This window comes from Micromonospora sp. NPDC047756 (genome assembly GCF_055587245.1).
In genome coordinates this window covers 509,724-567,394 of sequence record NZ_JBVJGQ010000001.1, presented here as the reverse complement: position 1 = coordinate 567,394, position 57,671 = coordinate 509,724, and the positions used below count along the sequence as shown (strand labels likewise).

The window sequence follows — 57,671 nt, the reverse complement described above, 5'->3', positions numbered from 1 at the left end:
GAGCACGCCGAGTGCCTGGCGGCGTGCGACTACGGCCCGGTGATGACCGTCAACTACGACTTCTTCGACGGTGTGGACGCCTCCACCGCCGTCGGCGTGGTGGACGAGTTGCGGGCCGGCGGTCGGCCGATGCCGACGCGGGGCGCCCGGCTCTGCACCCTCAAGGAGATGGCGGTGCAGCTCGCCGGTTTCGCCGACGAGCGCGACGGTGCGGTCGCCGACGGCGGGCCGGGCGAGCCCACCCTGCGCGGCCTGCGGCTGGCCCAGCAGCACGGCGTCTCGGTGCCGGGCTTCGACCCGAACACCCCGATCCGCAGCAAGGCCGAGGCCGACAAGGCCGCCGCTGAGGCGAAGGCGAAGGCGGAGGCCGCCAAGCCGGCACCCGTCGAGGCCAGCGCGGCGCCGGTCAAGGGCGGCGACGGGGCGTCCGCCCCGACCGGGGCGGTAGTGGCCACCGAGCCGGCGAAGTCGGCAGACGCCACCGAGCCGGCTGCGGCTACGGAGCCGGCGAAGTCCGCAGACGCGACCGAGCCGGCGGCGACGTCGGCAGCGGCCAGCGGCAGCACCACGCGTGACGTCAAGGCACCGGACGACACGTCGCCGCAGGTGCGTACCGCCGAGACCCGGCAGCCGGACGCGAACACGGCGGTGCCGGACGCCCCCGGCACGAAGGTCCCGACGGACGGCACCGGCACCGCGCCCGAGGCTGGCGACGCGCGGTCGGCCGAGGCCGCCGGCGTGGCGGCCAACGCGCCGGCCAGCGACGGCAAGCCCGCCGGCGACGAGGCCGGGGCGCAGGAGCGCAACCTCACCGAAGCGAAGGCTGGGACGGACGCCGACGGCGCGACCTCCTCCGACGCGAACGAAACGGGGGCCCAGAAGTGACCACTCCCCGCCCGGAGACGCTGGCCAAGCTGACGCCGGTGCTGACCAAGCGCTGGCTGTCGCCGGACGCCTGGCGCATCGGCACGTACGAGCAGTTGGACGGCTACGCCGCGCTGCGCAAGGCGCTCAAGGCCCACCCGGACGACCTGATCCAGCTGATCAAGGACTCCGGGCTGCGGGGCCGGGGCGGCGCCGGCTTCCCGACCGGCCTGAAGTGGGGCTTCATCCCGCAGGGCGACGGCAAGCCGCACTACCTGGTGGTCAACGCCGACGAGGGCGAGCCGGGCACCTGCAAGGACCTGCCGCTGATGACCCACGACCCGCACGCGCTGGTCGAGGGCGTCATCATCGCCTCGTACGCGATCCGGGCCGCCCGCGCCTACATCTACATCCGGGGCGAGGCGGTGCATGCCGCGCGCCGGCTGCGCAACGCGGTCCAGGAGGCGTACGACAAGGGTTACCTGGGCCGGAACATCCTGCGCAGTGGCTACGACCTGGAGCTGGTGGTGCACTCCGGCGCCGGGGCGTACATCTGCGGCGAGGAGACGGCGCTGCTGGACTCGCTGGAGGGTTTCCGGGGTCAGCCCCGGCTGCGCCCGCCGTTCCCGGCCACCCACGGCCTGTACGCGAGCCCGACGGTGGTGAACAACGTCGGCACCATCGCCAGCGTGCCGCCGATCGTGCTCGGTGGGGCCGACTGGTGGAAGAGCATGGGCACCGAGAAGTCGTCCGGGCCGATGATCTACTCGCTCTCCGGCCGGGTCGCCAACCCGGGCCAGTACGAGTGCTCGATGGGTGTCACGCTGCGCGAGCTGCTCGAGTTGGCCGGTGGCATGCAGCCCGGCCACAACCTGCGGTTCTGGACCCCGGGCGGCTCGTCGACCCCGCTGCTGGCCGCCGAGCACCTGGACGTGCCACTGGACTTCGAGGGGGTGGCGGCGGCCGGCTCGATCCTCGGCACCACGGCCACCCAGATCTTCTCCGACCAGGACTGCCCGGTCTACGCGACGTACCGGTGGCTGGAGTTCTACCACCACGAGTCGTGCGGCAAGTGCACCCCGTGCCGGGAGGGCAACTACTGGATGGTCCGGGTCTACCGGCGGATCCTCGCCGGTCAGGGCACCCACGAAGACCTGGACACCCTGCTGGACACCTGCGACAACATCCTCGGCCGCTCGTTCTGCGGTCTGGGTGACGGCGCGACCAGCTCGGTGACCTCCTCGCTGCAGTACTTCAAGCAGGACTACCTCGACTACATCGAGGGTCGGACCGCACCCAAGCTGTCGGAGAAGACCCTGGTAGGGGCGCACTGATGACCGACGTAGCCAAGCAGACCGAAACCGTCACCCTCACCATCGACGGCGTCGAGGTCACCGCCCCCAAGGGGACGCTGCTGATCCGGGTCGCCGAGCAGATGGGCACCGAGATCCCCCGGTTCTGCGACCACCCGCTGCTGGCCCCGGCCGGTGCGTGCCGGCAGTGTCTGGTCGAGGTGGAGGGCCAGCGCAAGCCGGTCGCCTCCTGCACCCAGACCGTCGCCGACGGCATGGTCGTGCGGACCCAGATCACCTCCCCGGTCGCCAAGAAGGCGCAGGAGGGGGTGATGGAGCTGCTGCTGCTCAACCACCCGCTGGACTGCCCGATGTGTGACAAGGGCGGCGAGTGCCCGCTCCAGAACCAGGCGATGTCCACCGGCCGCACCGACTCGCGCTTCCACGAGCACAAGCGGGAGTACGAGAAGCCGATGGCGATCAGCAGCCAGGTGCTGCTGGACCGCGAGCGGTGCGTGCTCTGCCAGCGGTGCACCCGGTTCTCCGAGGAGATCGCCGGCGACAAGTTCATCGACCTGATGGGCCGGTCGTCCGCCGAAGAGATCAACATCTACCGGGACGACGCGTACGGCGAAGAGGGCGACGCCGGGGACGTCCCGTTCAACTCCTACTTCTCCGGCAACACGGTGCAGATCTGCCCGGTCGGTGCGCTGACCGGTGCCCAGTACCGTTTCCGCGCCCGCCCGTTCGACCTGGTCTCCAGCCCGAGTGTCTGCGAGCACTGCTCGGCCGGCTGCGGGCAGCGCACCGACTGGCGGCGGGGCAAGGTGCTGCGCCGGCTAGCCGGTGACGAGCCGGCGGTGAACGAGGAGTGGAACTGCGACAAGGGCCGCTGGGGCTTCCAGTACACCCGGGCCGCCGACCGGCTGACCACTCCGCTGGTCCGCGACGAGCGCACCGGTGAGCTGCGGGAGGCGTCCTGGAGTGAGGCGCTCACCGTCGCCGCCGAAGGGCTGCACATCGCCCGGGAGAGCGGGCAGGGCACCGCGGTGCTCACCGGCGGCCGGCTGACCGTCGAGGACGCGTACGCGTACGCCAAGTTCGCCCGGGTCGCGCTGAACACCAACGACATCGACTTCCGGGCCCGCCCGGTCTCCCGCGAGGAGGCCGACTTCCTGGCCAGCTCGGTCGCCGGGGTCACCGACGTCACCTACACCGACGTGGAGAACGCGCCGGCGGTGGTGCTGGTGGGCCTGGAGCCCGAGGAGGAGTGCCCGATCCTCTTCCTGCGCCTGCGCAAGGCGTACCTGAAGAAGACCCTGACCGTGTACGCGCTGGCGCCCTTCGCCACCCGCGGCCTGGAGAAGCTCGGTGCCAAGCTGGCCCGGGTGGTGCCGGGCGAGGAGGCCAGCGTGCTCGCCGAGCACGCCACGGTCAGCGAGGCGCTGAGCGCGCCGGGCGCGATCCTGATCGTCGGCGAGCGGCTGGCCAGCGTGCCGGGTGGGCTGTCCGCCGCGGCCGACGTGGCCCGTCGTACCGGCGCGAAGCTGGCCTGGGTGCCGCGGCGCGCTGGTGACCGCGGCGCTGTCGACGCGGGTTGCCTGCCCAACCTGCTGCCCGGTGGCCGCCTGGTCACCGAGCCGGCCGCCCGGGCCGAGCTGGGTGAGGCGTGGGACATCCCGGCCGGGGTGATTCCGAGCCAGGCCGGTCGGGACACCGACGGCATCCTGGCCGCGGCCGCCAACGGGCAGCTCGGCGCGCTTGTCGTCGGCGGTGTCGACCCGGCCGACCTGGCCGACCCGCGACTGGCCGAGTCCGCCCTGGACGCGGTGCCGTTCCTGGTCAGCCTCGAGCTGCGGGCCAGCGCGGTGACCCGGCGGGCGAACGTGGTGCTGCCGGTCGCCCCGGTGGCCGAGAAGGCCGGAAGCTTCCTGGACTGGGAGGGCCGGCTGCGCCCGTTCGAGGCGGTGCTGAACACCGCCGCGATGACCGACGGCCGGGTGCTCGACGCGCTGGCCGCGCTGCTCGACGTACGCCTCGGCACGGCCGACGTGCTGAGCGTGCGTCGTGAGCTGGGCACGCTGCCGGCGACGCGGATGTCCCGGCCGGCCGCGCCGTCGGTCGCACCGGGCCGGGTGCCGCAGCCGAACGCCGGGGAGGCCGTGCTGGCCACCTGGCACCAGCTGGTGGACCTCGGCACCCTGACCGAGGGCGACGAGAACCTCGCCGGGACCGCCCGCCCGCCGGTGGTCCGGCTGGGTAAGGGCACCGCCGAGGCGCTCGGTGTGGTCGACGGTGACGCGGTCACGGTCGGCACCGACCGGGGGGCGCTGACCCTGCCGGCGGAACTCACCGAGATGCCGGACGGCGTGGTCTGGCTGCCGACCAACTCACCCGGCTCGACCGTGCGGCGCAGCCTCGGGGCGACGTCCGGCGCGGTCGTCCGGATCTCCGTCCCCGCACCGAGTACGGCCATCCCGGCCGGACGGGTGGCGGCCGACGAGACCGGTCTCCCGGGTCCGCTCCTCAACTCCGGGGGTAACCAGTGAGCCCGATCTACCTGGCCCAGGATCCGACGCTGGCCGACTTCGGCAAGGATCCGTGGTGGCTGGTCCTCGGCAAGATTGTCTTCGCGTTCGCCTTCGGTCTGCTGGCCACCCTGCTCGGCGTCTGGTTCGAGCGGCGCGTGGTCGGTTACATGCAGGTGCGGCCCGGCCCCAACCAGGTCGGCCCGTTCGGCCTGCTGCAGACCCTCGCCGACGGCCTGAAGATGGCCTTCAAGGAGGACATCCTGCCGAAGGCGGCCGACAAGGTCGTCTACTTCTTCGCCCCGACCATCTCGGTGATCTGCGCGGTCACCGCCCTGTCGGTGGTGCCGTTCGGCCCGATGGTGAGCATCTTCGGTCACCACACGCCGTTGCAGGTCACCGATGTGCCGGTGGCGGTGCTGCTGCTGCTCGCCTGCTCCTCGATGGGCGTCTACGGCATCGTGCTGGGCGGCTGGGCCTCGGGCTCGACGTACCCGCTGCTGGGTGGTCTCCGGTCGAGCGCCCAGATGATCTCGTACGAGGTCGCCATGGGGCTCAGCATCGTGGCGGTCTTCATGACCGCCGGCACGATGAGCACCAGCGGGATCGTCGCCGCTCAGGGCGACGGCACCCAGCTGACCGTCTTCGGCCAGACCATCCCGGCCCCGGGCTGGTACGCGATCCTGCTGCTGCCGAGCTTCATCATCTTCTTCATCGCCACCGTGGGTGAGACCAACCGGGCGCCGTTCGACCTGCCCGAGGCCGAGTCCGAGCTGGTCGCCGGCTTCATGACGGAATACAGCTCGTTGAAGTTCGCGCTCTTCATGCTCAGCGAGTACGTCGCGATGGTGACCATGTCCGCTGTCACCACCACGCTGTTCCTGGGCGGTTGGCGGGCACCCTGGCCGATCACCATCTGGGAGGGCGCCAACTCCGGTTGGTGGCCGATGCTCTGGTTCTTCGGCAAGGTGATCGCCCTGGTCTTCGTCTTCGTGTGGCTGCGTGGCACGCTGCCCCGGCTGCGGTACGACCAGTTCATGCGGCTCGGCTGGAAGGTGCTGCTGCCGATCAACCTGGCCTGGATCCTGGTCCTGTCGGGCCTGCGCTCCATCGAGGACTGGGACACCCGCGGCAAGGTGATCGCCGTCGGCATCCCCGCCGGCATTCTGCTGATCGCCACGATCTTCTGGCCCAGCCGGCGCCCGACGCCGAAGCCGACGACGCAGGAACAGGTCGACAACCGGCCGCACGGGAGCTTCCCGCTGCCACCGATGGATCTTCAGGTACCACCGAGCCCGCGCATCACGCGCGTGGTCGCCGAGCGGGAGCCGGCCAACATCGTTGCCGGCTCGGACTCCAGGGAGGTGTGACGTGGGCGCGATCACCGGAACGTTCAAGGGATTCGGTGTCACCTTCTCGCACATGTTCAGGAAGGTCGTCACGACCGACTACCCGTTCAAGCCGCCGGTGTCGGCGCCGCGCTACCACGGGCGGCACATCCTCAACCGGCACCCGGACGGCCTGGAGAAGTGCATCGGCTGCGAGCTGTGCGCCTGGGCCTGCCCGGCGGACGCGATCTACGTCGAGGGTGGCGACAACACCGACGAGGAGCGCTTCTCGCCGGGTGAGCGGTACGCCAGCATCTACCAGATCAACTACGCCCGCTGCATCTTCTGCGGGTTGTGCATCGAGGCCTGCCCGACCCGGTCGCTCACCATGAGCAACGAGTACGAGTTGGCCCGGGACAACCGGCAGGACCTGATCTTCACCAAGGAGCAGTTGCTCGCGCCGTTGCTGGAGGGCATGGAGCAGCCTCCGCACCCGATGCGGCTGGGTGACAGCGAGAAGGACTACTACGTCGGCGCGCTGGACAACCCGGGCACCTCCGCCGGTGCGGAGACGTCCCCGATGGGCCCCGGCCGCTACCAGGTCGAGGAGCACCCCGGCGTGACGTTCCCGGGCGCCGAGCAGGCCGCCCAGCGCGTGGCGGCCGGCAAGGGAGAGGGAGCATGACCACGTCTACGGTGCTCGCCGCGGCGGGTTCGGTCTCCACCGGTGAGGCGGTCACCTTCTGGATCCTCGCCCCGCTCGCGCTGGTCGGCGGGATCGGGATGGTGGCCGCGCGCAACGCCGTGCACTCGGCGCTGTGGCTGGTGCTGACAATGCTCTGCCTGGGCGTGTTCTACGTGCTCCAGGCCGGCCCGTTCATCGGCATGGTGCAGATCATCGTCTACACCGGCGCGATCATGATGCTGTTCCTCTTCGTGCTGATGCTGGTCGGCAGGGACTCCACGGACTCGCTGATCGAGACGCTGCGCGGTCAGCGCGTTGCCGCGATCGTGCTCGGCCTGGGCTTCGCCGGTCTGGTCGGCACCGGCCTCTACCAGGCGCTGGACCGGACCAACACGGCTGGTCTGGACCAGGTCAACGCCGAGGGCAACGTGCAGGGCATTGCCCGGCTGCTGTTCACCAAGTACGTCTTCGCGTTCGAGCTGACCTCGGCGCTGCTGATCACCGCGGCGGTCGGTGCCATGGTGCTGGCCCACGTCGAGCGGCGGAAGCAGGACAAGGTCGACCAGGTGTCCACCATGAAGGCACGCTTCGCCCCGGGCAACTACCCCGGCCCGAAGCCGGGCCCCGGCGTCTTCGCGACCTCCTCTTCGGTGGCCACCCCGGCCCGGCTGCCCGACGGCCGCCTGACCGACCGCAGCACCCCGGCGATCCTTCCGCAGCGCGAGCTGACCGCCGAGGAGACCTCGCTGAAGGGGACGGACAAGTAATGGGAACGTTCTTCTCGGTCGAGCCGACCTACTACCTCGTGCTCGCCGCGGTGCTGTTCACCATCGGCGCGGCCGGGGTGCTGATCCGGCGCAACGCGATCGTGCTGTTCATGTGCGTGGAGCTGATGCTCAACGCGGCCAACCTGACGCTGGTCACCTTCAGCCGGATCAACGGTGACCTCAACGGCCAGATCATGGCGTTCTTCGTGATGGTGGTGGCGGCGGCCGAGGTCGTGGTCGGGCTCGCGATCATCATGTCCATCTTCCGGACGCGACGCTCGGCGAGTGTCGACGACGCCAACCTGCTCAAGTACTAGAGGGGTCCACCGGTGGAAGAGACTGTGGAATACGCCCAGGCCACGGGGCTGCTTGGGGGCGTCTGGCTGCTGGTGGCGATCCCGCTGCTCAGCGCGGCCATCCTGCTGCTGCTCGGCCGCCGGGCCGACCGCTGGGGGCACTGGTTGGGCGTCGCCGCCATCGGCGCCGCGTTCGTGCTCGGCCTGAGCTTCTTCTTCCAGCTGCGTGGCCTGGAGAACAAGTCCGTCGAGCTGAGCCTCTGGGACTTCATCGCCGTCGGTGATCTGCGCGTCGACTTCGGCCTGCTGTTCGACCCGCTGGCCGCGGTCTTCGTACTGCTGATCACCGGGGTGGGTTTCCTGATCCACCTGTACGCGGTGGAGTACATGTCGCACGACGCGGGCCGTCGTCGGTTCTTCGCGTACTTCAACCTGTTCGTCGCGGCGATGCTGCTGCTGGTGCTCGGCAACAACTACGTGATGCTGTACTTCGGCTGGGAGGGCGTCGGTCTGGCGTCGTACCTGCTGATCTCCTTCTGGACCGAGCGGCCGAGCGCGGCCACCGCCGGCAAGAAGGCGTTCCTGATGAACCGGGTCGGCGACGCCGGCCTGGCCATCGGCATCTTCATCATGTTCGCGACCCTGGGCACCACCCAGTACGACGAGGTGTTCAACGGCGTCGGCTCGCTGACCGGCGCCACGGTGCTGGTCCTCGGCCTGTTGCTGCTGCTCGGCGCGGCCGGCAAGTCCGGTCAGTTCCCGCTCCAGGCGTGGTTGCCGGACGCGATGGAGGGTCCGACCCCCGTGTCGGCGCTCATCCACGCCGCCACCATGGTCACCGCGGGCGTCTACCTGATCGCCCGGTCCAACCCGATCTTCTCGGCCAACTCGACGCTGCAACTCGTGGTGGTCAGCGTCGGCGCGCTCACCCTGCTGATCGGCTGCATCATCGGTGCGGCCAAGGACGACATCAAGCGGGTGCTCGCCTGGTCGACGGTGAGCCAGATCGGCTACATGTTCCTCGGTGTCGGCCTCGGTGGCGCGGCGTACGCGCTGGCCATCGTGCACCTGCTGGCGCACGGCTTCTTCAAGGCCAACATGTTCCTGGGCGCGGGCTCGGTCATGCACGGGATGAAGGACCAGGTCGACATCCGCCGCTTCGGTGGGCTCTCCAAGTACATGAAGATCACCTGGTTGACCTTCATGATGGGTTGGCTGGCCATCATCGGCATGTTCCCCTTCTCCGGCTTCTTCTCCAAGGAGCCGATCATCGTGGCCGCCTTCGAGCGGGAGGACTGGACCGCCTGGCTCTTCGGCGGCGCGGCACTGCTCGGCGCCGGGCTCACCGCGTTCTACATGACGCGGCTGTTCGTCCTCACGTTCCACGGACCGCAGCGGTGGACCGAGGACATCGAGCACCCGCACGAGTCGCCGAAGCTGATGACCATCCCGCTGATCCTGCTCGCGGTGGGGTCGGTCGGCGCGGGCTTCCTGCTCGCCACGTCCGTTCCGGACTGGCTGACGGAGACCGCGGGACTGGGCGGCGAGCACTCCGAGCACGCGGCGGTCCTCTCGCACACCGTGATCACCATCCTGTCGCTGCTGGTGACCGTGCTCGGTGCCGGGCTCGCCTGGTTCCTGTTCCGCGCCGGCACCGCCACCGCGCCGCAACCGGCCGGGGTGCTGGTCACCGCCGCCCGGCGCAACCTCTACACCGACACGGTCAACGAGGCGGTCTTCGAGAAGCCGGGCATCTTCCTCACCCGGGCGCTGGTGTACCTCGACAACCGGGGCATCGACGGTCTCGTCAACGGGCTCGCCGCCGCGGTCGGCGGGGGCTCGGGTCGCCTCCGTCGGATGCAGACCGGCTTTGTCCGCTCGTACGCCACCTCGATCCTGGCCGGTGCGCTGCTGGTGATGGCGGCGTTCCTGGCGGTGCAGGCGGGGTGGTTGGCGTGATCGACCTCTTTCCGGCCGCCCCCGCCGGCGGACCACGCAGTGACGACGGAGGTAAGGCCGCATAATGTCCAACTTCCCGTTCCTCTCGGTGCTCACCGTGGCGCCGCTGGTGGGCGCCCTGGTGGTGGCCTTCCTGCCGCGCCACCGCCCGGAGCTGGCCAAGCAGGTGGCGTTCGCCTGGTCGCTGCTCGTGCTGGTGCTCTCGGTGGTGATGTGGGTCAGCTTCAACGCCGGCGGTGACCGGTTCCAGTTCCGCGAGTCGTACTCCTGGATCCCGAACTGGGGGGTCAGCTTCACCTTCGCCGCCGACGGCATCGCGCTGGTGATGCTGATGCTGATCGCGGTGCTGGTGCCGCTGGTGATCCTGGCGTCCTGGCACGACGCGGAGTCGTCGAAGCGGTCGGTGCCCGTCTACTTCGCGCTGCTGCTGGTCCTCGAGTGCACGATGATCGGCGTCTTCGCAGCCGCCGACGTCTTCCTGTTCTACGTGTTCTTCGAGGTCATGCTGGTGCCGATGTACTTCCTCATCGGCAGTTACGGCGGTCACCAGCGGCAGTACGCGGCGGTGAAGTTCTTCCTCTACTCGCTCGTCGGCGGTCTGTTCATGCTGGCCGCCGTGATCGGCCTGTGGGTGGTCGGCGGGAAGACCTTCGACTGGCAGGCGCTCTCGCAGGTCGACATCAGCACCGGCACCGAGCGGTGGCTGTTCCTCGGCTTCTTCCTCGCGTTCGCCATCAAGGCGCCGTTCTTCCCGTTCCACACCTGGTTGCCCGACGCCGGTGGCGCCGCCCCGGCGGGGGCGGCGGCGCTGCTCGTCGGCGTACTGGACAAGGTCGGCACCTTCGGCATCCTGCGCTACTGCCTGCCGCTGTTCCCGGAGGCGTCGAAGTGGTTCGCGCCGTGGGCGCTGGCCCTGGGCGTGATCGGCATCGTCTACGCCGCGCTGCTGGCGGTCGGCCAGAACGACCTCAAGCGGCTGGTGTCGTACACCTCGATCGCGCACTTCGGCTTCATCGGTGTGGGCATCTTCGCCTTCACCACCCAGGCCGGCACCGGCGCGGTGCTCTACATGCTCAACCACGGGTTGGCCACCGGCCTGCTCTTCCTGGTGGTGGGCATGCTGATCTCCCGGCGCGGTTCGGCGCTGATCAGCGACTTCGGTGGTGCCGGCAAGCTCGTCCCGGTGCTCGCCGGGGTGCTCTTCTTCGCCGGTCTCGCCTCGTTGGCGCTGCCCGGCACGGCCCCGTTCATCTCCGAGTTCCTGGTGCTGATCGGCACGTTCACGGTGAACAAGCCGGTCGCGGTCATCGCCACACTCGGCATCATCCTGGCCGCCGCGTACGTGCTGTGGATGGTGCAGCGCACCACCCAGGGCACCCTCAACCCGGCGCTGACCGAGGTCGACGGCATGCGCCGGGACCTCAACCTGCGCGAGAAGGTCGTGGTCGCCCCGCTGATCGCGCTGATCGTGCTGCTCGGCTTCTTCCCCAAGCCGGTCACTGACGTGATCAACCCCGCCGTTCAGGCGACAATGGACGACATCGGCAGAACCGACCCGGCGCCGTCCGTGGGCGGCACCGTCCAGGAGGCGGCAAAGTGACCGAGTTGAAGCTGCCGTCGATCGACTACGCGGCGATCTCTCCGATCCTGATCATGCTGGGCACCGCGTTGCTCGGCGTGCTGGTCGAGGCCCTGGTGCCTCGACGCTGGCGGCACGTGGTGCAGTTGACGCTGGCGCTGCTCGCCGTGCTCGCGGCGCTGACCATGGTGGTCCTCAGCGCCGACGAGCGGATCATCACAGCGGGTCAGGCGCTCGCGATCGACGGGCCGACGCTCTTCCTCCAGGGCGCGATCCTGGTGCTGGCCGCCATGGCGCTGCTGCTGATCGGCGACCGCTCGGTCGAGCGGGGCGGGGCGTTCGTCGCCCAGGCCGCGGTGACCGCGGAGTCGGCCGACGACCGGCGGCAGGCCGAGGGTCGCAACGGTCTCACCGAGGTCTACCCGCTGACCACGTTCGCCATCGGCGGCATGCTGATCTTCGTGGCGGCGAACGACCTGCTGACCATGTTCATCGCCCTCGAGGTCTTCTCCCTGCCGCTCTACCTGCTCTGCGCGCTGGCCCGTCGCCGGCGTCTGCTGAGCCAGGAGGCGGCCATGAAGTACTTCCTGCTCGGCGCGTACGCCTCGGCGTTCTTCCTGTTCGGCGTGGCCCTGATCTACGGCTTCACCGCCGGCATCCCGGGCCGGACGGCCGGCGTCGACTTCGCCACCATCCACGCGGCGGTGGGTGAGTCGCCGGCCAGCCCGGTGCTGCTCTTCGCCGGCATGGCGCTGCTCGCCATCGGTCTGCTCTTCAAGGCCGCGGCGGCCCCGTTCCACGTCTGGACCCCGGACGTCTACCAGGGCGCTCCGACCCCGGTCACCGGGTTCATGGCGGCCTGCACCAAGGTCGCCGCGTTCGGTGCCCTGCTGCGCGTCTTCCAGGTCGCGTTCGCCGACGCCAACTGGGACTTCACCCCGGTCCTCGGCGCGGTGGCGGTGCTGACCATGCTGGTGGGCGCGGTGCTCGCGGTCACCCAGACCGACATCAAGCGGCTGCTCGCGTACTCCTCGATCGCCAACGCCGGCTACCTGCTGGTCGGCGTGTTGGCGCCGAGCCGCGACGGGCTGGCCGGCACGATGTTCTACCTGGTCGCGTACGGCTTCTCGGTGCTGGCCGCGTTCGCCGTGGTGACGCTGGTACGCGACGACGACGGCGAGGCCACCCACCTGTCCCGCTGGGCCGGGCTGGGCCGCCGGTCGCCGTTCTTCGCCGCGTTGTTCACGTTCATCCTGCTGGCCTTCGCCGGTATCCCGCTGACCAGCGGCTTCACCAGCAAGTTCGCCATCTTCGGGCCGGCGCTGGAAGGTGGCCAGGCCTGGCTGGTGATCGCCGGTGTGCTGACCAGCATGATCCTCGCGTTCCCGTACCTGCGGGTCGTGGTGATGATGTGGCTCTCCGAGCCGGGCGATTCGACCCCGACCGTCACGGTGCCCGGTGGGCTCACCGCCGCCGCGCTGATGATCGGTGTGTTGGCGACCCTGGTGTTGGGTGTCGCCCCGGCGCCGCTGCTCGATCTGGCCGCCGGAGCCGCCGAATTCGTTAGATGACCGAAGGATCGATCACCGGGGGTCGGCGCGTGTTCACGTGCCGGCCCCCGGTGCGTATCCCCGGGCCGGAGCAGGTCGTACGGGTGTGGCATGGTTGATAGCGTGGTGAATCCGGCGGGCGAGCGTTCAGGTGCCTCCGGCTCCGGCGGTCGGCGGGGTCGGGCGAGCATGAGTCAGTTCGGCGCGCTCGGCCTGAGCCTCGCCGATCCCCGTGTCGAGGCGTCCGTGCTGGGTCTGCTGGACACGGTCGAGGTCGAGTTGCGGGCCAGCGTGGCCAGTGCCGACCCGTTCGTCACCGAAGCCGCCCGGCACCTCGTGGAGGCCGGCGGGAAGCGGTTCCGGCCGTTGCTGGTGGCGCTCGGCGCCCAGTTCGGTGATCCGACCGGCGCGCAGGTGGTCCCGGCCGCCGTGGTGATGGAGCTCACTCACCTCGCCACCCTCTACCACGACGACGTGATGGACGAGGCGGCCGTTCGTCGGGGCGCGCCGAGCGCGAACTCCCGGTGGACCAACTCGGTCGCCATCCTGGTCGGCGACTACCTCTTCGCCCGCGCGGCGGACATCGCCGCCGACCTGGGCCCCGAGGCGGTCCGGTTGCAGGCGCGCACCTTCGCCCGGCTGGTGCACGGTCAGATCGCGGAGACGGTCGGGCCGCGCGCCGACGACGACCCGGTGGCCCACTACCTGCACGTCATCGCCGAGAAGACCGGCTCGTTGATCGCCACGTCCGCCCGGTTCGGCGGCATGTTCGGTGGGGCCGCCCCGGAGCACGTCGAGGCCCTCGCCGGGTACGGCGAGACGATCGGCGTCGCCTTCCAGCTCTCCGACGACCTGCTGGACATCGCCTCCGAGTCGGTGCAGTCGGGCAAGACCCCCGGCACGGACCTGCGCGAGGGTGTTCCGACGCTGCCGGTGCTCTACGCCCGCGAGGCGGACGACTCCGACGCGTCGTCGGTGCGGCTGCGGGAGATCCTGGCGACCGGCCCGTTGACCGACGACGCGCTGCACGCCGAGGCGTTGGGGCTGCTCCGGGAGAGCCCGGCGCTCAAGCGGGCCCGCGAGACCGTCCGCAGCTACGCCGAGGACGCCCGCGCGCAGCTCGCCCCGCTGCCGCACGGCCCGTCCCGCAGCGCGCTGGAGTCGCTCTGCGACTACATCGCCGACCGCACCAGCTGATCCACACCTCGGCCCGCGGCGGCGGCGGCGCGGGTCAACAGTCGGCTGCCGACGAGCATGAGGGCGGCGGCGAGCAGCATCGCGACGGCCGCGACGGTCCACATCGCCGGGTAACCGAGGTGGGCGGCGAGGGGGCCGAGGCTCAGCGGGCCGAGGCAGCCGCCCGCGTACACCCCGGTCTGTGTGATCGAGGTGGCGGCGGCCGGTGACTGCGGGTGGAGTCGGACCACCGCGAAGTTCATCAGGCCGGGCCAGGCCCAGCCCAGGCCGAAGCCGAGCACCACACCGACCACCAACGGCACCGAGCCGGTCAACGCGAGCAGGCCCAGCCCGACCGCGCCGACGAGCAGCATCGCGGCGATGAGGGCGACGTGGCCGGTCTCGCGGCGGTCGGCCAACCAGCCCGCGCCCACCCGGGCCGCCACGCAGACCGCGCTACCCAGGGTCAGGGTGAGACCGGCGAGGCCCGGCGACAGACCTCGGGCCGCCGAGGAGTCCACCAGGAACGTGCCGAGCGCGTTGGCCGCGCCCGACGCCAACGTCGCCGCCGCGCCGATCACCACCAGCGCCGCCGTCGCCCTCCCGGCGCGCGTGGCGCCGGCCCGCTTGGCCAGGCCGGGCAACTGTCGGGGTACGGCGGCCAGCGTCGTCAGCGCGGCCACGGCGGCGGCCACGAACGCCCAGCGCCAGCCGGCGGTGAGCGCGATGGTGGGCACCGCCGCGCCGGCCAGGAGGGTGGAGACCGGGATGGCGGCCTGCTTGACACCGAACGACAGCCCCTGCCGTCGGGCGGGCACGTGCTGGGCCAGCGCCGCGTTGCTGGCCAGTTGGCCGAGCGCGTTCGCGGCGGCGCTGAGCGCCAGCAGACCGACCAGCACCGGGTACGACCTGGCGAAGGCGGCCACGGCCAGCATCGATCCGGCGGCCAGCACGATGCCGCAGCGGGCGACCACCGCCGGTCCGTACCGTTCGACCAGTCGCCCGGAGGGCACCGAGGCCAGCGCGCTGACCCCGAAGTAGACGGAGACGGCCAGGCCCAGGCCGGCCGGTGAGAAGCCGAGGTCCGTGCCCATCTGCACGGCGAGACCGCCGAGCAGGAAGACGGGGAGTACGCAGGCCACCGTGGTGACGACTGCGCCGGCGCTGGCCCGGACCGGACGGGGTTGGGCAACGGCCGGATCAGGGGTTTCGGAGGTGTCGGTCATCGTTCGGCAAACCTACGCGAGCCCCGCTCACCGCACTCCTGGTGACCGGCGGGCAACAACCCGTGGATGGTGATCTGGCATCCTCGACCCGAACAGGCATTTCGCACCGGGCCTGTTTTTCATATGGTGTAAGTCCACGGCGGCGGAGGTGGTTGTGCGCGACCCCTTGGCAGAACCTTCGGACCTGATTCGCAGCGTGTCCCGAGCGCTACGGGTGCTGGAGTCGGTCGGTCGTGCCCCGAAGGGCCTGACCGTCAAGCAGATCGCCAGACGCTGCGAGTTGACCGTGGCCACCACCTACCACCTGGTTCGCACCCTCGCCTACGAGGGCTACGTGATCCGCCGCGAGGACGGCACGTACATCGTCGGGTTGGAGGTGGCCGACCGGTACCGGGAGCTGGTGACGGCGTTCCGGGGCCCGCCGGCGGTCGGTGAGACACTGCGCCGGGCCGCCCTGGACACCGGCTACAGCCACTACCTCGGTCGGTTCGTCGGCGGTCAGGTGGCCCTCACCGCTGTCGCCGAGGGGCACCGCTCGCCCTACCTGGAGGATCTGGTGCCCGGCTTCGACGAGGGCGCGCACGCGACAGCGCTCGGCAAGTCGCTGCTCGCCACCCTCACGACCGACCAGCGCTACCGCTATCTGCGCGAGTACGGCATGCGCCCGTTCACCACCGCCACGCTCACCACCACCGAGAGTTTCGAGGCGGACCTGGCCGCCGGCGACCGGCGCGGCATGCAACTGGAGATGGGGCAGTTCCGCCAGGGGGTGGCCTGCGCCGCGGTGCTCGTCGCACCGGACAAGGACATGGAACGTCGGGTCGTGCTGGCCTGCGCGTTGCCCGCCAGCGAGATGATGACCTCCGCCCGGGTGGTACGCGCCAAGCTGCTCACCGTGGCCCGCAGCGTGGCCGACGGCATCGCCGGCGACAACTGACCGACGAGAGGCCCTCTCCCGGGCTGGGAGAGGGCCTCTCGGGGCGGTCCAACGCGGGACCGCAGGAGCAACGTCAGCGGCGGTTACGCCGTCAGCTGCCCACCGGACCGCCGTCGAGGCGCCAGGTGACCACCACGCCCGGCTTGGCGTAGTCACCGTCCGGCCAGTTCGAGGCCGGGTTCTCCACCGACGCTCCGGTGATCTCGCCCGGGTGCTGCACGGCGACGAAGACCGAACGGTTGTCGCCGGTGATGAACGGGCCGCAGGTCTCCGCGCCGAGCGGCACCGTCAGAAACTGCTTGAGGTGACCCCGCTCCGGGCCCTCCACGGCGGTGGCGAACAGGCCGTCGTTGCTGCCCAGCGCGTTGCCGTCGGTGGAGATCCAGAGGTTGCCGGTGGCGTCGAAGGCGACATTGTCCGGGCAGGAGATCGGGGAGACCTTGGCCTTGTCGTACCCGGCGAAGAAGGTCGACGGGTCGGTCGGGTCGCCGCACACGATCGGCAACGACCAGGCGAAGGTCTCCGAGGTGTTGTCGTTGCGGTCCTCGACCAGCTCCAGGATCTGCCCGTGCTTGTTGGCGTTGCGCGGGTTGGCCTCGTCCGGCTTCGGGTTGCTGCCGACGCCCCGGTTGGTGTTGTTGGTCAGCGCCACGTACACCTTGCCGGTGAGCAGGCTCGGCTCGACGTCCTCGGGGCGGTCCATCTTGGTCGCGCCGACCCTGTCACCGGCGAGCCGGGTGAAGGTGAGCACGTCCGCCGCGGTCATCCCGTCGACGAACGACCGGTTGCCGCTGACCAGCCTGATCCAGCGGCCCCGACCGTTGAACGCGCCGTCGGTGGGGAGCTTGCCCGTACCGTCGATCTCGGCGGCGCTGGTCTGGTCGAGCTTCGCCACGTAGAGCGTGCCGGCCTCCAGCAGGGTCAGGTTGTGCTTGCGGGCCGCCCAGGAGTTGCCCTTCATGAACTTCTTGTCCGAGACGAACTTGTAGAGGTAGTCGAACCGCTCGTCGTCGCCCATGTACGCGACCACGTGACCGTCCTTCGCGACGATCACGTTGGCGCCCTCGTGCTTGAACCGGCCCATCGCGGTGTGCTTGCGCGGGCGGCTCTCCGGGTCGAACGGGTCGATCTCGACGACCCAGCCGAACCGGTGTGCCTCGTTGGGGTGCTTCGCCAGGTCGAAGCGCTCGTCCGCGCGCTCCCACTTGCGGCTGCCGCTGGGGTAGCGGCTGGCGGTGCTGATGCCGTAGCGGTCCAGCTTCGGCTTCAGCTCGGCCGGGACGGCGTCGGCGCCCACGAAGTACTGGTTGAAGTTCTCCTCGCCGGAGAGCACGGTGCCCCACGGGGTCACGCCACCGGCGCAGTTGTTCAGCGTGCCGACGACCGTACGGCCCCTGGGGTCGGCGGCGGTCTTCAGCCAGGCCGAGCCGGCGGCCGGGCCGGTCAGGTCGAACTTGGTGCTCAGGGCGGTGACCCGCCGGTTGTACGGCCGCGGGCCCTTGCCGACCGGCTTCCACTGCCCGGTGCCCGCCACCCGCTCGAGCTCCACCACCGACATGCCGTGCGCGGCCATGGCGGTCTTCAACTGCTCCACGGAGAGCCCGTCCAGGCCGGGGAAGCCCGGGAACATCAGGTCCTCGTTGGTGTACTCGTGGTTGACCACGAGCAGTGCCCGCTTGCCCTGCTTGTCCAGCGGCAGCACGCCCACGAAGTCGTTGTTGTAGCCGAACTGCTTGGACTGTGCCGCGGCGCTCTGGTGGTGCAGGTCGAACTCCGGCGCGCCCGGCAGCACCGGGTCACCCCACTTGATCACCACGGCGTGGTCGTAGCCGTTCGGCACGACCAGGGTGTCCAACTTGTTCGGAGGGATCGGCTTGAAGGTCAGCGCGCCGCTGCCGATCCCGGTGCTGGGACGACCGAACCCGAAGTTCTCCGGAACGTCCGGAGCGGTCGGGGCCGCCATCGCGGGGGCCGCCCCGGCGAGCGCGCCGGCCGCCGTGCCGCCGAAACCGAGCACCAGCGCGCCGACCGCGCCGGCCCGGACCACGCCACGCCGCGACACCTCGGCGTTCACCACGTCACCGAAGTACGCGTTGTCGGAGGTGTTCGGGACCGGGTGGTCACACGCGTTTCCGCACCGGTACAGGCAGGTCATGGCATCACGGGTGCCATGGCGGGTGCCGTTCAACAGGGGGAGCAGCCGGGGGCGGTCGCTCATGGGGGAGGCCTCCAGAGGAGTCGGTGGCACGACAGGCGGCGTACCAGCCGGACGCTAGGAGGACGTGGTGAGCGCCCGTCAGCCGCAATGTGAACCGGGCATGAACACCTCTCCGGGCGGCAACCGTCTGACCTCGGGCTGAACCGTTCGGCGTGACCGCACGTATTCCCGAGCGAACGCACCGCCGGACGCGCGCCGGAAGCGAGGAGACCGCCATCAGCGACCACGACGCCCAACTGCTCCGCGCGCTGCACGACGAGCACGCGGAGGCGCTGTACGCCCATGCCCTGCGGCTGGTCAACGGGGACCGGCAGCGGGCCGAGGACCTGGTGCAGGAGACGCTGCTGCGGGCCTGGCGACATCCGGAGTCACTCGACCCGAGGCGCGGATCGGTGCGGTCCTGGCTGTTCACCACCGCCCGCAACCTGGCCATCGACGCCTGGCGGCGGCGATCCACCCGGGTCGGCGAGGTGTTCACCGACGATCTGCCCGAACCGCCCGAGGTGATTGACGAGGCCGAGCGGGCGGTGGAGGCGTGGACCGTCGCCGAGGCGTTGAACCGGCTCAGCCCGACCCACCGGGAGGTGCTGGTCGAGTGCTTCTACCAGGGGCGGTCGGTGGCCGAGGCGGCGTCCCGCCTGGGCGTACCGCCAGGGACCGTGAAGTCCCGCACCCACTACGCGCTGCGGTCTCTACGGTTGGTCCTGGCCGAGATGGGGGTGACGGGATGACCCGGTGCGAGTTCGCGTACGACGACGGCGCGTACGTGCTGGGTGCCCTGGCCCCCGCCGAACGGGCGGCCTACGAGCGGCACCTCGGCGGCTGCGCCTCGTGTCGGGAGGCGGTCGCCGAGATCGCCGTCCTGCCCGGGTTGCTCGGGCGCCTCGACCCGGCGGGGTTGGAGCAGATCCTGCCGCCGCCGGCACCGCCCCGGGTGCCCGCGCTGCTCGACGAGGCCCGCCAGCTTCGCCGTCGGGAACGCGCCGCGGACCGGCGACGGTACGCGCTGACCACCCTGGCCGCCGCCGGGCTGGCCCTGGTCGTGGGTGTCGGGACGGCGGCGGTGCTGCCCCGATCGGTGACCCCGCCGCCGACGGCGCAGGGCACCCCTGGTCCACAGGTGTCGATGGTGGCCATGCGGCCGGTGGCCACCGCCGGGCCGGTGCACGCCGACATCGGGCTGGTCGGCACCAAGTGGGGCACCCGGGTGACCATGCGGTGCGGGTACGACGCGCGGACGAGTTACGGCAAGGCGTACCCGTTCCGGCTGGTGGCGCGCGGGCCGAACGGCGCCACCGAGCAGATCGGCTCCTGGCTCGCGGCCCCCGGTGACGACCTCAGCTTCACCGGCAACACGAGGTTCACCGACGCCGAGCTGGCCAGCGTGGAGCTCCAGAAAGCCGACGGCACCCCCCTGCTCACCTACGCCGTCCCGTAACCCCTCTCTCACGCGATCTTGCACTTTCTGTCCTTCCACAAGGGGCATGGAGGGGCATATCGGCGACACAAAGTGCAAGATCGCGGGGCGGTCAGGGGGTGGGGACGGGTGTGGGGGGAGGGGTGGGTTGGCGGGGCCGGGTGCGGCGGGAGGTTCGGACGGCGTCGGCGGTGAAGACGATCAGGGCCAGCCAGACCAGCGCGAAGCCCGCCAGCCGGGCCGGGGGCATCGGCTCGTGGAAGATCAGCACCCCGCAGCCGAGCTGAAGGATCGGCGCCAGGTACTGGACCATGCCCAGGCTGCTCAGCGGCAGTCGGTTGGCCGCCCCGGCGAACAGCAGCAGCGGAATCGCCGTGGCCGCGCCGGCCAGCACCAGCAGCGCGGTGTGCCCGGCCGAGACATGCCCGAAGGTCAGGTCGGCCTTCGCCGTCAGCCAGCCCAGGTAGCCCAGCGCTGGCAACGCCAGCACCGCCGACTCGACGAACAGCCCCTCCGCCGCCGGCAGGCCGAGCCGCTTCTTCACCAGGCCGTAGCCGGCGAAGCTGAATGCCAGGGTCAACGCCAGCCAGGGCAACCGGCCGTAGTCCACGGTGAGCACCGCGACCGCCGACGCGCCGATGCCGAGCGCCGCCCACTGCGCCGGGCGTAGCCGCTCCCGCAGCACCGTCACCCCGAGCAGCACCACGACCAGCGGGTTGATGAAGTAGCCGAGCGCAGTCTCCACCACCCGGTCCGAGTTGACCCCGTAGATGTAGGTGCCCCAGTTGACAGCTATCAGCGCGGCGGCGGCGACGATCCCCGCCACCGCCCACCGGCGGCGCAGCAACGCCCGCAGGAAGCCGATGTTGCGCAGCGCGCCCAACAGCAGAGCCACGAAGACCACCGACCAGACGATCCGGTGGGCCAGGATCTCCAGCGGGCCGGCGGGTCGCAGCAGCTTCAGGTAGAGCGGAAAGAAACCCCAGAGCAGGTACGCGCCGAGGCCGTACAGGTATCCCAGGCGGAGTGGCGTCACGCCTACACCGTAAGGGGCGTACTGCTGCTTTGTTCCTTTCCGGTGAGTGGGGTCACCGGGGCTCGCCGGTCGAGCTGCATCCACCGTTGCGGCGCGTCCAGCGGGGTGAAGCCCACCCTCTCGTACACCTGGTGGGCGTCGTTGGTGCAGAGCAGGATCCGGCGTACGCCCAGCTCATCCAGGTGGTCGCGGACCGCGCCGGCCAGCCGTCCGCCCAGCCCGCGACCCCGGGCGGCGCGGTCGACGTACACGTCGCAGAGCCAGGCGAAGGTGGCGCCGTCGGTGACGACCCGGGCCACGGCGACCTGGCGGCCGTCCTCCGGCCGGTAGATGCCGAACGGCAGCGAGCCGGCGAACGCCCGCTCGGTGGTCTCCCGGTCCCGTCCGAGCGCCCAGTACGCGTCGGTGGACAACCACTGGTGCACCAGGTCCAGGTCGATCCGCGCCGGATCGGTGCTGAGCAGGTGGCCGTCGGAATAGGTCAGCGAGAACATGCCGCGAGGCTAACCGCCGAGGTGGGCGGTCAGGCCGCCACATTCCCGAACTCTGGTCATCGGCCCGCCGGGGCCCCGGCCAAGGTCGGAGCCCCGGACGGACCGGGTCGGTGCTGACTGGTCGGCGGTCAGTCCCGGTCGAGGACGGCGCCGAGGATCCAGGTCACGATGCTCACGAAGAGTGCGCCGAGCACTGCCGCCGGCCAGAAACCGTCCACCGAGAACGGCAACCCGGCCTGGTCGGCGATCCAGCTGGTGAGCAGGAAGAGCAACCCGTTCACCACCAGGGCGATGAGACCCAGGGTCAGCAGGTAGAAGCCACAACCGACGGTCTTGATGATCGGTTGGAGAACAGCGTTGACCACACCGAAGATCACCGCCACCAGGAGCAGCGTGGTCACCGTCTCGGTGGCCGAGTTCGAATCCAGGGAGATGCCCGGGATGAGGAGCGTGGCCAGCCAGAAAGCCAGAGCTGTGCTGGCCAGCCGAATCAGCAGACCTTTCAGAAAACCCATGGCGGGGATCGTGCCACGGACACCGCGGCGACGTAACCCGCCGGCTGGCGGGTCCGGTGGAATCAGCCGCGCGTCGGCGGGCCGGTCAGTTCAGCCGCGCGTCGGCGGGCCGATCAGTTGCGCCTCGATCGGGGTGGGGGAGAGCAGTGCCCAGCGCAGCGCCCGACGGTTGACCACCGCCACCATGTCCTCCCGGATCCGGGTCAGCCACTCGGCCGAACCGCCCAGCCCGAGCGCGGCTCCGGCCAGGGTGGCCTCCGTGGAGGTCAGCGGCTGGAGCAACGCCAGGTCGGCGCGGCTCAACGCGTCCACATCGGCCGGGGTCAGCTCGTCGCGTACCACCAGGGTGGCCCGCCACGGCGGACCCGGCACGGCCTCGGCCGCCACCGGTCCGGCGTCGACGATCAGCAGCAACGGCCGCAGCGCGGTGCCCACCCCGTCGGCGACCGCCCGACCGGGAGGGAGCAACGGGATCGTGCCGCCCGGTGCGCCAACCCCACGGACGAACGGCTCCCAGGCCCGTGGCCGGGCGGTCTGCACCACCACCAGGGCGCCGAGCGCCAGGGCGCGCAGCGCCACCAGCTGGGCTGCCCGTACCCCGCCGACCAGCAGTACGCGGGTGCCCTCCGGCCGGAACAGTCGCACGGTGACGGCCCGGCCGTGCCGGTTGGTGCCGACCATCATTCCCGCGTCGCCCAGGGACAGCTCCCAGTCGTTTACGGTCGGGTCGGGCACCGGTGGGCTGGGCTGCGCTCCGGGTGCCGCCAGCGCCAAAGGCAGCGTGGCGGCCAGCCCGCCCAGGTGCGCGCCGTCGAGTCGCCGCAGCTTTCCGCCCAGGTCGGTCACCAGGCGGACCAGCGCCTCGCCGGCCGCCGCCAACTCGGTCGCCGTCCCGGCGGCCAGGCGTACGGTCAGCTCGGTCGGCACTCCGCCAGCCGACGACGACGAGATCGTCGGCGACGGACCCGAGCAGATCGACACGGTCGTGGCCGTCGCCGGCAGCGCCAGCAGGCGGGGCACCAGCCGGCGTCCAGCCGCAGCGCCCGCGTCGGGCCGGTGGAGCAGACGGAAGGTGGCCTGGACGAGACTGCCGGAGCGGATCGCCGGCCACAACTCCCGGACCGGTTCGCCGTCGTGGTGGGCCAGCTCGCCGAGTACGCGTAGCGCCGCCGGCACCCCGAGAGGTCGCGCGGCCAACGGTCCGAGCCGGCGGACGATCCGGCGGACCGTGCCGGCGAGTACCCGGCGCAGGTCCTCCTCCGACCAACCGTTCACCCGCAGCACCCGGACCGCCACCACCGCCCGCTCACGCCCGGCGAGCCGCCCGTCGGTGAGCTGCCGGTACGACGTGCCGACCGTGCCACCGGCACTCGGCACCGGTGCCGGCGCGCCGGCGAGCAGCAGTTGGACCAGCAGCGGGGGCTGGTCCGGCCCGGTCGGGGGGAGCAACGTGGCCGGGGCGGGGATCGCCTGGGACACGTCGCCCAGCAGGTCGCCGGGGTCGCCGAGCTCCAGGAGCGCGACCATGCCGGTGCTGTCCTCCAGGACGGCCGCCGGTCCGCCGGTCAACTCGGTCGAGCGGATCACGGTGCCCGGGGCGACCAGGTCGAGCAGTGCGGCCGCGTCGGCCGGCCCGGTCAACGCCCGCCGGTGGGTGAGGTGCCCGACGGCGGTGCCCAGCCACTCGAACAGCCACCGGCCCCGCACCGGCACCCAGGCGGCGGCCACCAGCAGCGCGGCCACCAGTAGGGCTGCCGCGACGATCGGCGCGGGTCGACCGAGGGTGACGAGCACCAGGGCCGCCGCGACCTGTGCGGTGACCAGTTGGCCGACTCGCGCTCCGGCAGCCGCGCGACGGCCGAGTGCGACCCAGTGGGCCGCCCGCGATCGGCGACGGGGGGTGCGCTGATCGACCGGCAGCGGGCCGCTGTCGGTGGATCGGCCCGGCCCGCCCACCCGTGGGGAGGGGCCCGCCTCGGACCCGGGAGGGGTCGGCGGGTGCGGCCCTCCGGTGGTGATCGCCGGCACCGTGCCTCCTCGACCAGTGGGGACCGGGGTCGGACGGCCGGCCGCCCTTCGGCGACCCGTCACGCGCCGCGACGTGGCTGCGGCACATCGTAAGCGACCGATGGCCGCCTCGGTTGTCCACAGGGGAAGCCGGTGGGGTAGCAGAACCGCTACGAGGTCGCTACCGTCAGCCACGAAGTCCTTCGCTGACCCGTGTCTCAGTGCTCGAAAGACCGGGCCAAGCGACGACGCGTCGCCCCGGGTGGGCGCGTCGACGGCCAGGTGCGATCCGAGAGACGAGGTGACGTCCGGATGTCCCAAACCAAGGCAGAAGCAGCGGTCATGCAGCAGACTGCCGCGAAGTTCGAGCAGGTGGACCAGTCGTTGCAGTCCATGCTGACCGGCCTGCTGGCCGAGCTGGAGGTGTTGCAGCAGGCTTGGCGCGGCGCTGGTGGCCGGTCGTTCGAGCAGGTCAAGCAGCAGTGGTCACAGGACCAGGCGGCGCTGCACCGCGCGCTGCGCGAGACCGCCGGTGCGATCCGCACCGCCGGTCGGCAGTACCACGCGTCCGACGACGAGGTGGCCAGCCGGGTGGCCGGCACCAACCGCGGCGGCATCCAACTGCCGCTCTGATCCCGTTGGGGAGGGAATCCGATGGACCATGGTGTGCTGGTCGTCAACTTCGCCGCGCTGCAACAGGCCGGCGCTGACATCCAGAAGGCGTTGAACACCCTCGACGCGCAGCTCGGGCAACTCGAACGCGACGCCGCCCCGCTGGTGGCGAGCTGGACGGGCGACGCGCAGCAGGCCTACGAGCAGCGGCAGGCGCGGTGGCGTTCGGCCTCGCAGGACCTGCAGGGGATGCTGCGTGACATCAGGTTGGCGGTGAACGACTCCGCCACCGACTACTTGGACACCGAAAAGAAGAACACCGGGCTGTTCCAGTGAGCGATGTGGGCTGGGAGCGCTGACCATGTCCGGGCCAGCGCCCCGCCCGCAGCCGGTCGGCGACGACGGTTGTGTGCGGGCGGACCCAGGCCCTGTGCGGGCGGACCCAGGCCCTGTGCGGGCGGCCTCGGGCCCTGTGCGGGCGGGCTCAGGCCGTGTGCGGGCGGCCTCAGGCCGGGCCGGCCGCTCGCCAGCGTCGACGGGCGCCCCGGGGTGCCACCAGGGCGAGCAGCGCCACGGTGACCGCCGTGATGCCGGCCACCGCCCCGACCAGCAGGGCTCGGTCCCGCGCGGCGAGCCGGCGGGCCTGGTGGGCGAGCTGCGCCGGGTCGGCCCGGTCGTCGGCGAGCGCGGCGACCGGCGGCGCGCCGGCCGCACGGCCGCCGCTGGTCTCGGTGACCGCCCGGTACGGATTCAACACCCCGGCGCCGTACCCACCGCCCCGGCCCGCGCCCGGAGCTGGATCGGCGGTGGCGATGATCCGCTCGGCCACCTGGGCGGCGGTCAGCTCCGGCCGATACTCCCGCAGCAACGCGGCGGTGGCGGCCACGAAGGGCGCCGCGTAACTGGTCCCCTCGACCCGATGGTGGCCGGCGCCGGGTGCGGCGGTCAGCACCTCGCTGCCCGGAGCGACGAGGTCGACGTACGAGCCGGTCTGCGAGAACGACGCCCGCCCGCCGTCCGCCCCGATCGCGCCGACGCCGAGCACCCCGTCATAGCCGGCCGGGAACGGTCGGGGGTCCCCACCGTCGTGCAGGTTGCCGGCGGCGGCCACCAGCACCACGTCCCGCTCGACCGCGTACCGCACCGCCGCTCGGACCTCCGGGTCGTCCGCGTACAGCACGACAGAGAGGTTCACCACGTCGGCGTCCTGGTCGACGGCCCACCGGATGGCCCTGGCGAACTCGTCGGCGCTGACCGTACGCCCCGACTCCCGGCCCTGCACGACCTGCTGTTCGCTCACCCGCACCGGCAGGATGCGGGCACCCGGCGCCAGGCCCCGGAAGGCGACGTCGGGGCGGGGTGCGGCGGCGATGATGCTCGCCACACCGGTGCCGTGGCCGGCGCAGTCCCGGCCGCCGTCCCCGCCGGGGTCGAGCAGGTCGGTGCCGGCCAGCACCCGCCCGGCCAGTTGCGGGTGTGCCCGGTCCACCCCGGAGTCGACCACCGCGACCGTCACCCCGTCGCCGGTGGCCAGCGGCGCGAGCCGTGCCGGGTCGTACCGCTGCTGTGGCCAGGGCCTGGCGGCGACCGGCCGGACGGGGGCGAGTGGCGTCGCGCAGGCCGGTGCCGACCCTCCGAGCCCGGCGGTGGCGGCGACGGTCGGAAGGGCCGGTACGGTCAACAGGCTGGCGGCCAGACCTGCGAGGATCGGGCGCGTGATCGATCCGGACATCGACACCCTCCGTATCGTGGCGGCTCCGAAACGGGATGTTATCGCCTCGTCCGGGCCCGGGCGGACCGCCGCCGGCCAGCCATTGTGATCTTGGTACCACCTTGTAGGTTGTACGCGATACCTGTGGCCTGTTCTCGGAAGGGGAGGTGGCCGTGACCGCATGGGAACCGGCCACGGAGGCCGAGGTGGCGATGCGCGACGCGCTGCGCGCGAACGACCAGGAGCTCTACTTCCGGCTCCTGTCCCGCACCGATGTGCTGCTGCCGGTCTCCGCGCCGACGCAGCCCGGCCAGCCACCTGCGGGATGGGGCACCTGGACCACCGGTGGCCGGACCCACGTCCTGGCCTTCACCTCCGCCGCCGCACTGCGGGCCTGCCTCGGCGACCATGCCGGCAGCAATCGACGCATCCCCTTCGCCGACCTCGCGGCCAGCTGGCCGAACCACGAGTGGTGGCTCGCCGTCAATCCGGGTCTGCCGGTCGAGGGTTACCTGCCGGCCTGGTTCGTGTCGCAACTGTCCCGAGGTGACGTGCGGCTGCCCGGCCGTGCCATGGGTGCCCGCGCCCGCCTGGAGCGGGCCGAGACGTTGGCCCGCACCCGGCCCGGCGTGCCACCGCGGGACGCCGCCCCAGCCGCCGGATCGCCTCCGCTGACGGGGGCGGCCCCGTCAGCGCCCGAGACGGCTCCGCTCGCACCTCATAGGCCGGCGCGGAGCCCGGGCCCTCGGGTGGGTGCCCCACCCGTGCCGGGTCCCGCGCCCCGGCCACCCGCCTCGGCTGAGCCGCCGCGCCGACCCGGCGCGGAGGACCTGCCCGCCGCCGGTCAGCGGCACCCGACCGAACCGCCGCGGCCCACCCCAGGCGTCGGAGCGCTGCCCCGCAGCGCCCGGCCGTCCCGGTTCACCCCGTTGGCGACCGCCGGCCCCACCGCCGACCAGGCTGGGCCGGGCGTGGGCTGGCCGGCAGCGACCCGGCCGGGCGACATCGACGGCCCCGCCCCGGGTAACGGCAACGGCGCCCCTCAGGCCGCGCCTCGGCGCTCCTTCTTCGACCCCGCTCCGGCCCGCGACCCGGCCCCGAGCGGCGGCCGTCCCGGTGACCGGGCGGCCCCGCCGACCCGGTTCGGTCGAGGCAGCCAGCCCTTCCCTCGCCGTCGCCCCGCCGATGCGCCCGCCGGCGAGACCGCGACGCGGGCCTTTCCGATGGCGGCGGACCCGGCCGCCACCCAGCCGGTACGACGGCCGGAGGGCGGTCTCGGCGCGTCCCGCGGCATGGACGCACCGCCGTCCGGCGAGGAGATCACCCAGCCGCTGCCGCCGCGCCGGCACAACCCGCTGGCTGAGGAGCCCACCCGCGCGTTCCGGGTGACCGGTGAGCCTCGCCCGACCGGTGCGCCCGGCCGGCCGGCGGCGGAGGAGACGCAAGCGATTCCCCAGGATCGACCGGGTCGGTTCGAGCCGGCGGAAAAGACACAGGCGATACCCCAGGACCGACCGGGCCGGTTCGAGCCGGCGGAGGATCTGCCGGTGTCCGCCGCGGAACCGGTCTCCGGGCCGCCGGCGCCACGCCGGGGCTTCACGCCCATCGTCATCGAGGGCACCATCATCGAGTCCCGCGACCTCACCGACCCGGTCGAGAGCAGCGCGCCGGTCGACGCGCCCCGGCGGCCCAGCCCTACCCAGGCCGCCCCGCCACCGTTCGGCCCGACGCCTCCCGGTCCGGGCCTGTTCGGCTCGACGCCCCCCGGTCCGGGCCTGTTCGGTCCGTCGTCGCCCAGCCCCACCGAGACCGCCCCGCCACCACCGTTCAGCCCGGCACCCTCCGATCCGGGGCTGTTCACGGCGTCCCCCGGCTCCGCTGAGGCCGCCGCGCCGCCGTTCGACCCGTCGTCCCCCAGCCCCGACCCTTTCGCACCCCCGTCCTTCAGCCCCGATCAGCCCGCCCCGGACCCGTCCGCCCCGCAGCCCGTGACTCCGGCGGAGTCCGGCGCTGTCGGCGGTGACCTGGGCGGTCCGGGGGCCGACGCCCCGCTCGGCGACGATCGCTCCGACAGCGGGGGCTTGTTGGGAAGCCCGACCGGCGGCGAGAGCATGACGGCGGACGGCAGCCCCCTGCCGCCTGCCGACGAGCCGCCACCGGTCGAGTTCGAGCCGGCGAACACGGTCGAGGAGGACCTGCTCAGCGCCGCCGGCTCGGGCAGCACCGACACCTTCCTGTCCACCTTGCTGCTGGCTCGGGTGCTGCTGCCGGCGGCACCGGACTCGGTGCGGGGAAGCCGCCCCGGGGACCCCGGCTTCGTCTGGCGTACCGCGCAGCTCGACGGCGAGACGTACGTGGTGGTCTACACGTCGTCGGAGCGCCTCGCCGACCATGTCGAGGGGGACGTCGACACGGTCCGGGTGAAGTTCGCCCAACTGATCCGGCGCTGGCCCGACGAGGACTGGTCGTTCGCCGTCAACCCGGGCACTCCGGTGGGTGCCAAGTTGCCCGGTGAGCAGATCGTCGCGTTGGCCAACTGGGCCGCCGAGGTGGGGCTCGGGGACGACCTGGAAGTGGACCAGGTGGAAGCGCCGGCCGTGGCCGAGCCCGCCGCCCGTCCCCGGTACGCTCCCGCGGCGGTCGACCCGACCCGACCGACGGTCATGCAGAAGGCGGTCGCCCCCAGCCAGCTCGCGTACTACCTGGATCGTGGGTACGACCGGGTGTCCGGCTTCGTGCACCGGGCCGGCGAGCTGTCCCACCTGACCACACCGGCTCAGCTCCACGAGGCGCTGGGCCTGAGCTACCCCGGCTCGCCGTTCGCCCAGGACGCCGAGGAGATCTACGTGCTGCGCTGGCCGGCGCACCGGCCGAGCCTCTACCGCATCCCGTACGGCGGTCAGAACGAGCCGGCGATGCGGGCCATGGAGGGCTGGGTCATCGAACGCCCGCCGTTCCGGGGCAACGGCTTCGCCCCGGGTGAGAGCAGCGACGTGGTGGCGGAGTTCAAGGTGGACAGCGCACGTCTTCCGCACGGTGCCCAACTCTGGCGCATCGGCGCGGACGGCAGCGAGCGGGTGGTCGCCGAACTGGACACCGACTCGGTCACCTGGCGACGGGTCGGGGAGGCGTGATGCGCGACGGCTACGTGGCCCGTTGGCAGGGCCGGGAATACCAGGCCAGCCCGGACGGTGACGACATCCGCCTCTACCAGCCCGAGCCGGGCGAGGGCTTCGAGGAGGTCCGCGCGGGCCGCTACGTCCGGGTGCTGCCGGCGAGCGAGATCGAGGATCTGGCGTACGTGCGGACCACCTGCACCTGGCAGGGGCAGCCGTTCATCGTGCTCGGCGAGCACGACGCCTGGCTGCGGGTGGAGTACACGGGTGGTCGCTGGCCGGTGGCCGAGGCGATGCGCCTGGAGGTCTTCGACTTCGGCGTCTACCAGGGTTGGGCACCGGCCGCCGAGGTCACCGACCTGCGCGAGCAGCGGGTCTGACCGGTCAGGTCTTGGCCCATCGCAGGATTTCGCCGAGCACCAGCTCCGGCGCCTCCAGGTGCGGGAAGTGCCCCACCCCGTCGAGCAACCGCCACTCGTACGGGGCGACGACGTACCGACCGGAGCCCAGCGCGGTGCGGGGCAGGGAGGCGGCGTCCAGGGCGCCGTGCAGTTGCAGGGTCGGGGTGGACAGCGGCTTCTGCATCAGGCGGACGAACCGGTAGCCGTGCAGGCGCAGCAGCGAGCGGAACGCCCATCGGTAACCCTCCAGCGCGCAGAACGCGGCCTGCGGGATGCACATCGCCTCCTGGCACCGCTGGGCGTACGCCTCGAAGTCCGGCCCGGCCACCCACTGTGGGCCGCCCCAGCGGCGCATGATCTCGCCGACGGCTGCGGCGCCGTCACGGGTCAGGACGTGCTCGTAGCGAGGTAGCTGGAACTTCAACGCCGGGGTGGACGCGGTGAACTGCCCGCGCGGATCGGCGAAGATGGCGGCCCGCAGTCGCAGCGGGTGCGGTGCCCCCAGCACGACGAGCCGGCGGACCAGGGACGGGTGGAACGAGGCCACCGTCCAGGCCACCATGCCACCGAGGCCGCTGCCGACGACCGTCGCGGATCGTTCACCGAGCGCGCGGATCAGTCCGGCGATGTCGGCGGCGAGGGTGTAGCCGTCGTACCCCCGGGGTGGTTTGTCGCTCGCCCCGTAGCCGCGCAGGTCGACGGCGACCGCTCGGAAGCCGGCGTCGGCGATCGCCGGCAGCATCTGGTGCCAGGCCCACCAGTGCTCCGGGAAGCCGTGCAGGAAGAGCACCATCGGCCCGGTGCCGCCCTCGACCACGTGGAACCGGCTGCCGTTGGCGCCGACGAAACGGTGCGTCCACGGCCCCTCGGTGAGGACACAGGACTCGTCGACGGCCCCGCCGCGCTGGTCGGTCATGGCAGACAGCCTAGGACCCGGTTGCCGCGGGCGACCCTGGTGGTCGCGTTGAACAGGGGAAAGCCCCGGGTTGTCCCGGACCGCGACCGGGGGAGTCGGCTCGACAGACCCGGTCGTGGCCATCCGGACGGGTGTCACAAAGGGCGACGCCCGGGCAGATGACCTGCCCGGGCGTCGCTTGTTGGTGCGGGATCAGTGGTCAGCTGATCCGGATCTTCATGGAGGTGCCGTCCTGCTCCAGAACCTTGATCTTGACACCGGTCGCGGGGAGCTTGACGCCGTGGTTCGGCAGCTCCTCGTAGAAGTACTTCTTGGTGTCGTCGAACAGCGGCTCAGCAGCCTGGCCACGGATGTACTGCGGCTGGCTGTTGAGGTGCAGGGTGAACGAGTCCGCCTTGTTCAGGCTGAACGGGGCGTCGTACACCTGGATGCGGGCCCGCCACGGAGCCCCCGTCAGGTTGTAGATCGGGCGCGGGTGCGCGTCGATGTAGAGGTTGCGACCCTCACCGGGGTGACCACCCGGGTTGGACGCCGACGCCGGAGCGGTGTTGTTGTCGGAGAACCGGGTGTTCCAGTACGAGATGAGCAGGCCCTCCTGGTACGCGTAGTGGTCCACCCAGTCCGGGCGGGTGTTCGCGTAGCCGAAGAAGTACGGGCCCGTCTTCAGGTACTTGTCGTACGAGACGTACGACCGGTTGCCGGCGATGTAGAAGTTGTCGAACAGCCGGGTGTAGGTCGCCCCGACCACCTCGAACTTGGAGAGCGTCCAACCGGCGTCGGTCTCGGCGCCGTCGCTGAACACGGTCTGGCCGTCGGCGGTCACGGTGATCGCGTCACCGAAGAAGCCGCCCTCGGAGACCCCACCGTCGGTGACGTAGTGCAGGCGGACCTGCGCCACCTTGCCGGCGACCGAGGTGAGCGGGATGTTGATGTCGGCCCACGCGCCGTTGCTGCTGCCGTCGAGAGCCGGGCGGCCGGCGCCGTCGACGCCGATCGGCTGGCCGTTGACAGTTCCGTCCAGGTCGGCCCAGGTCTGACCGCCGTCCGTCGACGCCTCGAAGTAGAGGTAGTCGTAGGTTTCCTCGATGCTGTACTTGCCCTTGAGCGACAGCGCCGCCGTGGACTTGCCGGTCAGGTCGAACGTCCTCGTCATCTTGCTGTCGAGGTCGTCCTCGTTGCCGGAGAAGTACTGCTTCGAGCCTTCGAACGGTGCGCCGTAGTTGAACGTGTACTCCCGCTGCGGCAGCACCACCACGGCGGCCTGTGCCTTCTCGGAGTTGTACTCCTGCGGGCCGAGCTCCAGCGAGCGCTTCTGCCCCGCCACGACCACCTCGTAGTCGAGCCAGCCGAGCTGGAGCTTGTTCCACGCACCGAGGTCGCCGCCCCGGTCGCCGATGCCGACGTCGTTCTTGGCGCCGAGCCGGCTCTGGGCCATCAGGGTCCAGTGCTCGTTGTTGTTGTCGGCGGGGCCGTAGTCGTCCGGCAGGCCCAGGTCGTGGCCGTACTCGTGGTAGAAGACGCTACGACCGCCGTTTTCCGGCTGGATCGTGTAGTCGCGGATCCAGACGCCGGTGTTCCCGATCTGGGTGCCGCCGATCGGGAAGTTCGGCGGGCCCACGGGCGAGCTGTTGAACGCCGACCAACGGTGGCTCCAGATGGCGTCCTCACCCTGCTGCGGGTCACCGTCGGCCTGGTCGCCGCCGGAGTGGACGATCTGGAAGTGGTCGATGTAGCCGTCCGACTCGTTGAAGTCGCCGTCACCGTCGTAGTCGAAGCGGTCCCACTGGTCGAAGGACTTCATCTCGGTGGCGATCTGCGCGTCCGTACGGCCCTTGGCCTTCTGGTCGGCGACCCACTGGTTGGCGGCGTCGGCGATCAGGTTCCAGGTGTTCGGGCAGACGTTGTCGGCGCAGACGGCGGGGTCGCCGGTCGGGTCGTCGTCGGCCTTCGGGTCGTCCGAGCGACCGTAGCGGGCCTCGTTGTACTTGACCTTGACCCAGTCGGTCACCTCACCCTCGACGGTGTAGCGACCCGAGGACTGCGCCTCGTAGTACTGCTTGAGCGACTCGTCGCCCGGGTTGGTGCCGAAGTAGAGCTGGCGGAAGTGGTCCGGGCTGAAGTCCGGCTGCCAGATGGTGGAGTTGTCCACGGCCCGGTTGGGCTCGGGGATCTTGTTGTGCAGTGGCCCTTCGAACGTCGCCGGGCCGGCGACGTCCGGGTTCATGTCCTTGTCCGGGTAGGACGGGTGCCGCTCGTCACCGAACTCGGCCAGGATCACGAAGATCTTGTCGGTCCGCTCACGCTTCAGCTCGACGTACTGGTCCTTCGTCGCCTGCGCGCCGGCAGCCGACCGTGCCTTGCTGTTGGTGGCGGTCTTGCCGACCTGGCCGACCTTGACGACAGTGCTGCCGTTGCGCTCGATCGGCTTGCTGCGCCCGCTCAGCACGTCGGCGAGACCCTGCTCACGCAGCTCGCGGCGCTTGTCCTCGAGCTTGTCGGGGAGTTCATCCTTCAGCGCCTGTGGTTCGGCAGCGGCCGGAGCTGCTGCCGGCAGTTTGGGCTGCGGGGCGGCCGAGGCGGACGGGCCGAACGCCAGGCCTGTCGCCGTCAGTGAGAGCCCGAGCAGACCCACTGCGACTTTGCGCACGTGGTACCTCCGGTGTGAGGGAACCGGCCCAACGGGGGTACGGGCCGGTGGGAGATCGATCCCACTAGTGGGACCATTGGTGAACATAGTTACTGGCGGGACAGGTGGGAAGACGAACGCGTCGATTTGTTGCAAGATTTTGTTGGGAATGCTTTTCACCGTCACACCCCGCCGGTTCATCAGCCCCGCTGAGCAGTACGGGTACGGGCGTGACCGTATACAACGACATTTCTCGATCAATCTGATCTTCCGCAAACGGCAGTGGGGCCGGCAGCGTCTCCGCCACCGGCCCCACCGTCAGTTGTCGAGCAGTGAAACAGTTACTTCTTTGCCGGCGTCACGTAGATCTGGGCCGACGAGTTGTCCCCGGCAGCCTTCTTGATCGTCAGCGAGACGCCGTAGTTCACGCCCGCGTCGCCGGGGTTGCCGGTGCCCAGCACGATCGCGCCGCCGCCCAGGGTCACGCCGTAGAACTCCGGCGCAGGGCTGCCGTCCGGGTTGGTGACCCGGGTGGTGTACGGCGCGTTGCCGCGCGACGGCAGGACCACCGACGCGTCGTTGTCACGGGCGTAGGCGGCAACGTCGCGCATCTCGATGCCCGGGTACCAGCCCTTGGCGTCGGTGAACGCCTTCACCGGCGGCAGCCCCTTGAACTTCGTGCAGTACGCGCTGTACGGCTCGTCGGCCGCCTCCAGGCACTCGGTGAACGGGTACGTCCGGTTCAGCGTGAACGCCGCGTTCGACGACTGCGGGCGGCTGGGCAGGTTGTCGGTCACCGACGGGTCCTTCACCGCCGCCTCACCGGTACGGCGCAGCGGGTCGAAGTGCGAGTCGACGATGAGCAGGCCGCCCTTCGCGCCGTAGCTGGGCAGCGCGGTCATCTGCCCGGTGACGTGGTTGACGTCGCCGAGCGCGGTGTCCCGGTACCAGACCAGCATGCCCGGAGCGTTGTAGGAGATCCGGTCGACCTTCCACGCCTCGTGCGAGTAGATGGTGTCGTAGGCGTACTGCAGGCCCTTGTCGAAGCCGTCGAAGTTCCGCCACTCCGCCAGGTAGTACTGGGCGTGCACCTCCGTGCCGCTGGAGACCTTCCAGCCCGCGCCGGTGGTGTCGACGAAGGTGCCGCCGGTGGCCGTCCAGCCGTTGTCGCCGCCCTCGACGTCGTCACTCCAGGTGGTGGCGCCGCCGCCGGTGACCGAGAAGTCGTCGACGAACCAGTTGCGCTCCTCGAACGCCTCGTCGGTGGCCAGCCGCAGCCGCACCTGAACCGTCGTCCCGGCGTACGCCGACAGGTCGACGTAGTCGTGCCGCCAGCCGTCGGTGCTGCCGGTGAGGCCGTACTTCTTGCCGCCGAAGTCGTTCATGCGGCCGTTCGGGTCCGGGTAGCCGTCCGGCGTGGTGACCACCGTGCCGCCCTCGTCGTACACCTTCTGCTCGGTCCAGGTCGTACCGCCGTCGGTGGAGAGTTCGACGAAGCCGTAGTCCCAGTCCTCCTCGATGATGTAGTTGTTCCACATCCAGAACTTCGAGTCGGCGGCTGCCGGCACGTCGACCGAGCGGCTCAGCTTGACGTCGGCCCACTCCTGGTCGTTGTTGCTGTGCCACATCTTCGTGCCGCTGTGCGGGGTCGCCAGCGTCGTCACCTTGTCCGGCAGGTCGACCTTGATGCCGTCCTCGGAGTCGATCGGGGTGCGCGACGTCTGGCCGAGCTTCACCTCGCGCGGGTTCGACCCGGGTCGGATGGTCAGCGGGTCGGCCCAACCGAGCACCCACTTGTCCCAGATGCCCATGTGCGTCGGCAGCGCCTGGAAGATCTCACCGGAGTGCGAGCCCGAGGCCATCAGGTCCCAGAAGTCCACGTCGGAGTCGGCGTTGCCGGACGTGTCGTAGAGGTCCGGCAGACCCAGGTCGTGGCCGAACTCGTGGGCGAAGACACCGACGCCGGCGTCCTCCGGCTGCACGATGTAGTTCGACGCCTTCAGGTTGGTGCCCGGGATGGTGTAGCCACCGGCGACCGTGGAGGAGTGCGCCCACACCGCGTACACGCCCTGGTCGCCGCCGCCACGGGACTTGCCCTGGCCGGCGTGCACCAGCACCAGGTGGTCGATCACGCCGTCGGGCTCGAAGACGTTGCCGTCACCGTCGCGGTCGGCCTGGTCCTCGATGTCGTAGTCGGCCCACGGGAAGTTCGGGTCCTTCGCGACGAGCGCGTCGATCGCGTCGGTCGCCAGGCGGCCCGCGCCGGCCGGGTTGTCCGGGTGGCCGTTCATCGACTGCTCACGGCCGGGAACCCAGGCGCCGGTCTCGTCCTGGAAGCAGCGGTTGGCCGCGTACCAGCCCTCCGAGTGCGGCACGGTGATCCACGGGCTGGCCTGCCCGTCCACCGTGTACGCGTTCTTGGACATCTCCAGGTACATGTTGTGCATGGTGCGACCGGACAGGTCGATGCCCTTCTTGCCGTCCGGGCCCTTCAGGTCCGTGCGGACCCGCTCGGTGATGCCCTTCTTGCTGTAGAGCATCTTGTTGTAGTGCTGCGGCGAGAAGTCCGGCACCCACATCGAGTTGTTGTCCTCGTGGGCAAGGCGCGCCGGGTCCGGGATCTTGTTGTGCTTCGGGCCGTTCTGCACCGTGCCGGGGACGCAGGTGCGGTCCTCGAACACCGTCTTGGGGACCATGACGTCCGTGAAGTCGTCGTTGGCCTTGTCGTTGAACTCGACCAGCAGCGTCAGCAGCTTCGCCGTCTGGGTGGTCGGGGCCTTCTTGAACTTGCGGGGGTTCTGACCCGTCTTCAGCGACTTGGCCTCGTCCTTGGCCAGTTGCCGTGCGGTCACCGGGTTGCCCCGGGCGTGCTTGCGGTCGAACGCGCGCGCGGACTCTGCGGCAGGGGTGTAGATGCCACCCTTGCCCTTCACCTCACGGCCGGGGGTGTCCGGCTGCACCTCGGGCTCGGCGTAGTTGATGTAGTGCTCGTCCGCGCCGATCACCGCCTGGGGGGTGCCGGACGACGGCTGAGCCGCCGCACTGCCACTCACGGTCAGTGACGTGGCCGCGAGGGCGAGGACGGGCAGCGCGACGAGTAGACGTCGCCGCGCCCTGGACTGCGGTTTGTGGTTCATGCCGCTCCGTTTCTCGGGCATGGGAGGGAGAACGTTGGGGTGGCCGACCATCGAAGCGATGACTGTCGAACTCTTCCAACCTGCGTGAACCTAAAGCACAACCGGCCGAAAGGACAGTGGTGGCCGACGCCTGTGCCCGTTCAGCTTTCCCCGACTCCCCCGACCGACCGATGTGACACCGGCAGAGCGGCGTGAGCCGCACCCGTAAGACATGACAGAGGGTGGCGGCCCGCACGGACCGCCACCCTCCAATGAGTACGCCTACCGTCAGTCCTCGTCGGACTTCGTACCGCTCATCCCCGAGGAGATCAGGTCCATCACCGAGGAGTCCTGCAACGTGGTCACGTCGCCCAGGGAGCGGTTCTCCGCCACGTCCCGCAGCAACCGTCGCATGATCTTGCCGGAGCGGGTCTTCGGCAGCTCCGGCACCAGCATGATCTGCCGCGGCTTGGCGATCGGCCCGAGCGTCTTCGCCACGTGGTTGCGCAGGTCGGCGATGAGCTGCTCACCCGCCTCGCCGGCGATCTCCGTGCTGCCCCGCGGAATGGCGAACGCGACGATCGCCTGACCGGTGGTCGGGTCGGTCGCGCCGACGACCGCCGCCTCGGCCACCGACGGGTGCGACACCAGCGCCGACTCCACCTCGGTCGTCGAGATGTTGTGCCCGGACACCAACATCACGTCGTCCACCCGGCCGAGCAGCCAGATGTGCCCGTCGTCGTCCTTCTTCGCGCCGTCGCCGGCGAAGTACATGCCCTGGAAACGCGACCAGTACGTGTCGATGAACCGGTCGTCGTCACCCCAGATGGTGCGCAGCATCGACGGCCACGGCTCGCGCAGTACCAGGTAGCCGCCACCGCCGTTCGGCACCGACTGGCCCTGGTCGTCCACCACGTCGGCCACGATGCCCGGCAGCGGCGTCATCGCCGAGCCCGGCTTGGCCGCGGTCACCCCCGGCAACGGCGAGATCATGATGGCGCCCGTCTCGGTCTGCCACCAGGTGTCCACCACCGGCAGTTCACCCCGGCCGATGTGCTGCCTGTACCACATCCAGGCCTCCGGGTTGATCGGCTCGCCGACGCTGCCCAACAGGCGCAGCGACGACAGGTCGTAGCCCGCCGGGAGGTCGTCGCCCCACTTCATCATCGTCCGGATCAGGGTGGGAGCGGTGTAGAGGATGCTCACCCCGTACTTGTCGACGATCTCCCAGAACCGGCCCTTGTGCGGCGTGTCCGGGGTGCCCTCGTACATCACCTGGGTGGCGCCGTTGGAGAGCGGGCCGTAGACGATGTAGGAGTGCCCGGTGACCCAGCCGATGTCGGCCGTGCACCAGTAGACGTCCGTCTCCGGCTTCAGGTCGAACACCGCGTGCGTGGTGTACGACGCCTGGGTGAGGTAGCCGCCGGTGGTGTGCAGGATGCCCTTCGGGCGGGCGGTGGTGCCGCTGGTGTAGAGGATGAACAGCGGGTGCTCGGCGTCGAACGGCTGGGCGGTGTGCTCGGCCGAGGCGGTCTCCACCGTCTCGTGCCACCAGTGGTCCTTCTCCGACCACGCCACGTCCTCGCCGGTGCGGCGGACCACGAGCACGTGCTCCACCGACGGGGAGTTCGCCACCGCCTCGTCCACGGTGGGCTTCAACGCCGACGGCTTGCCCCGCCGGTAACCACCGTCCGCGGTGATCACCACCTTGGCGCTGGCGTCCTGGATCCGGTTGCTCAACGAGTCGGCGGAGAAGCCACCGAAGACCACACTGTGCGCGGCGCCGATCCGGGCGCAGGCCAACATCGCCACCGCCGCCTCCGGGATCATCGGCAGGTAGATCGCCACCCGGTCGCCGGCGGTCACCCCCAGGTCGGTGAGCGCGTTCGCCGCCCGGCAGGTCAGCTCGTGCAGATCCGCGTACGTGATGGTGCGGGTGTCGCCCGGCTCGCCCTCCCAGTGGATCGCGACCTTGTCGCCCCGGCCCGCCTCGACGTGCCGATCCAGGCAGTTGTACGCGACGTTGAGCTGCCCACCCACGAACCACTTCGCGAACGGCGGGTTCGACCAGTCGAGCACCTCATCCCACTTCTTCGACCAGGCCAGCCGATCGGCCTGCTTCGCCCAGAAGGCCAGCCGGTCGGCCTCAGCCTCGGCATACGCGTCGACGGTGACGTTGGCGTGCGCGGCGAGTTCGGCCGGCGGGGGGAACTGGCGCGTCTCGTTCAGCAGATTGGCCAATGCCTCGCTCATGCCGTGACTCCTCATCCTCGGGGTGACCTGGGTCTCGATGGCACGAGGGTAGTCGCGGGGCCTGCGACCGGCCACGGCTGCCCACCGCCTCGCGCCGAGCGGCCCCCGGCGCGCGCCCGGCGGCCCGTCCCACCCGTCCCCGCCGTCCGGGACCCCTTGATCAATACGGTTTCCGTGCCGGCTGCCTTGATCAACACGGTTTCATGGAAATCGCGGTGTCCCGGCCAGGCGGACACCCCGACTTCAGCGAACCCGTGTGGGAACTGCCGCGGTGATTCGGCGATGCGACCGCGCCGTTGCGGGCGGCGTGCGGTCCGTCGTGCCGGCCGGGTGGTCCGGGTTGCGGTGCGGGCGGGGTGCGGTCCGTCGTGCCGGCCGGGTGGTCCGGGTCGCGTTGCGGGCGGGTGCGGCCCGTCGTGCCGGGCCGGGTCGTTAGCGTGACGGGGTGACCACCGACCCGCTCGCCCCGTTGCTCGCGCTCGCCGACATCGCCGCCGCCGTCGAGCAGGCCCGCGCGCGGTTCGACCAGGCGCTCGGGCACCGGGCGCTGCGCCGGCACGGCGGACAGGTCGCCGCCGAGGTCAGCCTGCGCTCCGCTGTCGCCAGCGCGGCCCTTGAGGGGGCCGGGCACGAGCGTGAGGCGGTTCGGGCCGGCACCGTCACGGACCCGGTGCTCCAGGGAGCGCTGCGGGTCGCTGGAGCGCTGCCGGGCCTGAGCGAGCTGTGGCCGAAGGCGCCCCGCCAGGCGCTCGCGAAGCTGCACGTGCTCGCCGCACGGGATCTGGTGCCGGAGGCCGAACTGGGCCGCCCGGTCGCCGACCCGGTGGTCGCCACCCGACTGGACGGGCTGGCCGGTCTCGTCGCCGGCGGCACCAAGGTCTCCCCGTTGGTGCTCGCCGCCGTCGTACACGGGGAGTTGTTGAACCTGCGCCCGTTCGCCGGGCCGTCCGGCGTGGTGGCCCGGGGGGCGGCCCGGCTGGTGCTGCTCGCCAGTGGCCTCGACCCGCGTGGCCTGCTCGCCGTCGACGTCGGGCACCGCGAGCGGGAACCCGAGTACGTCGGCGCGGCCGGTGCCTTCGCCACCGGCACCCCGGACGGGCTGCGCTCCTGGCTACGGCATTACCTGGCTGCCGTCGAGGTCGCCGCCGACCAGCTCACCGCCATCGGAGACGAGATCCTCGCCGCCGCCTGAGCAGCGATCGACCAAGCCGCCGCGGATCGGTCAGACCGCGCTCCCGCGACCCTGCCGCGTCGATCATGGAATTGTGGTGCCCCGCAGAAGGTGCCAATCACCCGATTCCGACCACCACAACTCCATGATCGACGCCGAGGGGTGGGGTGGGGTGGTGGGGCGTTAGGCGGTGGTGGCGGCTCGGGTTCGGCGGTGGCGGCCGTACCAGGCGATGCCGATGGCCACACCCACCCCGACCCCCAGAGCCGCCGCGGCCACCGGGACGGCGGGCCGTTCCCGCAACCGCCGGCCCAGCGGGATCGGGTGGCGGAACTCCAGCACCGGCCACGCGTTCTCCGAAGCCAGCTTGCGCAGCTGCCGGTCCGGGTTGACCACACTCGGGTGGCCCACGCACTCCAACAGCGGGCGATCACTGTACGAGTCGGAATAGGCGTAGGAATCAGCCAGGTCGTAGTCCCGGGCCGCGGCCAGCTCGGTGACCGCCTCGACCTTGCTCGGGCCCGCCGCGTAGAACTCGACCTCGCCGCTGTACCGGCCGTCCTCCACCGTCATCCGGGTCGCGATCACATCGGTCACACCGAGCAGCTCTCCGATCGGCCGGACCATCTCCTCGCCGGACGCCGACACCAGCACCACGTCCCGCCCGGCCGCCTGGTGCTCCACGATCAGGGCGGCGGCCTCGGCGTACACGTAGGGGTTGATCAGCTCGTGCAGCGTCTCCGCGACGATCTGGCGGACCTGCTCCACCTGCCAGCCCTTGCAGAGCGCAGCCAGGTAGTCCCGTGTTCGGGCCATGGTCTGCTCGTCGGTGCCGCCCAGCCGGAACATCAGCTGCGCGTACGCCGACTTGACCACATCACGCCGGGTGATCAGCCCGTCCCGGTAGAACGGCCGACCGAACGCCAGGGCGCTCGACTTGGCGATGACGGTCTTGTCCAGATCGAAGAAAGCGGCACTTCGGCCCACGGCGCGAAAGTCTAGCCGGATGGTCTATCGTCGGCGGGTGCCCGGGGTCATGCCACCCCTCAGACCTGCGGGCCCTCCGCTTCACGTGATCACGCTCACACTCTGCGAGGAGAATTTCGCAGTGAGTGGAGGCAGCACCACTCGACGTGACGGGCCCGCTCAGGCAAACTTGTCCGTACGACGAGCTTTCACATCCCCGAAACAGGCAGACCCTCAGCGGTTGCACCCCCCGTGACCGCTGAGTGGTTCGGCTCGACCCCCCCGGAGCCGAACCTCCGACGACCCCCGTCTCCCCCCGACGGGGGTCGTCCCTTTTCCGTGGGAGCGCGCCACCCGATACCGCTCGGCACCATGAGGCTCGCTCCGTGTCTCGGAAGCAGGGCTGCTGCTCGGTCCATGTCTCTGTCCCACGTCGTCGCGGGCCGTGCGACCGTCGCCTGGCGTGTAGCTTCCCAGCGGGACGAGCTGAGGAGGAACGCGTGGCTGCTGGTGGCTTCTCGTCGAAACGGCTGGCCCGGGTGCGGGGGTTTCTTGAGCACCACGTCGAGTCCGGCTTCGTCCCGGGCATGGTGGTCGTCCTCGCCCGGCACGGTGAGGTGCGCATCGAGGCGGTGGGTCAGCTCGCGTTCGAGGGCCCCGGGTCGCAGACACCGATGGCGGCCGACACCATTTGCCGCCTGGGCTCGATGTCGAAGCCGATCGTCGCCGCGTGTGCGATGACCCTCGTCGAGGACTGCACCCTCCGCCTCGACGACCCGGTCGACGATCTTCTCCCCGAGTTGGCGGACATGCGAGTGCTCGCCGATCCCCACGGCCCGCTGCACGATACCGTCCCGGCGGAACGCCCGATAACGCTGCGGGACGTCCTGGACGGCACCATTGGCACCGGCATGGTCCCCGCCGAGCCGGGCACGGTGCCGATCGCCGACGCGTTGGACGCACTCGAATACTCGTCGCCGGACGTGTGGATCCGGCAGCTCGGCGACCTTCCGCTCGTCCACCAGCCGGGCGAGCGCTGGATGTACGACACCGCCGCCAACGTGACCGGCGTGCTCATCGCCCGGGCCACCGGCATGTCCTTCGGGGATGCGATCCGTGAGCGGGTCTGCAAGCCACTGGGGATGGTCGACACCGGCTTCAACGTGGGTGGGGAGAGCATCGGCCGGTTCGCCACGGCGTACGAGCAGGACAACGCCGCCACCGGCGAGCCGGTGGTCGAGGACGGTCCCGACGGGCGGTTCAGTCGACCGCGGATGTTCGAGTCCGGTGGTGGCGGGCTCGTCTCGACCGCCCAGGACTACCTCGCCTTCGCCTCGGCGCTGCTCTCCGGCGGTGCCCACGGCGACGAACGGGTGCTGTCGCGGCCTGCGGTGACGCTGATGACGAGCGACCACCTGACCGCGAACCAGAAGGCACTCTCCGGGTTCTGGCCCGGCTACTTCGACGCGATCGGCTGGGGTTTCGGAATGTCGGTCCGGACCCGCCGCACGCACCTCGGGCCCTCGGTCGGCAGCTACGGATGGCCCGGCTTCTACGGCACGGCCTGGTACAACGACCCCGCCGAGGACCTGGCGGCGATCGTGTTCATGCAGCGGGCACACGCGGGCGACCAGCGGCTGCCGATGTGGCACGACTTCTGGACCACCGTCTACCAGGCGCTCGACGACTGACCGCAGCGTTCGTTGCCCGGTGGGCGGCAGCCGCCTGAGGCCGCGCGGCAATCCCGGCGGGGCCGCTCCTTTCGGGAGCGGCCCCGCTGTTTTCCCGCATCGGCCGTAGCTGCGGCGATGCCCGCGCCGATAGCAGATCAACTGTCTCGGCGGGGGTTTTCCACAGGCCACCAGGTTGTCCACAGGTGACGACATCGGGACGGCTCGTGCGGCGGATTCCGAGCAGGGTCGGCGGCATACCAGAGCCCGACCGCTGGAGGCCGCGATGCCACCCCGTACCACGGTTCCGCCGATCCGCCGGCTCCCGCTGGTCGTCACCAGCGACGACGACCTGCTCGATGATGTGCTCCGGCTCGCCGCTGTCGGCGGCACGGAGGTGGAACTCGTCCGCGACCCGGCGGCAGCCCGCACCCGGTGGCTTCCCGCGCCCCTGGTGCTGCTCGGCGCCGACCAGGCGCAGGCCTGTCTGCGCGCCCGGTTGCCGCAGCGCGCCCGGCTGGTGCTGCTCGGCCGGGCTGGTCAGCTCGACCCCGGCTGGCAGCTCGCCGAGCTGATCGGGGCCGAGCACGTCGCCACGCTGCCGGCCGCGGAGCCGTGGTTGGTGGATCGGTTCGCCGAACATCATCCGGATCGTCCGGCCGGCGTCGGCGCCCGTGTCGTCGCGGTCCTCGGTGGTCGGGGCGGTGCGGGCGCGAGTGTGTTCGCCGGTGGTCTGGCGGTTACCGCCGCTCGGGCCCGGTTGCGCACCCTTCTGGTCGACGCCGACCCGCTCGGTGGTGGCCTCGACCTCGTGCTGGGTTGGGAGCAGTTGGAAGGCCTGCGCTGGCCGTCGCTCACCAGCGCCGACGGACGGGTGGACGCCCCGGCGCTGGTGCAGGCCCTGCCCAGCCGGGGTGACCTCGTGGTGCTCTCCTGGGACCGCGGCGAGATGCTGCCGCTGCCGGTGTCGGCGATGGCGGCGACAGTGGACGCGGCCCGGCGTGGGCGGGACTTCGTGGTGATCGACCTGCCCCGACAGCTGGACGATGCGGCTGTGGTGGCGCTGCAAGCCGCCGACCAGGCGTTCGTCGTCGTGCCGGCCGAGTTGCGGGCCACCGCGGCGGCCACTCGGGTGGTGGCTGCGGCCGCCCCGCACTGCGCCGCGCTCTCGGTGGTGGTGCGCGGGCCCGCACCCGGGCGGTTGCGAGCGTCCGAGGTGGCACGTGCGCTGGGCCTCCCCTTGGCCGGCACGTTGCGGCCCGAGCCGGAACTCTGCCGTCGGCTGGAACGGGGCGAGGCTCCGGCCGCCGGAGGCAAGGGCCCACTGGCCGTGCTCTGCCAACGGATCGTCACCGACCTCACCGGCGCGCCGGCCACGGGTGCGGCATGACCGCCGGGCCGGAGGACGGCACGCTCGCCGCCCGGGTACGGCAGCGGATCGCCGCCGCCACCACCCCGGTCACCGCGGCTGCCATCGTCTCCGCGGTACGGGCCGAACCCGCCGCCGCAGTGCTCGGCGACACCGCCATGCTGCGGATCGCCGACCGCGTGCGAGACGACCTCGTCGGCGCCGGGCCGTTGGCGCCGCTGCTCGCCGACCCGGAGGTCACCGACGTCCTCGTCAACGGCGTCCGGGTCTGGGTCGACCGCGGGTCGGGGCTGCACCAGGTCGCCGTCCCGATGGGCTCGGTGGAGGACGTCCGTCGATTGGCGCAGCGGCTGATCGCCAGCGCGGGGCGGCGGCTCGACGACGGCTCGCCGTACGCGGACGCGCGGCTTCCCGACGGCACCCGACTGCACGCCGTGCTGCCGCCGGTGGCGACCGAAGGTCCGTACCTCTCGCTGCGGACCTTCCGGCACCGGCCGTTCACGCTCGACGAGCTGGTGCACCAGGGGACCGTGCCGCGACCGCTGGCACCTCTGCTCGCTGCCGTCGTGGCGGCCCGGCTGGCGTACCTGGTGACCGGGGGCACCGGGTCGGGCAAGACGACCCTGCTCAACACCCTGCTGGGCATGGTGCCGACCACCGAACGGATCGTGCTGGTGGAGGACGCCGCCGAGCTGCGTCCGGGCCATCCGCACGTGGTGGGGCTCCAGGCGCGAACCGCCAATGTGGAGGGTACGGGCGTGGTCAGCCTGGCGGATCTGGTCCGGCAGGCGTTGCGGATGCGCCCGGACCGGCTGGTGGTCGGTGAGTGCCGCGGCGGTGAGGTGGTCGACCTGCTGGCCGCGCTCAACACCGGCCATGACGGAGGCGCGGGCACCCTGCACGCCAACACTCCGTCGGACGTGCCGGCCCGGTTGGAGGCCCTCGGCATGTTGGGTGGGCTGCCTCGCCCGGCGCTGCACGCCCAGGTGGCCGCCGCGTTGCAGGTGCTGTTCCAGGTGCGACGCAGCGACCGGGGTCGCGTCCTGGAGTCGGTCTGCCTGCTGCTGCCCGACGGGCCCGACCGCTTGGTGACGGTGGTGCCCGCCTGGGTGCGCGGCAGCGGACTCGGGCTTGCCGCCCGTGCCCTCGGGGCTCTGCTGCGGGAGCGCGGGGTGGCGGTGCCACCCATCCTCAGCGAACCATGGCCCGGCTCGGCGGGTCCGGCATGACCGCCGAGACGATGCTGGTTGCGGCGCTGCTCCTGATCGCCGCTGCCCTGGTGGCGTGGCCCGTGCGGAGCATTCGGTCCCGTCGCCGTCGCGTACTGGCACCGGAGCGCATGTCCGGCCATGTTGATCCCGATGACGCCCTGGTGCAGTGGATCAGGGAACTCGGTCGCACGCCGGACGGGCCGGTCGACGGCCCCGGACCTGCCCCAACCGGGGGTCATCCGGTCGGCATCGCGGGCGAGTCGGGTGCCACTGCGGGTGCCAACGAGAGACGGACGGCACTCGGCTGGCCCGACCGGGACGTCACCCGCAGCCCGAGGTGGCCGGGAGCGGCAGACGGGTTCACACGCCCGGAGGGGCCGACGCGCCCACCGGCCCGGCGGGATCCCCGACGCCCGACCAGCACCGCCCGCCCGGCAGTGGCCTGCACGACGCTTGATGCCGAGCGACAGCCGGACGGGTCGGCGGCCACGATCACGATCGGTGCCAGCGGCGTCGACACGGCCGGTCGGCACGACGTCTCCGGCCCGGCGACCGCAGACGGGCACGGCGACCTGGACACCGGCTGTCGAGGCAGCGCGTCCGCCGGGGCGGCGTCCGACGGGTGCGCGATCGTCGAGTGCCGCGCCCACGGGAGCGTCGGCGCGACCGGAAGACGGTCGAGCACGCCTCCGTCGGTGCGCATCTCGCGATCGACGACCCGCGTGCTGCCGGTGGTCGGTCTGCTCGGCGGCGGTGTGGGTGCCGCGGTTGGCGGTCCGGTGGCCGCGGTCGCGATGGCCGGGTACGGCACGCTGGCCGTGCGCGCCGCGCTGCGTTGGCGAGTGAACCGGAGCGCCGAGCGGGACAGGCGAGTTGGGCTGGACCAGCTCTGCGGCCTCGCGGCGGACCTGCGGGCCGGGCTCCCCGTTCCACCCGCGCTCGACGTGACGGCCGCCGGGGGTGACGGGGGGAGCCGCCTACGTCAGCTGACCTCGGCGGCGGTGCGGTTGGCCGATCGGACCGGTGCGCCGCTGGCGGAGCTTCTGGAGCGGATCGAGGCGGATGCTCGGGCCACCGACCGGGGTCTGGCCGCAGCGGCGGCCCAGGCGGCGGGTGCCCGGGCCACGGCCTGGCTGCTGGCGGCCCTGCCGGTTGGGGGGATCGGGTTGGGGTACGGCATCGGCGTCGACCCCCTGGCGGTGCTCCTGCACAGCACTGTCGGCGGTGCCAGCGCGATTGTCGCGGTCGCCCTTCAGGTCGTGGGTCTCCTCTGGGCGGAACGGCTGGGCGCGGCGCCGGGGCGGGCAGGGTGACCGCCCGGGGCCCAGCCGGGCGGCGACCGGACGTGATCCGGCTCGCGGCGGTGCTGGCGGGGATCGCCGTGGCCGTCGTCGTCGAAGGCTGGCTCGGGTTGCTCGGCGCTCTCCCGGCCGCGTTCCTGCTCGATGTCCTGTTGCGGCGGATCGAGTCGCCCGCCGTGCGTCGGCGGCGGCAACAGGAGGCCGCCGACCTGCCGCTCGCCGCGGACCTGCTGGCCGCGGCGATGCGGGCGGGCGCTCCGGTGGATCGCTCGGTACTGGCCGTCGCCGAGGCACTGGACGGGCCGCTCGCCGGCCGGTTGGCCCGGGTCGGCCGCACGCTGCTGCTCGGTGGCGGCCCGGCGGAGGCATGGTCCGCGCTGGACGCAGTGCCCGGCGCGGAGCGCCTGACCGCAGCGGCGTTGCGCTCGGCAAACAGTGGTGCCGCCCTGGCCGGCGCACTGACCCGGCTCGCCGACGACCTGCGCGCCGACCGGGCCACCGCCGCCGAGGCATCGGCCCGCCGGGCGGGTGTGCTCATCGTCCTGCCGCTGGGGCTCTGCTTCCTGCCGGCATTCATTCTCGCCGGCCTCGTGCCGGTGATCGTCGCCGTTCTCGGCGACGTGCTCTGACCCCATCGAGAAGGGAAACAGTCATGCGCAAACTCATCGCCCGCCTGCGCGGCGATGCCGGAATGAACACGGCCGAGTACGCCGTGGGCACCCTCGCCGCGGTCGCCTTCGCCGGGATCCTGCTGAAGGTGCTGACCTCCGGCAACGTCCAGTCGGCACTGACCGCCGTCATCGACCGGGCACTGAAGTGATCGAGCGCCGGCAGGCTGGCCGCGATCCAGGTTCGAGGGTTCCCGGGCTGGCGACACGCGGCGGGCGGACACTTAGCGTCCTCCCGCGGCCCGTCGGCGGGGACCGGGGGTCCTTCACCGCCGAACTGGCGGCCGGCCTGCCGGCGCTGCTCCTGCTCCTGCTGGCCGGCCTGACCGCTGTCAACGCCGTCAGCGCGCAGGCGGGTTGCCTGCACGCGGCCCGGGAGGCAGCGCTCGCCGCCGCCCGGGGCGCGGACGGCGGCGCGGACGGTGACAGCGCGGCACCGCCGGGCGCGACGGTCTCAGTGTCCGTCGACGGCGGCCGGGTGCGGGCGACGGTACGGGCACCCGTGCGGACGCTGGGCGGCCGACTACCGCGGATCACCGTGGTCGCCACCGCGGTCGCCGCCGTCGAACCGGGCGCGCACGGGGGGAGTTGGTAGTGCGAAGAGATCCATCACCCCGTGCCGGTCACCCACCGGCCTCCGGGGAGTACGTCGCTGGACGGCCGGACCGGCAGCGAGGTGGAGCGACGGTCCTGCTGCTGGCGATAGGGCTCGTCTTCGTGGTGTTCGGTACGTTCGGCGCCGCCATCGTCGCCGCTGGAACGGCGGGCCAGCGGGCGGCGGTGGCAGCCGACCTCGGCGCGCTGGCCGGGGCGGCGCGGGCGCTGGACGGCGACGCCGCGGCCTGCGCGACGGCATCCGACCTCGCCGGGCGCAACGAGGGCCGGCTGGTCGGCTGTCACCTCGACGGGATGGACGTGTTGGTGACGGTCGAGGTGGCGTTCACGCCACTACCCGGCCTGACCCGGGTGGCTACGGCGAGCGCCCGCGCCGGCCCGGTACGTGGTTGAGCCCTGTGACTCAGCCGCACAGCGGCGTCTCTGCTCACCATTGCCGCAGTGCCGGACGCAGCGACAGGAGGGCATGGCCGGTGGCTTTGTCGGGTCGCCGGCCGGCACTCCGCCTCGGCTCGACCGCCTCCCCTCCTGGAGCTGGCAGGCCGCCGTCGACTGACCCGCGTGGAACAGGCCCCGGGGCACTCCTGGGATCGGTGGGCGCTACGGAGCTGAATCGTTCACGACGCCAGGCGTGATGCGTTTACGACATCAGCTCCAAAGGGGGAGCGGACTACATCCGGGGGCAGGGGCCGGGTCACCAACGCCCTGCTGCCCGGTGGCGCGGTCCAAGGGCCTTTCGCCCAAGGGTGCTGCCGTCCAACGGTCTACCGCCAGCGAGTCAGGGCGCCTGCGGCCCGCCGGCCGGGACTGGTTGAGGTCCAGGTCCCGGCCGGCAGCCGAGGATTGGGTGGCCGCGACGGCGACCGTGCGGGGTCGCCGCGCCGCCATGGCCCAGGCCGGCTGTGTCAGCGGGCCTGGAGCGCGTCGAGGGCGACGGCCATCGCGATGACCAGGCGACGGTCGATCTGCGGGTGCTGCACCTCGACGACGTACTTGTCGCGCAGGCCCCACTTCTTGACCACGGTGAAGACCGGCTGACCGCCAGCGGTGAAGTCGAAGTGGTACGGCAACCAGGACAGCGAGTCGACGAATCGACGCAGCAGTGCCACCGGCATGCTCCGCTCCTGGCCCGTCACCTGCGGCAGACCGGCCTGCTCGACGTGCCAGGTGGAGCGCAGCAGCGACTGGGCGAAGTCCTTGCGGAACAGGCCGATCGGGTTGCCGGCCGCGTCCGTGACGTCGTACGTGGCGCCGAGGTCGATGCGCTGGCGGGCCTTGAAGCCGAGCAGAGGCTGCTGCTTGGAGTCATCCGTGTAGATGGTCACCTGCTCCTTGAAGGCGAGCCGCTTCTGCTGCGCGAACGCCAGCAGCTCACCCTCGGTGCCATCGGCGGCGACCGCCCGGACCTCGTACTGGTTGACCATCATGCGCAGTCGTTGGCGGATGTGGAACTGGTGCTGGCCCTGCACGTTGTCGAGCTGCATGTGTACTCCTCCGGGGATTGGTGCGCCGGAGTCTCGCACAGCCCGACGACCGTCGCGCCCCCTGCCGCCCATGATCAGTAGCTGCTGGGTAGCCGTCGAGGTCGCCGGACGACTACCCAGCACGAAAGTGGTCACTGGTGCCCTGGCAGGACCACTCCGGAGGACCTCAGCGACTGTCGACGGAGTTCGCGGCCCGCAGCGCCCAGGTGTTCAGCACCTGGTGGATGCCGCGCAGCCGCTCGTTGATCTGTTCCAGCCGTTCCGCCTGAGCCAGGGCGGCCAGTGCCGACCCCAGCGCGATCTGCTGGTCGAGGGTGAGATTGTCCTGGTCGATGGTGTAGAGCAGGTCGACGGTTTCGGCGATGGTGTCGGCCACGGCTTCTCCTCGGGCACGGGGGCGGTCGGCAACATGGGCATCGATGGAAGCGCTCCCACACCATTGTGCCCCGTGCCATGCCGATTCATGCAAGCCGCTCAGTCCGGCAGGTTCGCCAACACCACGTCGAGCACCCGGATCGCGTCCGGCTTGGAGAGGGGGTTGTTGCCGTTGCCGCATTTCGGTGACTGCACGCAGGACGGGCAACCGGCCTCACAGCCGCACTCCGCGATGGCGTCCCGGGTGGCCCGCAGCCACTCCGCCGCCGTCCCGTATGCCCGCTCGGCGAACCCGGCCCCACCCGGATGCCCGTCGTAGACGAAGACGGTCGGCGCTTCGGTGTCGGGGTGCAGGGCGGTGGAGAGCCCACCGATGTCCCACCGGTCGCAGGTGGCCATCAGCGGCAGCAGGCCGATCGCGGCGTGTTCGGCGGCGTGCAGCGCACCCGGCACGTCGGCCGGCTGGACCCCGGCGAGGGCCAACGACTGCGGCGACAGGGTGAACCAGACCGCCACCGTGCGAAGCTCCCGGGCGGGCAGGTCGAGTGGCCGGGTGTCGATCACCTCGCCGGTGGCGATCCGCCGCCGCTGGTACGACACCACCTGACTGGTCACATCCACCTCGCCCAGGAACATGCCCACCGGGCCGGCGTCCACGTAGGAGCGCACCGACACCACCGACAGGTCGGTGACGTCGCGGGCGTGGGTGGACCAGTCCGGTTCCTCGGCGCGTACCAGCGCGCAACCGTCGGCCAGGTCCAGCTGGTCGACCACGTACGAGACGCCCTGGTGCAGATAGACCGCGCCGGAGTGCAGCAGGAAGTGCGACGACCCGCCGTCGACAGTGCCGAGCAGCCGGCCCGTCGACGACTCCACCACGGCGACCGGGGCACCGCCCTCGCCGCGCAGGTCCACCTCTGGCCGCTCCCGGTGCCGCCAGTACCAACCGGTGGGCCGCTGCCGTAGCGCCCCCGCCGCGACCAGCTCGTCGACCGCCTCCTTCGCCCCCTCGCCGAAGAGCGCCAGATCGGCAGGTGTGAGCGGTGCCTCCACCGCGGCGCAGGCCAGCTGCGGTGCCAGCACGTACGGGTTGGCCGGGTCGAGCACCGTCGCCTCGACCGGCGCGCCGAAGATCGCCTCCGGGTGGTGCACCAGGTAGGTGTCGAGGGGATCGTCCCGGGCCACCAGCACGGCGAGGGCCTCCTGCCCGGAACGCCCGGCGCGGCCCGCCTGCTGCCACAGCGACGCCCGGGTGCCCGGGTAGCCGCAGATCAGCACCGCGTCGAGCCCGACCAGGTCCACGCCCAGCTCCAGCGCGTTGGTGGAGGCCAGGCCGAGCAGGTCGCCGTGCAACAGCGCCCGTTCCAGCTCGCGCCGCTCCTCCCGCAGGTAGCCGCCCCGGTAGGCGGCCACCCGGTCGCCGAGCCCCGGAACCGCGTCGTCCAGCGCTCGACGCGCATTGGTGGCCACCACCTCGGCGCCCTTACGGGAGCGGACGAAGGCGAGGGTGCGTACCCCCTCGGCGACCGTGTCGGCGAGCAGGTCCGCGGTCTCGCGCAGCGCCGACCGGCGGACCTGGTGGAGCTCGTCGTGTTCGCCCGTCGCCTGTGGCGGCACCGGCGTGGAGGCCGACGAGTCGGGTGGCAGCAGCGGCGGTTCCCAGAGCGCGAAGGTCACCCCACCACGGGGGGAGGCGTCCTCGGTGACCGCCGTCACCGGCAGCCCGGTCAGCCGCCCGGCCGCGGTGGCCGGGTCACCGGAGGTCGCCGAGGCGAGCACGAACACCGGGGTGGCTCCGAACCGGGCGCACTGCCGGCGCAGCCGACGCAGCACGTGCGCGACGTGCGAGCCGAACACCCCCCGGTACGTGTGGCACTCGTCGATCACCACGTACGCGAGTCGGCGCAGGAAGCCGGACCACTGGGCGTGCCCGGGCAGGATGCCGTGGTGCAGCATGTCCGGGTTGGTCAGCACGAACCGGGAGTGCCGCCGGATCCACTCCCGCTCGGTGCGCGGAGTGTCCCCGTCGTAGCAGGCGGGGCGTACCCCTTCCAGCTCCAGCGCGGAGACGGCGCGCAACTGGTCCGCGGCGAGGGCCTTGGTCGGCGCCAGGTAGAGCACCGTGGCCCGGGGGTCGGCCAGCAGGGTGGCCAGGGCGGGCAGTTGGTACGCCAGTGACTTGCCGGACGCGGTGCCGGTGGCGACGACCACGTGCTGGCCCTCGTACGCCAGGTTGGCCGCCTCGGCCTGGTGCTGCCACGGCGCGACCACGCCACGTCGGGCGAACGCCGCGCGCAACTCCGCCGGTGCCCAGGACGGCCACGGCGCGGGCACCCCGGCGCGGGCCGGTACCCGCTCGACGTGGGTGACCGGGTCGACGGCGCCTCGGGCGCGTAGCCGGCGCAGCAGGTCGGCGGGCGCTGGCCCGGTGCCGGGACCAGCGGATACGGTGGCCGCGGACGACGACTCCAGGTCGTGGCGCGGCGTGCCGCGCGCGGAGCTGAAGTCGTTGGAGGTCACGCCCTGCACTCTCGCACTGGTGTTCGGAGATGAAAAGTCGGACACCGGGGTAAGGGGAAGCCTCCGCTGGCGTCCGCAGGCCGCCCCGGCGGTAGTGGTTAGATGCCCACGAGAGTTTACGGCTCTGGCGAGGAGGACCGATGGAGCTGTCACTGGCGACCCGCACCGTGGGCGAGCACACGGTGCTCGAGGTCGGTGGTGAGGTGGACGTCTACACCGCGCCCCGGCTCCGTGAGCGACTCCTCGAACTGATCGACGGTGGCGCCCGTCACGTGGTGGTGGACCTCGGTCGGGTGGACTTCCTCGACTCGACCGGGCTGGGGGTGCTGGTCGGCGCGCTCAAGCGGCTCCGCTCGGCCGGCGGTTCGTTCGCGCTGGTCTGCGACAAGGAGCCACTGCTCAAGATCTTCCGGATCACCGCGCTGGACCAGGTGTTTCCGCTGCACCCGACGGTCGACGCGGCGGTCAGCGCCGACTCGGCGGGCGCCGGCGCGTGATGGCGACAGTCAAGCTCTCCTTCTCGCCCGCTCCGGTGCACGTGCGCACCGCCCGCCTGGTCGGCGTCGCCGTCGCCCGGCGGGCCGGGGTGCGGGAGGACCTGCTGGACGAGGTGCGCCTGGCCATCGGTGAGGCGTGCACCCGCGCGGTGGCCCTGCACCGGCAGTACGGCCTGGCCGACCCGGTGCTGGTCGAGATGTCCGACGGTGGCTCGTACGCCGTGCGGGTGGTGGACCGGGCGCCCATCGAGGCGGGTATCGGTCTGACCGCGCTGCCGCCGGACGAGCTGGCCAACGAGTCGCTGACCGATGAGGCGCTCACCACCGGCGTCGGCTTCGCGCTGCTCGCCGGTTTCGTCGAGGACCTCCAGGTGCGGCCGGTCGACGAGGGCATCGGCACCGAGGTGCGGATGGTGTGGCCGGTCGGCCGCTGACCCGGTTCCGCCGCGTAGGCCGCGTCCCCTGCTGGGGATGCGGCCTTCTTTGCATGGATGGGGCCCTATATCAGATTTAGTTTCATAACACAGCGACGAAGATCATCGCGACACGGTGCCACCTGGGTGTGACCTCCAACACTGTGGAGGGCTACAGTACCCGGGTTGTCAGCAAGTGACCTATCCCGCAGCCAGCGGGTATGGGTGTTCATCGCTGGTCCGCTGGTGGGTTGGCGCGCGCTTGCGAGTCCGCATCCAGGCGTCGGTCAGTGCGTCTCCACTCACCGGCGCGATTGTTCGGTAACAGGAGGACACAGATGTCCGAGACCTTGGCCGCCGACGGCGGCGGGCTTTCCCTTACCGGAAGCAATGTCACCTACGTCGTCATCGCCGCGGTCGTCGCGCTGGTGGCACTTGGTTTCGCTGCCGCCCTGACGAAAACGGTGCTGGCCGCTGGTAGGGGCACCGAAAAAATGCAGGAGATCTCGGGGGCGGTCCAGGAGGGCGCCTCGGCCTACCTGCTCCGACAGTTCCGCACCCTGGCGATCTTCGTCGTCGTCGCCGTCGTGCTGCTCTTCCTTCTTCCGGTGCACGACACCGACGGCAGTGAGCTGGCCGTGAAGATCGGCCGCTCGCTCTTCTTCGTGGTGGGCGCCCTGTTCAGCGCGTTCATCGGCGGTGCCGGCATGTGGCTGGCCACCCGCGCCAACCTGCGGGTGGCCGCCGCCGCACGGGAGCGGGTCGGTGGCCGCGAGGCGGCCATGAAGATCGCCTTCCGGACCGGCGGTGTCGTCGGCTTCCTCACCGTCGGCCTCGGCCTCTTCGGTGCGGCGCTGGTCGTCCTCGTCTACCGGGGTGACGCGCCCACGGTGCTGGAGGGCTTCGGCTTCGGCGCCGCCCTGCTCGCGATGTTCATGCGGGTCGGTGGCGGCATCTTCACCAAGGCCGCCGACGTCGGCGCCGACCTGGTCGGCAAGGTCGAGCAGGGCATCCCCGAGGATGACCCGCGCAACGCCGCCACCATCGCCGACAACGTGGGCGACAACGTCGGTGACTGCGCCGGCATGGCCGCCGACCTGTTCGAGTCGTACGCGGTCACGCTGGTCGCCGCGCTGATCCTCGGTCGCGCCGCCTTCGGCGAGCAGGGCCTGGTCTTCCCGCTGATCATCTCCACCATCGGCGTGCTGATCGCGATCGTCGGCGTCTTCATCACCCGCCTGCGCGCTTCCGACCGCAACGGCCTGACCGCGATCAACCGGGCCTTCTACCTGTCGGCTGTACTCTCCGCGGTGCTGGTGGCGATCGCCGCCTACGCGTACCTGCCGGCGACCTTCGGCGAGTTCGACAGTGGCCTCACCGACGCCAGCGGCAACCCGCGACTGGTGGCCATCGGCGCGGTCGTGATCGGCATCGTGCTGGCCGCCGCGATCCAGGCGCTGACCGGCTACTTCACCGAGACCAACAAGCGGCCGGTGCAGGACATCGGCAAGAGCTCGCAGACCGGTGCCGCCACCGTCATCCTCGCCGGCATCAGCATCGGTCTGGAGTCGGCGGTCTACTCGGCGGTGCTGATCGGCGCGGGCGTCTTCGGCGCGTTCCTGCTCGGCGGCAGCTCCATCACGCTGTCGCTGTTCGCGGTGGCGCTGGCCGGCACCGGGCTGCTCACCACCGTCGGCGTGATCGTCGCGATGGACACCTTCGGGCCGATCTCCGACAACGCCCAGGGCGTCGCCGAGATGTCCGGCGACATCGACGAGCACGGCGCGCGCACGCTGACCGAGCTGGACGCGGTCGGCAACACCACCAAGGCGATCACCAAGGGCATCGCGATCGCCACGGCGGTGCTCGCGGCGACCGCGCTGTTCGGCTCGTACACCGACACGCTCAGCAGCGCGTACGCGACGGCGGGCGTGGGTGACGTCGACAACGAGATCCTCAACGCGCTGAACGTGGCGAACCCGCGCAACCTGGTCGGCCTGATCATCGGCGCGGCGGTGGTCTTCCTCTTCTCCGGGCTGGCCATCAACGCGGTGTCCCGCTCGGCCGGGGCCGTGGTGATGGAGGTCCGCCGGCAGTTCCGTGAGCTGCCCGGCATCATGGACGGCACCCAGCGCCCGGAGTACGGCAAGGTCGTCGACATCTGCACCCGGGACGCGCAGCGCGAGCTGATGACCCCCGGTCTGCTGGCCATCCTGGCGCCGATCGCTGTCGGCTTCGGCCTCGGGCCCGGGGCGCTCGCGGCGTACCTGGCCGGTGCGATCGGTGCCGGCACCCTGATGGCGGTGTTCCTGTCCAACTCCGGTGGGGCCTGGGACAACGCCAAGAAGCTGGTCGAGGACGGCGCGTACGGCGGCAAGGGCTCCGAGTCGCACGCCGCCACGGTCATCGGTGACACCGTCGGTGACCCGTTCAAGGACACCGCCGGCCCGGCGATCAACCCGCTGATCAAGGTGATGAACCTGGTCTCGCTGCTGATCGCGCCCGCCGTGGTGGCCTGGAGCGTCGGCGACGACCGCAACGTCGGCCTGCGGATCGGCATCGCCCTGGTGGCGACGCTGATCATCGTGGCGTCGGTGGTGTTCAGCAAGCGCAAGGGCATCGCGATGTCCGACTCCGACGCCGACGGCAACACCGGCGCGGGCAGCACCGACCACCGGCCGGAGACGGTCAACGCCTGATCCAGTAACGGCCCGGGTCCCCGGTCGACGTGGCTTGTCGACCGGGGACCCCGGCCGTCCGGCCCGGTGCCACACCTGGCCAAAGGCCGTACGCTGCAACGCATGCGTACGTGCCGGGCGTCTGCCGCCGGAAAGCTCACGGTGGTCCTGGCCACGATCGTCGTTCTGGCCGGCTGCGGCGGGGGGCCCAGCCCACGGGCCTGGGCGGCCTCGGTCTGCGGCGCCCTCACCCCGTGGCGCTCCGAGATCAACAAGCTGACCAGCAGCACCGACGAGCAGATGACCGCGCAGACCACGCCGGCGCAGGCCAAGGAGAACCTGGTGCGGCTCTTCGACGGGGCGGAGCAGGCCAGCGAGGCCGCGCGCCGCAAGGTGGAGAAGGCGGGCATCCCGGAGGCGGAGAACGGCGAGGCCATCTCCGCGGGTTTCCGCACCTCCCTGGGGAAGATGCGGGACGCGTACGGCCGTGCCCGGGACACCATCGACGGCCTGGGCACCGGCGAGGCGACGGCGTTCTACGACGGCGTGCGGGCCGCCGTGGAGACCCTCAACAAGGAGTACGACGCCGGCGCGCTGGACACCAGCAAGCTCAACTCCGAGGAGTTGAAACAGGCATTCGACGAGGTGCCGGAGTGTCGCTGAGCGGGCTCGGTGACACCGGGAAGGCACAGCCGCCCCCGGCGCTGTTCCCCGCGCCCGAGTCCGACACGCCCACTCCCGGGCGACGCCGTGGCGGCGCGCCGCAGGACCGCTCGTCGCCCGACGTTCGCAACGGCCCGACCCAGAGCGACGACGCGGACCGGCAACTTGTCTTCTTCGGCGCGGACGCGGCCGAACCGACCGTCGCCGACCTGGCCGGGCTGCTGGCCGGGCCGGCCGAGGTGGTCCGGATGGGCGGCACCGCCCGGCTCTCGGTGCAGGTGGACGCCGCCTGGCGGGTGCACGTGCTCGTCGCCGAGTTGGCGTCGCGGGGGTTGGCGGCGAGCTGGGAGCCGACCGAGGGCGCGGGACACGCCGTCCGTACGTCGTACACCCGGGTCTTGAAGCCGCTGGCGGCCGCCTGGCTGCAGGGTACGACGAAGCGCCCGCCGGCCGCGTTCCACCTGACCGGTCGGCGGTTGCGGCTGTGGCTCGCCGCCGCCGGGACGCCGGAGCCTCCGGACTGCTTCCTGTTGCGCCTGGGCGTCGACGACCAGGAGTGTTGGGAGCCGATCGGTGTGGCGCTCGCCTCGGCGGGGCTGGCCGGGACGCTGCTCGGCCCGGGTGAGGGTGGCCCGGCGTACCGGATCACCGGCCGCCGCCGGTTGGCGCGGCTCGCCGAGCTGGTCGGCGGGCCGCCGCCCGCAACGCCACCCGAAGCCTGGCCGACCTGACCCACCCTCATCGCGTCGATCATGGAGTTGTGCTGGTGGACGTATTGCTCGTCGGGGGCTAAAACGCCCACCATAAGTCCATGATCGGCGCGGTGGGGCGGCGGCTTGGGACGGTGTGGCCGGGTGTCTGGTGCCGGACAGACGGCGGGTCGATCCAGGCGGAAAACGGGTGGGTCGTGGGCCCACCATCGTCACAGTGACCCGCTTCGAGCCCTACCCACGGTGTACGGTGGCGCCGTCCGGCAGTGCCGAGCGCGGCGGAGTGGCGTCGACAGCCGCGTCGAAGCGGTTTGCGGCCCGCGAAACCCGAAACGCGGGCGGCGCGTTACGTTGGACATCCGGACCGCCGGTGCGACGGCGGGGTCGAAAGCGGTCGCTGTCCGGGCGCCGGCAGGCCACGAGCAGGAGTGAGGTCGGGGAGAGACGTGCCGAGCAACGCTGGAACCACCCGTCTGGTCATCGTCGAGTCACCGGCGAAGGCCAAGACGATCTCGGGCTACCTCGGCCCGGGGTACGTCGTGGAGGCCAGCTTCGGTCACGTCCGCGACCTGCCACGCAACGCCGCCGACGTGCCCGCCAAGCACAAGAAGGAGCCCTGGGCCCGGCTCGGGGTGGACGTCGACAACGGCTTCCAGGCGCTCTACGTCGTCTCCGCCGACCGTAAGCAGCAGATCAGCAAGCTGGTGAAGCTGGCGAAGGAAGTCGACGAGATCC

At 71.5% G+C, this 57,671-nt stretch carries 48 protein-coding genes (2 of these 48 cut by a window edge); 33 read left to right on the top strand and 15 right to left on the bottom strand.

The genetic code is table 11. The features are described from left to right. From nuoE to ACZ6NZ_RS02565, 11 genes are all read left to right on the top strand, one after another. Window positions 1–885, top strand: the 3' portion of a protein-coding gene (gene nuoE / locus ACZ6NZ_RS02615) for an NADH-quinone oxidoreductase subunit NuoE (protein ID WP_465855141.1). 363 nt of this gene lie to the left of the window's left edge; only the last 885 of its 1,248 coding nucleotides appear in the window; its start codon lies off the left edge, out of view; it ends in the stop codon at window positions 883–885. After that, on the top strand, window positions 882–2,198 hold the full coding sequence (gene nuoF / locus ACZ6NZ_RS02610) for an NADH-quinone oxidoreductase subunit NuoF (RefSeq protein WP_112585688.1): 1,317 nt from the start codon (window positions 882–884) through the stop codon (window positions 2,196–2,198). Before nuoE ends, nuoF begins: the two co-directional genes overlap by 4 nt. Continuing rightward, window positions 2,198–4,705: an NADH-quinone oxidoreductase subunit G gene (locus ACZ6NZ_RS02605; RefSeq protein ID WP_366605818.1), complete on the top strand. Its 2,508-nt coding sequence runs from the start codon at window positions 2,198–2,200 to the stop codon at window positions 4,703–4,705. The genes nuoF and ACZ6NZ_RS02605 overlap by 1 nt, the downstream gene beginning before the upstream one ends. Next, complete coding sequence (nuoH, locus tag ACZ6NZ_RS02600) at window positions 4,702–6,054, top strand: NADH-quinone oxidoreductase subunit NuoH (protein WP_465855138.1); 1,353 nt, start codon at window positions 4,702–4,704, stop codon at window positions 6,052–6,054. Before ACZ6NZ_RS02605 ends, nuoH begins: the two co-directional genes overlap by 4 nt. Before the next feature lies 1 nt (window position 6,055). Beyond that, window positions 6,056–6,697 carry an NADH-quinone oxidoreductase subunit NuoI gene (nuoI, locus tag ACZ6NZ_RS02595; protein WP_355004851.1) on the top strand — a complete coding sequence of 214 codons (642 nt, stop codon included), beginning with the start codon at window positions 6,056–6,058 and terminating at the stop codon, window positions 6,695–6,697. Then, window positions 6,694–7,464, top strand: a complete 771-nt coding sequence (locus ACZ6NZ_RS02590) for an NADH-quinone oxidoreductase subunit J (RefSeq protein ID WP_366605815.1) — start codon at window positions 6,694–6,696, stop codon at window positions 7,462–7,464. The genes nuoI and ACZ6NZ_RS02590 overlap by 4 nt, the downstream gene beginning before the upstream one ends. Beyond that, entirely contained in the window at window positions 7,464–7,781 is a 318-nt protein-coding gene (gene nuoK / locus ACZ6NZ_RS02585) for an NADH-quinone oxidoreductase subunit NuoK (RefSeq protein ID WP_088951135.1), read from the top strand. The genes ACZ6NZ_RS02590 and nuoK overlap by 1 nt, the downstream gene beginning before the upstream one ends. A 12-nt stretch (window positions 7,782–7,793) precedes the next feature. Beyond that, entirely contained in the window at window positions 7,794–9,719 is a 1,926-nt protein-coding gene (gene nuoL / locus ACZ6NZ_RS02580) for an NADH-quinone oxidoreductase subunit L (protein WP_366605813.1), read from the top strand. A 64-nt stretch (window positions 9,720–9,783) separates the two neighbouring features. After that, on the top strand, window positions 9,784–11,319 hold the full coding sequence (locus tag ACZ6NZ_RS02575) for an NADH-quinone oxidoreductase subunit M (protein ID WP_112585696.1): 1,536 nt from the start codon (window positions 9,784–9,786) through the stop codon (window positions 11,317–11,319). Further along, window positions 11,316–12,869, top strand: coding sequence for an NADH-quinone oxidoreductase subunit NuoN (nuoN, locus tag ACZ6NZ_RS02570; protein ID WP_366605811.1), 1,554 nt, complete (start codon window positions 11,316–11,318; stop codon window positions 12,867–12,869). Before ACZ6NZ_RS02575 ends, nuoN begins: the two co-directional genes overlap by 4 nt. Window positions 12,870–12,959: 90 nt before the next feature. Continuing rightward, window positions 12,960–14,045: a polyprenyl synthetase family protein gene (locus ACZ6NZ_RS02565; RefSeq protein ID WP_366605809.1), complete on the top strand. Its 1,086-nt coding sequence runs from the start codon at window positions 12,960–12,962 to the stop codon at window positions 14,043–14,045. Here ACZ6NZ_RS02565 and ACZ6NZ_RS02560 read toward each other — a convergent pair. After that, window positions 14,021–15,250 carry an MFS transporter gene (locus tag ACZ6NZ_RS02560; RefSeq protein WP_465855133.1) on the bottom strand — a complete coding sequence of 410 codons (1,230 nt, stop codon included), beginning with the start codon at window positions 15,248–15,250 and terminating at the stop codon, window positions 14,021–14,023. The genes ACZ6NZ_RS02565 and ACZ6NZ_RS02560 overlap by 25 nt on opposite strands. 154 nt (window positions 15,251–15,404) lie before the next feature. On the opposite strand from ACZ6NZ_RS02560, the gene ACZ6NZ_RS02555 reads away from it, so the two are divergent. After that, on the top strand, window positions 15,405–16,187 hold the full coding sequence (locus tag ACZ6NZ_RS02555) for an IclR family transcriptional regulator (RefSeq protein ID WP_366605807.1): 783 nt from the start codon (window positions 15,405–15,407) through the stop codon (window positions 16,185–16,187). Between the two features lie 91 nt (window positions 16,188–16,278). On the opposite strand, the gene ACZ6NZ_RS02550 is transcribed toward ACZ6NZ_RS02555, so the two are convergent. Then, a complete protein-coding gene (locus tag ACZ6NZ_RS02550; protein ID WP_465855131.1) occupies window positions 16,279–18,405 on the bottom strand; it encodes a PhoX family protein in 2,127 nt (708 codons plus the stop codon). A gap of 215 nt (window positions 18,406–18,620) precedes the next feature. Between ACZ6NZ_RS02550 and ACZ6NZ_RS02545 the strand changes: the two genes are divergently transcribed. Then, window positions 18,621–19,136: a sigma-70 family RNA polymerase sigma factor gene (locus ACZ6NZ_RS02545; protein WP_051708644.1), complete on the top strand. Its 516-nt coding sequence runs from the start codon at window positions 18,621–18,623 to the stop codon at window positions 19,134–19,136. Then, window positions 19,133–19,843 (top strand): anti-sigma factor family protein, encoded by a 711-nt coding sequence (locus tag ACZ6NZ_RS02540; protein ID WP_465855129.1) that lies wholly within the window; start codon window positions 19,133–19,135, stop codon window positions 19,841–19,843. The genes ACZ6NZ_RS02545 and ACZ6NZ_RS02540 overlap by 4 nt, the downstream gene beginning before the upstream one ends. Window positions 19,844–19,934: 91 nt before the next feature. Here ACZ6NZ_RS02540 and rarD read toward each other — a convergent pair whose 3' ends face one another. The 4 genes from rarD to eccE form a co-directional block, all read right to left on the bottom strand. Further along, window positions 19,935–20,858 (bottom strand): EamA family transporter RarD, encoded by a 924-nt coding sequence (rarD, locus tag ACZ6NZ_RS02535; protein ID WP_465855127.1) that lies wholly within the window; start codon window positions 20,856–20,858, stop codon window positions 19,935–19,937. 2 nt (window positions 20,859–20,860) lie between these two features. After that, entirely contained in the window at window positions 20,861–21,352 is a 492-nt protein-coding gene (locus ACZ6NZ_RS02530) for a GNAT family N-acetyltransferase (RefSeq protein ID WP_465855125.1), read from the bottom strand. A 128-nt stretch (window positions 21,353–21,480) separates the two neighbouring features. Next, window positions 21,481–21,867 carry a phage holin family protein gene (locus ACZ6NZ_RS02525; RefSeq protein WP_091395522.1) on the bottom strand — a complete coding sequence of 129 codons (387 nt, stop codon included), beginning with the start codon at window positions 21,865–21,867 and terminating at the stop codon, window positions 21,481–21,483. 90 nt (window positions 21,868–21,957) lie between these two features. Beyond that, window positions 21,958–23,895 (bottom strand): type VII secretion protein EccE, encoded by a 1,938-nt coding sequence (eccE, locus tag ACZ6NZ_RS02520; protein ID WP_465855122.1) that lies wholly within the window; start codon window positions 23,893–23,895, stop codon window positions 21,958–21,960. 291 nt (window positions 23,896–24,186) lie between these two features. Between eccE and ACZ6NZ_RS02515 the strand changes: the two genes are divergently transcribed. Both ACZ6NZ_RS02515 and ACZ6NZ_RS02510 read left to right on the top strand, forming a co-directional pair. Continuing rightward, window positions 24,187–24,507 (top strand): WXG100 family type VII secretion target, encoded by a 321-nt coding sequence (locus tag ACZ6NZ_RS02515; RefSeq protein WP_091395516.1) that lies wholly within the window; start codon window positions 24,187–24,189, stop codon window positions 24,505–24,507. Window positions 24,508–24,528: 21 nt separating this feature from the next. Continuing rightward, a complete protein-coding gene (locus ACZ6NZ_RS02510) occupies window positions 24,529–24,822 on the top strand; it encodes a WXG100 family type VII secretion target (protein WP_355004864.1) in 294 nt (97 codons plus the stop codon). Window positions 24,823–24,991: 169 nt separating this feature from the next. Here the strand turns inward: ACZ6NZ_RS02510 and mycP are convergent, their stop codons facing one another. Then, window positions 24,992–26,218 carry a type VII secretion-associated serine protease mycosin gene (gene mycP / locus ACZ6NZ_RS02505; protein ID WP_465855119.1) on the bottom strand — a complete coding sequence of 409 codons (1,227 nt, stop codon included), beginning with the start codon at window positions 26,216–26,218 and terminating at the stop codon, window positions 24,992–24,994. A gap of 152 nt (window positions 26,219–26,370) precedes the next feature. Between mycP and ACZ6NZ_RS02500 the strand changes: the two genes are divergently transcribed. After that, the gene (locus ACZ6NZ_RS02500) at window positions 26,371–29,331 is read left to right on the top strand and encodes an SseB family protein (protein ID WP_465855117.1); all 2,961 of its coding nucleotides are present in this window, start codon (window positions 26,371–26,373) and stop codon (window positions 29,329–29,331) included. Beyond that, the gene (locus ACZ6NZ_RS02495) at window positions 29,328–29,693 is read left to right on the top strand and encodes a hypothetical protein (RefSeq protein ID WP_030486287.1); all 366 of its coding nucleotides are present in this window, start codon (window positions 29,328–29,330) and stop codon (window positions 29,691–29,693) included. The genes ACZ6NZ_RS02500 and ACZ6NZ_RS02495 overlap by 4 nt, the downstream gene beginning before the upstream one ends. 4 nt (window positions 29,694–29,697) lie before the next feature. Here ACZ6NZ_RS02495 and ACZ6NZ_RS02490 read toward each other — a convergent pair whose 3' ends face one another. From ACZ6NZ_RS02490 to acs, 4 genes are all read right to left on the bottom strand, one after another. After that, complete coding sequence (locus ACZ6NZ_RS02490) at window positions 29,698–30,630, bottom strand: alpha/beta fold hydrolase (RefSeq protein WP_465855115.1); 933 nt, start codon at window positions 30,628–30,630, stop codon at window positions 29,698–29,700. A gap of 199 nt (window positions 30,631–30,829) precedes the next feature. Continuing rightward, window positions 30,830–33,262, bottom strand: coding sequence for an immune inhibitor A domain-containing protein (locus ACZ6NZ_RS02485; RefSeq protein ID WP_465855912.1), 2,433 nt, complete (start codon window positions 33,260–33,262; stop codon window positions 30,830–30,832). A gap of 335 nt (window positions 33,263–33,597) precedes the next feature. Further along, window positions 33,598–36,393, bottom strand: a complete 2,796-nt coding sequence (locus ACZ6NZ_RS02480; protein WP_465855113.1) for an immune inhibitor A domain-containing protein — start codon at window positions 36,391–36,393, stop codon at window positions 33,598–33,600. Between the two features lie 267 nt (window positions 36,394–36,660). Then, window positions 36,661–38,625 carry an acetate--CoA ligase gene (acs, locus tag ACZ6NZ_RS02475; RefSeq protein ID WP_465855110.1) on the bottom strand — a complete coding sequence of 655 codons (1,965 nt, stop codon included), beginning with the start codon at window positions 38,623–38,625 and terminating at the stop codon, window positions 36,661–36,663. Window positions 38,626–39,070: 445 nt separating this feature from the next. Here acs and ACZ6NZ_RS02470 point away from each other — a divergent pair, with 445 nt between their 5' ends. Further along, window positions 39,071–39,817, top strand: a complete 747-nt coding sequence (locus tag ACZ6NZ_RS02470; RefSeq protein WP_357223728.1) for a Fic family protein — start codon at window positions 39,071–39,073, stop codon at window positions 39,815–39,817. 162 nt (window positions 39,818–39,979) lie between these two features. Here the strand turns inward: ACZ6NZ_RS02470 and ACZ6NZ_RS02465 are convergent, their stop codons facing one another. After that, window positions 39,980–40,783 (bottom strand): HAD family hydrolase, encoded by an 804-nt coding sequence (locus ACZ6NZ_RS02465; protein ID WP_355004872.1) that lies wholly within the window; start codon window positions 40,781–40,783, stop codon window positions 39,980–39,982. 479 nt (window positions 40,784–41,262) lie between these two features. On the opposite strand from ACZ6NZ_RS02465, the gene ACZ6NZ_RS02460 reads away from it, so the two are divergent. The 8 genes from ACZ6NZ_RS02460 to ACZ6NZ_RS02425 all read left to right on the top strand — a co-directional run bounded on the left by ACZ6NZ_RS02460 (window position 41,263) and on the right by ACZ6NZ_RS02425 (window position 47,989). Then, on the top strand, window positions 41,263–42,453 hold the full coding sequence (locus ACZ6NZ_RS02460) for a serine hydrolase domain-containing protein (protein ID WP_465855109.1): 1,191 nt from the start codon (window positions 41,263–41,265) through the stop codon (window positions 42,451–42,453). A gap of 265 nt (window positions 42,454–42,718) precedes the next feature. After that, window positions 42,719–43,822 (top strand): septum site-determining protein Ssd, encoded by a 1,104-nt coding sequence (gene ssd / locus ACZ6NZ_RS02455; protein WP_465855107.1) that lies wholly within the window; start codon window positions 42,719–42,721, stop codon window positions 43,820–43,822. After that, complete coding sequence (locus ACZ6NZ_RS02450; protein WP_465855106.1) at window positions 43,819–45,030, top strand: TadA family conjugal transfer-associated ATPase; 1,212 nt, start codon at window positions 43,819–43,821, stop codon at window positions 45,028–45,030. The genes ssd and ACZ6NZ_RS02450 overlap by 4 nt, the downstream gene beginning before the upstream one ends. Next, the gene (locus tag ACZ6NZ_RS02445; protein WP_465855104.1) at window positions 45,003–46,325 is read left to right on the top strand and encodes a type II secretion system F family protein; all 1,323 of its coding nucleotides are present in this window, start codon (window positions 45,003–45,005) and stop codon (window positions 46,323–46,325) included. The genes ACZ6NZ_RS02450 and ACZ6NZ_RS02445 overlap by 28 nt, the downstream gene beginning before the upstream one ends. Then, window positions 46,322–46,942 carry a type II secretion system F family protein gene (locus ACZ6NZ_RS02440; RefSeq protein WP_366605779.1) on the top strand — a complete coding sequence of 207 codons (621 nt, stop codon included), beginning with the start codon at window positions 46,322–46,324 and terminating at the stop codon, window positions 46,940–46,942. The genes ACZ6NZ_RS02445 and ACZ6NZ_RS02440 overlap by 4 nt, the downstream gene beginning before the upstream one ends. 23 nt (window positions 46,943–46,965) lie before the next feature. Beyond that, on the top strand, window positions 46,966–47,133 hold the full coding sequence (locus ACZ6NZ_RS02435; protein ID WP_081883916.1) for a DUF4244 domain-containing protein: 168 nt from the start codon (window positions 46,966–46,968) through the stop codon (window positions 47,131–47,133). Between the two features lie 47 nt (window positions 47,134–47,180). Continuing rightward, a complete protein-coding gene (locus ACZ6NZ_RS02430; protein ID WP_465855910.1) occupies window positions 47,181–47,576 on the top strand; it encodes a TadE family type IV pilus minor pilin in 396 nt (131 codons plus the stop codon). Then, on the top strand, window positions 47,576–47,989 hold the full coding sequence (locus tag ACZ6NZ_RS02425) for an Rv3654c family TadE-like protein (RefSeq protein ID WP_465855101.1): 414 nt from the start codon (window positions 47,576–47,578) through the stop codon (window positions 47,987–47,989). Before ACZ6NZ_RS02430 ends, ACZ6NZ_RS02425 begins: the two co-directional genes overlap by 1 nt. Before the next feature lie 512 nt (window positions 47,990–48,501). Here ACZ6NZ_RS02425 and ACZ6NZ_RS02420 read toward each other — a convergent pair. The 3 genes from ACZ6NZ_RS02420 to ACZ6NZ_RS02410 all read right to left on the bottom strand — a co-directional run bounded on the left by ACZ6NZ_RS02420 (window position 48,502) and on the right by ACZ6NZ_RS02410 (window position 51,927). Next, window positions 48,502–49,080, bottom strand: coding sequence for an LURP-one-related family protein (locus ACZ6NZ_RS02420; RefSeq protein WP_465855099.1), 579 nt, complete (start codon window positions 49,078–49,080; stop codon window positions 48,502–48,504). Between the two features lie 166 nt (window positions 49,081–49,246). After that, a complete protein-coding gene (locus ACZ6NZ_RS02415) occupies window positions 49,247–49,456 on the bottom strand; it encodes a hypothetical protein (RefSeq protein WP_357223754.1) in 210 nt (69 codons plus the stop codon). 98 nt (window positions 49,457–49,554) lie between these two features. Further along, entirely contained in the window at window positions 49,555–51,927 is a 2,373-nt protein-coding gene (locus ACZ6NZ_RS02410) for a DEAD/DEAH box helicase (protein ID WP_465855908.1), read from the bottom strand. Between the two features lie 188 nt (window positions 51,928–52,115). On the opposite strand from ACZ6NZ_RS02410, the gene ACZ6NZ_RS02405 reads away from it, so the two are divergent. The 6 genes from ACZ6NZ_RS02405 to topA all read left to right on the top strand — a co-directional run. Continuing rightward, window positions 52,116–52,472 (top strand): STAS domain-containing protein, encoded by a 357-nt coding sequence (locus tag ACZ6NZ_RS02405; RefSeq protein ID WP_030334225.1) that lies wholly within the window; start codon window positions 52,116–52,118, stop codon window positions 52,470–52,472. Further along, window positions 52,469–52,906, top strand: a complete 438-nt coding sequence (locus ACZ6NZ_RS02400; protein WP_030334228.1) for an ATP-binding protein — start codon at window positions 52,469–52,471, stop codon at window positions 52,904–52,906. The genes ACZ6NZ_RS02405 and ACZ6NZ_RS02400 overlap by 4 nt, the downstream gene beginning before the upstream one ends. A 317-nt stretch (window positions 52,907–53,223) precedes the next feature. Beyond that, window positions 53,224–55,584, top strand: a complete 2,361-nt coding sequence (locus ACZ6NZ_RS02395) for a sodium-translocating pyrophosphatase (protein WP_465855096.1) — start codon at window positions 53,224–53,226, stop codon at window positions 55,582–55,584. Window positions 55,585–55,686: 102 nt separating this feature from the next. After that, the gene (locus ACZ6NZ_RS02390; protein ID WP_366605770.1) at window positions 55,687–56,226 is read left to right on the top strand and encodes a hypothetical protein; all 540 of its coding nucleotides are present in this window, start codon (window positions 55,687–55,689) and stop codon (window positions 56,224–56,226) included. Further along, window positions 56,217–56,957 carry a hypothetical protein gene (locus tag ACZ6NZ_RS02385; RefSeq protein WP_465855094.1) on the top strand — a complete coding sequence of 247 codons (741 nt, stop codon included), beginning with the start codon at window positions 56,217–56,219 and terminating at the stop codon, window positions 56,955–56,957. Before ACZ6NZ_RS02390 ends, ACZ6NZ_RS02385 begins: the two co-directional genes overlap by 10 nt. Window positions 56,958–57,382: 425 nt before the next feature. Then, window positions 57,383–57,671: the 5' end (the start) of a type I DNA topoisomerase gene (topA, locus tag ACZ6NZ_RS02380; RefSeq protein ID WP_465855092.1), read on the top strand. It continues 2,552 nt past the right edge of the window; only the first 289 of its 2,841 coding nucleotides appear in the window; it begins with the start codon at window positions 57,383–57,385; the stop codon falls past the right edge of the window.

Bases quoted from the DNA above. Each gene is read 5' to 3' on its own strand.
- ACZ6NZ_RS02450 (WP_465855106.1), top strand. From the start codon at position 43,819: ATGACCGCCGGGCCGGAGGACGGCACGCTCGCCGCCCGGGTACGGCAG.
- ACZ6NZ_RS02525 (WP_091395522.1), bottom strand. From the start codon at position 21,867: ATGGGTTTTCTGAAAGGTCTGCTGATTCGGCTGGCCAGCACAGCTCTG.
- ACZ6NZ_RS02560 (WP_465855133.1), bottom strand. From the start codon at position 15,250: ATGACCGACACCTCCGAAACCCCTGATCCGGCCGTTGCCCAACCCCGT.
- ACZ6NZ_RS02515 (WP_091395516.1), top strand. From the start codon at position 24,187: ATGTCCCAAACCAAGGCAGAAGCAGCGGTCATGCAGCAGACTGCCGCG.
- mycP (WP_465855119.1), bottom strand. From the start codon at position 26,218: ATGTCCGGATCGATCACGCGCCCGATCCTCGCAGGTCTGGCCGCCAGC.
- ACZ6NZ_RS02540 (WP_465855129.1), top strand. From the start codon at position 19,133: ATGACCCGGTGCGAGTTCGCGTACGACGACGGCGCGTACGTGCTGGGT.
- ACZ6NZ_RS02390 (WP_366605770.1), top strand. From the start codon at position 55,687: ATGCGTACGTGCCGGGCGTCTGCCGCCGGAAAGCTCACGGTGGTCCTG.
- ACZ6NZ_RS02435 (WP_081883916.1), top strand. From the start codon at position 46,966: ATGCGCAAACTCATCGCCCGCCTGCGCGGCGATGCCGGAATGAACACG.
- ACZ6NZ_RS02405 (WP_030334225.1), top strand. From the start codon at position 52,116: ATGGAGCTGTCACTGGCGACCCGCACCGTGGGCGAGCACACGGTGCTC.
- acs (WP_465855110.1), bottom strand. From the start codon at position 38,625: ATGAGCGAGGCATTGGCCAATCTGCTGAACGAGACGCGCCAGTTCCCC.
- ACZ6NZ_RS02420 (WP_465855099.1), bottom strand. From the start codon at position 49,080: ATGCAGCTCGACAACGTGCAGGGCCAGCACCAGTTCCACATCCGCCAA.
- ACZ6NZ_RS02605 (WP_366605818.1), top strand. From the start codon at position 2,198: ATGACCGACGTAGCCAAGCAGACCGAAACCGTCACCCTCACCATCGAC.
- ACZ6NZ_RS02490 (WP_465855115.1), bottom strand. From the start codon at position 30,630: ATGACCGACCAGCGCGGCGGGGCCGTCGACGAGTCCTGTGTCCTCACC.
- ACZ6NZ_RS02575 (WP_112585696.1), top strand. From the start codon at position 9,784: ATGTCCAACTTCCCGTTCCTCTCGGTGCTCACCGTGGCGCCGCTGGTG.
- ACZ6NZ_RS02480 (WP_465855113.1), bottom strand. From the start codon at position 36,393: ATGAACCACAAACCGCAGTCCAGGGCGCGGCGACGTCTACTCGTCGCG.
- ACZ6NZ_RS02550 (WP_465855131.1), bottom strand. From the start codon at position 18,405: ATGAGCGACCGCCCCCGGCTGCTCCCCCTGTTGAACGGCACCCGCCAT.
- nuoK (WP_088951135.1), top strand. From the start codon at position 7,464: ATGGGAACGTTCTTCTCGGTCGAGCCGACCTACTACCTCGTGCTCGCC.
- ACZ6NZ_RS02510 (WP_355004864.1), top strand. From the start codon at position 24,529: ATGGACCATGGTGTGCTGGTCGTCAACTTCGCCGCGCTGCAACAGGCC.
- ACZ6NZ_RS02590 (WP_366605815.1), top strand. From the start codon at position 6,694: ATGACCACGTCTACGGTGCTCGCCGCGGCGGGTTCGGTCTCCACCGGT.
- ACZ6NZ_RS02445 (WP_465855104.1), top strand. From the start codon at position 45,003: ATGGCCCGGCTCGGCGGGTCCGGCATGACCGCCGAGACGATGCTGGTT.
- ACZ6NZ_RS02530 (WP_465855125.1), bottom strand. From the start codon at position 21,352: ATGTTCTCGCTGACCTATTCCGACGGCCACCTGCTCAGCACCGATCCG.
- ssd (WP_465855107.1), top strand. From the start codon at position 42,719: ATGCCACCCCGTACCACGGTTCCGCCGATCCGCCGGCTCCCGCTGGTC.
- ACZ6NZ_RS02565 (WP_366605809.1), top strand. From the start codon at position 12,960: ATGGTTGATAGCGTGGTGAATCCGGCGGGCGAGCGTTCAGGTGCCTCC.
- ACZ6NZ_RS02395 (WP_465855096.1), top strand. From the start codon at position 53,224: ATGTCCGAGACCTTGGCCGCCGACGGCGGCGGGCTTTCCCTTACCGGA.